Annotated in this window: 43 protein-coding genes (1 of these 43 cut by a window edge); 7 read left to right on the forward strand and 36 right to left on the reverse strand. The window is 49.7% G+C overall.

Annotation, left to right across the window (positions count from 1 at the left end):
* The 5 genes from prfA to rho all read right to left on the reverse strand — a co-directional run.
* On the reverse strand, nt 1–148 hold the 5' end (the start) of the coding sequence (prfA, locus tag HJV72_RS10780) for a peptide chain release factor 1 (RefSeq protein WP_208070915.1). 926 nt of this gene lie to the left of the window's left edge; only the first 148 of its 1,074 coding nucleotides appear in the window; its start codon is at nt 146–148; its stop codon lies beyond the left edge, outside the window.
* A 30-nt stretch (nt 149–178) separates the two neighbouring features.
* Complete coding sequence (gene prmC, locus HJV72_RS10785; RefSeq protein WP_208070917.1) at nt 179–1,087, reverse strand: peptide chain release factor N(5)-glutamine methyltransferase; 909 nt, start codon at nt 1,085–1,087, stop codon at nt 179–181.
* Complete coding sequence (locus HJV72_RS10790; protein ID WP_208070919.1) at nt 1,050–1,985, reverse strand: DUF1385 domain-containing protein; 936 nt, start codon at nt 1,983–1,985, stop codon at nt 1,050–1,052. The genes prmC and HJV72_RS10790 overlap by 38 nt, the downstream gene beginning before the upstream one ends.
* Nucleotides 1,986–2,055: 70 nt before the next feature.
* A complete protein-coding gene (rpmE, locus tag HJV72_RS10795; RefSeq protein ID WP_066574102.1) occupies nt 2,056–2,259 on the reverse strand; it encodes a 50S ribosomal protein L31 in 204 nt (67 codons plus the stop codon).
* 102 nt (nt 2,260–2,361) lie between these two features.
* Nucleotides 2,362–3,702, reverse strand: coding sequence for a transcription termination factor Rho (rho, locus tag HJV72_RS10800; RefSeq protein ID WP_330618954.1), 1,341 nt, complete (start codon nt 3,700–3,702; stop codon nt 2,362–2,364).
* 237 nt (nt 3,703–3,939) lie between these two features.
* Here rho and HJV72_RS10805 point away from each other — a divergent pair, with 237 nt between their 5' ends.
* Nucleotides 3,940–4,863 (forward strand): TIGR01212 family radical SAM protein, encoded by a 924-nt coding sequence (locus HJV72_RS10805; RefSeq protein ID WP_208070920.1) that lies wholly within the window; start codon nt 3,940–3,942, stop codon nt 4,861–4,863.
* A 2-nt stretch (nt 4,864–4,865) separates the two neighbouring features.
* The gene (locus HJV72_RS10810) at nt 4,866–5,378 is read left to right on the forward strand and encodes a DUF4364 family protein (RefSeq protein ID WP_208070922.1); all 513 of its coding nucleotides are present in this window, start codon (nt 4,866–4,868) and stop codon (nt 5,376–5,378) included.
* A 34-nt stretch (nt 5,379–5,412) separates the two neighbouring features.
* Here HJV72_RS10810 and hemW read toward each other — a convergent pair whose 3' ends face one another.
* The 17 genes from hemW to proB all read right to left on the reverse strand — a co-directional run bounded on the left by hemW (nt 5,413) and on the right by proB (nt 24,378).
* The gene (gene hemW, locus HJV72_RS10815) at nt 5,413–6,516 is read right to left on the reverse strand and encodes a radical SAM family heme chaperone HemW (RefSeq protein ID WP_208070924.1); all 1,104 of its coding nucleotides are present in this window, start codon (nt 6,514–6,516) and stop codon (nt 5,413–5,415) included.
* Nucleotides 6,517–8,331: a translation elongation factor 4 gene (gene lepA / locus HJV72_RS10820; RefSeq protein WP_208070926.1), complete on the reverse strand. Its 1,815-nt coding sequence runs from the start codon at nt 8,329–8,331 to the stop codon at nt 6,517–6,519. It abuts the gene before it with no gap.
* Nucleotides 8,332–8,419: 88 nt separating this feature from the next.
* The gene (holA, locus tag HJV72_RS10825; RefSeq protein WP_208070928.1) at nt 8,420–9,400 is read right to left on the reverse strand and encodes a DNA polymerase III subunit delta; all 981 of its coding nucleotides are present in this window, start codon (nt 9,398–9,400) and stop codon (nt 8,420–8,422) included.
* A gap of 5 nt (nt 9,401–9,405) precedes the next feature.
* Nucleotides 9,406–10,419: an alpha-hydroxy-acid oxidizing protein gene (locus HJV72_RS10830; RefSeq protein WP_208070930.1), complete on the reverse strand. Its 1,014-nt coding sequence runs from the start codon at nt 10,417–10,419 to the stop codon at nt 9,406–9,408.
* A 75-nt stretch (nt 10,420–10,494) separates the two neighbouring features.
* Nucleotides 10,495–12,756 carry a DNA internalization-related competence protein ComEC/Rec2 gene (locus tag HJV72_RS10835; protein WP_330618958.1) on the reverse strand — a complete coding sequence of 754 codons (2,262 nt, stop codon included), beginning with the start codon at nt 12,754–12,756 and terminating at the stop codon, nt 10,495–10,497.
* Complete coding sequence (locus HJV72_RS10840) at nt 12,753–13,679, reverse strand: GerMN domain-containing protein (RefSeq protein WP_243765613.1); 927 nt, start codon at nt 13,677–13,679, stop codon at nt 12,753–12,755. The genes HJV72_RS10835 and HJV72_RS10840 overlap by 4 nt, the downstream gene beginning before the upstream one ends.
* Before the next feature lie 19 nt (nt 13,680–13,698).
* The gene (locus HJV72_RS10845; protein ID WP_208070934.1) at nt 13,699–15,144 is read right to left on the reverse strand and encodes a sensor histidine kinase; all 1,446 of its coding nucleotides are present in this window, start codon (nt 15,142–15,144) and stop codon (nt 13,699–13,701) included.
* Nucleotides 15,122–15,811: a response regulator transcription factor gene (locus HJV72_RS10850; protein ID WP_208070936.1), complete on the reverse strand. Its 690-nt coding sequence runs from the start codon at nt 15,809–15,811 to the stop codon at nt 15,122–15,124. Before HJV72_RS10850 ends, HJV72_RS10845 begins: the two co-directional genes overlap by 23 nt.
* A gap of 23 nt (nt 15,812–15,834) precedes the next feature.
* A complete protein-coding gene (locus HJV72_RS10855; RefSeq protein WP_243765614.1) occupies nt 15,835–16,464 on the reverse strand; it encodes a helix-hairpin-helix domain-containing protein in 630 nt (209 codons plus the stop codon).
* A gap of 64 nt (nt 16,465–16,528) precedes the next feature.
* Nucleotides 16,529–16,960, reverse strand: a complete 432-nt coding sequence (locus tag HJV72_RS10860; RefSeq protein ID WP_208070937.1) for a DMT family transporter — start codon at nt 16,958–16,960, stop codon at nt 16,529–16,531.
* A gap of 54 nt (nt 16,961–17,014) precedes the next feature.
* Complete coding sequence (locus HJV72_RS10865) at nt 17,015–18,193, reverse strand: aspartate aminotransferase family protein (protein ID WP_208070938.1); 1,179 nt, start codon at nt 18,191–18,193, stop codon at nt 17,015–17,017.
* 1 nt (nt 18,194) lies between these two features.
* The gene (gene argB / locus HJV72_RS10870; RefSeq protein ID WP_208070939.1) at nt 18,195–19,097 is read right to left on the reverse strand and encodes an acetylglutamate kinase; all 903 of its coding nucleotides are present in this window, start codon (nt 19,095–19,097) and stop codon (nt 18,195–18,197) included.
* Nucleotides 19,098–19,120: 23 nt separating this feature from the next.
* Nucleotides 19,121–20,344 carry a bifunctional glutamate N-acetyltransferase/amino-acid acetyltransferase ArgJ gene (gene argJ / locus HJV72_RS10875; protein ID WP_208070940.1) on the reverse strand — a complete coding sequence of 408 codons (1,224 nt, stop codon included), beginning with the start codon at nt 20,342–20,344 and terminating at the stop codon, nt 19,121–19,123.
* Nucleotides 20,345–20,363: 19 nt separating this feature from the next.
* On the reverse strand, nt 20,364–20,810 hold the full coding sequence (locus HJV72_RS10880) for a GNAT family N-acetyltransferase (RefSeq protein ID WP_208070941.1): 447 nt from the start codon (nt 20,808–20,810) through the stop codon (nt 20,364–20,366).
* Nucleotides 20,811–20,846: 36 nt separating this feature from the next.
* Nucleotides 20,847–21,887 (reverse strand): N-acetyl-gamma-glutamyl-phosphate reductase, encoded by a 1,041-nt coding sequence (argC, locus tag HJV72_RS10885; RefSeq protein WP_208070942.1) that lies wholly within the window; start codon nt 21,885–21,887, stop codon nt 20,847–20,849.
* Between the two features lie 246 nt (nt 21,888–22,133).
* A complete protein-coding gene (locus HJV72_RS10890; RefSeq protein WP_208070944.1) occupies nt 22,134–23,381 on the reverse strand; it encodes a glutamate-5-semialdehyde dehydrogenase in 1,248 nt (415 codons plus the stop codon).
* Nucleotides 23,356–24,378: a glutamate 5-kinase gene (gene proB, locus HJV72_RS10895; protein WP_208070987.1), complete on the reverse strand. Its 1,023-nt coding sequence runs from the start codon at nt 24,376–24,378 to the stop codon at nt 23,356–23,358. The genes HJV72_RS10890 and proB overlap by 26 nt, the downstream gene beginning before the upstream one ends.
* A gap of 570 nt (nt 24,379–24,948) precedes the next feature.
* Between proB and HJV72_RS10900 the strand changes: the two genes are divergently transcribed.
* Nucleotides 24,949–26,169, forward strand: coding sequence for an argininosuccinate synthase (locus HJV72_RS10900; protein ID WP_208070945.1), 1,221 nt, complete (start codon nt 24,949–24,951; stop codon nt 26,167–26,169).
* 65 nt (nt 26,170–26,234) lie between these two features.
* On the opposite strand, the gene HJV72_RS10905 is transcribed toward HJV72_RS10900, so the two are convergent.
* Entirely contained in the window at nt 26,235–27,203 is a 969-nt protein-coding gene (locus HJV72_RS10905; protein WP_208070946.1) for a dipeptidase, read from the reverse strand.
* Between the two features lie 122 nt (nt 27,204–27,325).
* Here HJV72_RS10905 and HJV72_RS10910 point away from each other — a divergent pair, with 122 nt between their 5' ends.
* Genes HJV72_RS10910 through HJV72_RS10920 form a run of 3 tightly spaced genes read left to right on the forward strand, consistent with a single transcriptional unit; the run spans nt 27,326 to nt 28,562 of the window.
* Nucleotides 27,326–28,048, forward strand: a complete 723-nt coding sequence (locus HJV72_RS10910) for a gamma-glutamyl-gamma-aminobutyrate hydrolase family protein (protein ID WP_208070947.1) — start codon at nt 27,326–27,328, stop codon at nt 28,046–28,048.
* A gap of 58 nt (nt 28,049–28,106) precedes the next feature.
* Nucleotides 28,107–28,289: a hypothetical protein gene (locus HJV72_RS10915; RefSeq protein WP_049729237.1), complete on the forward strand. Its 183-nt coding sequence runs from the start codon at nt 28,107–28,109 to the stop codon at nt 28,287–28,289.
* A 12-nt stretch (nt 28,290–28,301) separates the two neighbouring features.
* Nucleotides 28,302–28,562 carry a spore coat protein gene (locus HJV72_RS10920; RefSeq protein WP_208070948.1) on the forward strand — a complete coding sequence of 87 codons (261 nt, stop codon included), beginning with the start codon at nt 28,302–28,304 and terminating at the stop codon, nt 28,560–28,562.
* A gap of 104 nt (nt 28,563–28,666) precedes the next feature.
* On the opposite strand, the gene HJV72_RS10925 is transcribed toward HJV72_RS10920, so the two are convergent.
* From HJV72_RS10925 to HJV72_RS10970, 10 genes are all read right to left on the reverse strand, one after another.
* Nucleotides 28,667–29,680: a permease gene (locus HJV72_RS10925; protein ID WP_208070949.1), complete on the reverse strand. Its 1,014-nt coding sequence runs from the start codon at nt 29,678–29,680 to the stop codon at nt 28,667–28,669.
* A 102-nt stretch (nt 29,681–29,782) separates the two neighbouring features.
* Entirely contained in the window at nt 29,783–30,079 is a 297-nt protein-coding gene (locus HJV72_RS10930; RefSeq protein ID WP_208070950.1) for an ArsR/SmtB family transcription factor, read from the reverse strand.
* A 94-nt stretch (nt 30,080–30,173) separates the two neighbouring features.
* Nucleotides 30,174–30,761 carry an HD domain-containing protein gene (locus tag HJV72_RS10935; RefSeq protein WP_208070952.1) on the reverse strand — a complete coding sequence of 196 codons (588 nt, stop codon included), beginning with the start codon at nt 30,759–30,761 and terminating at the stop codon, nt 30,174–30,176.
* Nucleotides 30,762–30,795: 34 nt separating this feature from the next.
* Entirely contained in the window at nt 30,796–31,602 is an 807-nt protein-coding gene (locus HJV72_RS10940) for an MBL fold metallo-hydrolase (RefSeq protein ID WP_208070954.1), read from the reverse strand.
* A gap of 140 nt (nt 31,603–31,742) precedes the next feature.
* Nucleotides 31,743–33,590 (reverse strand): ABC transporter ATP-binding protein, encoded by a 1,848-nt coding sequence (locus tag HJV72_RS10945; protein WP_208070956.1) that lies wholly within the window; start codon nt 33,588–33,590, stop codon nt 31,743–31,745.
* Nucleotide 33,591: 1 nt separating this feature from the next.
* The gene (locus HJV72_RS10950; RefSeq protein ID WP_208070958.1) at nt 33,592–35,949 is read right to left on the reverse strand and encodes an ABC transporter ATP-binding protein; all 2,358 of its coding nucleotides are present in this window, start codon (nt 35,947–35,949) and stop codon (nt 33,592–33,594) included.
* Between the two features lie 21 nt (nt 35,950–35,970).
* Nucleotides 35,971–36,474 (reverse strand): MarR family winged helix-turn-helix transcriptional regulator, encoded by a 504-nt coding sequence (locus tag HJV72_RS10955; protein ID WP_208070960.1) that lies wholly within the window; start codon nt 36,472–36,474, stop codon nt 35,971–35,973.
* A gap of 220 nt (nt 36,475–36,694) precedes the next feature.
* Nucleotides 36,695–37,141 carry a D-aminoacyl-tRNA deacylase gene (gene dtd / locus HJV72_RS10960; RefSeq protein WP_208070962.1) on the reverse strand — a complete coding sequence of 149 codons (447 nt, stop codon included), beginning with the start codon at nt 37,139–37,141 and terminating at the stop codon, nt 36,695–36,697.
* 15 nt (nt 37,142–37,156) lie between these two features.
* Nucleotides 37,157–37,651: an HD domain-containing protein gene (locus tag HJV72_RS10965; RefSeq protein WP_208070964.1), complete on the reverse strand. Its 495-nt coding sequence runs from the start codon at nt 37,649–37,651 to the stop codon at nt 37,157–37,159.
* Nucleotides 37,644–38,546 carry a DMT family transporter gene (locus tag HJV72_RS10970; protein ID WP_208070989.1) on the reverse strand — a complete coding sequence of 301 codons (903 nt, stop codon included), beginning with the start codon at nt 38,544–38,546 and terminating at the stop codon, nt 37,644–37,646. The genes HJV72_RS10965 and HJV72_RS10970 overlap by 8 nt, the downstream gene beginning before the upstream one ends.
* 151 nt (nt 38,547–38,697) lie before the next feature.
* Here HJV72_RS10970 and HJV72_RS10975 point away from each other — a divergent pair, with 151 nt between their 5' ends.
* The gene (locus tag HJV72_RS10975; RefSeq protein ID WP_243765615.1) at nt 38,698–39,345 is read left to right on the forward strand and encodes a TMEM164 family acyltransferase; all 648 of its coding nucleotides are present in this window, start codon (nt 38,698–38,700) and stop codon (nt 39,343–39,345) included.
* A 93-nt stretch (nt 39,346–39,438) separates the two neighbouring features.
* On the opposite strand, the gene HJV72_RS10980 is transcribed toward HJV72_RS10975, so the two are convergent.
* The 3 genes from HJV72_RS10980 to HJV72_RS10990 are packed head-to-tail and all read right to left on the reverse strand — an operon-like array spanning nt 39,439 to nt 42,976.
* Nucleotides 39,439–41,709, reverse strand: coding sequence for a xanthine dehydrogenase family protein molybdopterin-binding subunit (locus tag HJV72_RS10980; protein ID WP_208070968.1), 2,271 nt, complete (start codon nt 41,707–41,709; stop codon nt 39,439–39,441).
* Complete coding sequence (locus HJV72_RS10985; RefSeq protein WP_208070970.1) at nt 41,700–42,170, reverse strand: (2Fe-2S)-binding protein; 471 nt, start codon at nt 42,168–42,170, stop codon at nt 41,700–41,702. The genes HJV72_RS10980 and HJV72_RS10985 overlap by 10 nt, the downstream gene beginning before the upstream one ends.
* The gene (locus HJV72_RS10990) at nt 42,167–42,976 is read right to left on the reverse strand and encodes an FAD binding domain-containing protein (RefSeq protein WP_208070972.1); all 810 of its coding nucleotides are present in this window, start codon (nt 42,974–42,976) and stop codon (nt 42,167–42,169) included. Before HJV72_RS10990 ends, HJV72_RS10985 begins: the two co-directional genes overlap by 4 nt.
* Nucleotides 42,977–43,203: the final 227 nt, after the last annotated feature.

Raw genomic sequence — 43,203 nt, forward strand, 5'->3', positions numbered from 1 at the left:
CTTTATATGCTTCCACAATCGGGGTCAGGTCATTCTGCTCTTTCATAAGCCTGCGGAACCGCTCCTGGTTGTTCACCACATCCGGTTCCTGCAGCTCGCTCATGAGTTCCTCATAGCGAATGAGCAGATCCTCTAATTTGTCAAACATAATTCTTCCTCCTCGATATTCCATACACCACTATTGTCCTGTGTATGTTCTATTGTAACTGCCGCCTACGACACGGTCAAGACCTGCCAGGTCCTTTTTCACAAAGATGCCGCAGTAGCCGGCCTGCTCCAGCAAGGTGCATACATCTGACGCCTGGTCATGCCCGGTCTCGAACAGAAGATATCCCCCTTCTGTGATATGGGCAGTGCTTTCTGCTGTAATTCTCCTGTAATAATGCAGGCCGTCCTCTCTTCCGTCCAACGCGATAAACGGGTCATGGCACCGCACTTCCCGCTGGAGCTTCTCTATATCCTGCGTCCGTATATAGGGGGGATTCGATACGATGAGATCATATCTCCCCTCTACATTCTCAAACAAGTCTCCACGGCAGAATCTGACGCTTCCCGCCCCTTCTTCCGGCCCTCCGCCGCCGAGCAGGAGCCTGGCGTTGTGCTCTGCCACATGAAGCGCCTCCTGGGATATATCCGTCCCCGTTCCATAAAGCCCCTCTATGTGCTGCCTTTCCCGTCCGGCTTTAAGAAGGCTGATGAGGATACATCCTGAGCCGGTGCACATGTCAAGTATGCGCATACCGTGGGCAAGCACCTTCAGCGCCTCTTCCACAAGCTGCTCTGTATCCTGCCGGGGGATGAGCACATGCCCGTTCACGTAGAATGGATATCCCATGAATTCCTGTTCCCCTGTAATATGCTGGAGCGGGATCCTCTGTGCCCTCTTTCTGATAAGCGAGAAGTAGGCTTCTTCCTGCCCTGCATTAAGCTCCAGGTCCGGGTTGGCATAATAAGCTGCTCTTGTGATGCCTAGGACATGCTCCAGCAGATACCATGCATCGATGTCCGCCTCTTCGATACCGGCGTCTGCAAGAAGCCGGACGCCCTTCTTATATATCTTCTGAATGTTGGAAATTCTCTGCTTCATATGCTCTCCAGTCAAATACAGCTTCAACTGCTTGTATCGCCACTTCAATCATACTGTCGTCCGGCTCTTTTGTCGTCAGCTTCTGTATAGCCAGGCCGGGCCTGCTCAGCAGATTGATGAGCGGATTCTCGCTTCGGCCTGCCAGCTTCAGTATCTCATAAGAGATACCCGCGATAACAGGGATGAGCGCAATCCTGATGACAATCCGCATCAGAGGTGACTCTACCTGGATGATGAGCAGCAGTATGATGCTGATTGCAAGCACGAAGAAGAGAAAGCTCGTGCCGCATCTCTTATGCTGCCTGGAGCTCTTCCTGACATTTTCCACATTCAGCGGGAGCCCGTGTTCGATACAGTTGATGCATTTGTGCTCTGCACCATGGTACATGAATGTGCGCTGTATATCGTCCATCCTTGAGATGAGGAGCACATATGCGATAAATATGCCGATACGCACAAATCCCTCGATGACCGTTCTGACATGGTAAGACGGAACGATCGGCTTCAGCAGCCCTGACAGGAAGTATGGAAGCACCATGAATACAGCTATCGCGATTACGACAGAAAAGGCCACAGTCCCTCCCATCAGCAGCTTATCCTGCTTCTCTTTCTTTGCAGACTCAGCCTCTGACAGCGGCTTTTCCTCATCCTCTTCTTCAAAAAAGTCTGCCGAGTACATCAGCGTCTTTATCCCAAGCACCATGGAATCTATAAAGTTAAAAATCCCCCGTACAAAAGGGATCCTCGTCAGCGCTTTCCACTTGATAATGCTGCTGTAAGTATCCTTCTGCACGATGATATCTCCGTCCGGTTTCCTGACTGCCACTGCGTAATCATCTTTGTTCTTCATCATGATACCTTCCAGAACGGCCTGTCCTCCGATGTTTGATGACTTCATATGTTCCCCTTTCGATGCCTATATACAGAAAGGGTTGAGATTAAACAACCTCAACCCGCTACTTGTATGACTATTTGTCCATTCCGTATTTTTTGTTAAACTTGTCAACACGGCCACGGGCCTGTGCGGCTTTCTGCTGTCCTGTGTAGAACGGATGGCATTTGGAACAGATTTCAACGTGGATATCTTCATTAGTAGAACCTGTCACGAATGTATTGCCACAGTTGCAAGTTACCGTTGCCTGATGATATGTTGGATGGATTCCTTCTTTCATGATTTTCACCTCTTCTTTATTTTACTCACGCGCAGCGCGCGTCTAATAATGTTCAATATTTCTAAACAGCTTTGTTATTGTATCATATTACATTGCACTTGTCTAGATTATTTTTGTCTTTTTTACCATTTGTATCAGTTCATTATTGCTCTTTGTCCTTGTGAACATGTTAAGTATATTGTCTACCGCCTCTTCCGCACGCATGCCGTTCAGCGCACGCCTCATGGAATCTACAGCTTCCTGTTCCTCCCTGGACAGCAGCAGATCTTCTCTTCTCGTACCGGACTTCGGAATATCGATGGCCGGGAATACCCTGCGTTCCGAAAGCTTTCTGTCCAGTACAAGCTCCATATTGCCGGTTCCTTTGAATTCCTCATATACGACATCGTCCATCTTGCTTCCCGTATCTACGAGAGCGGTAGCAAGAATCGTAAGACTGCCGCCTTCCCGCATATTTCTGGCCGCGCCGAAGAAACGCTTCGGCATATGCAGAGCTGCCGGATCCAGACCGCCGGAAAGCGTCCTTCCTGACGGCGGTACTGTCAGATTGTAAGCACGGGCCAGCCTTGTGATACTGTCCAGAAGTATCATGACGTCCTTCTTGTGCTCTACAAGGCGCTTGGCCCGTTCAATCACCATCTCCGACACACGTTTATGGTGGTCGGGCAGTTCATCGAACGTCGAATAGATGACTTCTACATTTTCCCCTTCGATTGCTTCTTTAATATCCGTGACTTCCTCCGGACGCTCATCGATGAGAAGTATAAGCAGGTGAATTTCCGGGTTGTTCTTCCTTACCGACAGCGCCACCTGCTTAAGCAGGGTTGTCTTACCTGCCTTCGGCGGCGATACGATCATGCCCCTCTGCCCTTTTCCTATCGGGGACAGCAGATCTACGATCCTCATCGCCGTGCTTGTCTTGCCGCATTCCAGACGCAGCCTCTCATCCGGGAAGATTGGCGTCATATCTTCAAAGTTAGCCCGACGCAGCACGCGCATCGGTTCCATACCGTTGATTCTGCTCAGATAGAGCAGTGCACTGAACTTTTCCTGCTGCGTCTTGATTCGTGTATTTCCTTCCAGTATATCCCCTGTCTTCAGATTGAACTTTCGTATCTGTGAAGGTGAGACATATACATCGTTATCTCCCGGCAGGTAGTTATCACTTCTTATAAACCCATAACCGTCCGGAAGCACTTCCAGTATTCCGTGAGCGGTAACCCCGCTGTCCAGCTTGTCAATGTCATGCGCTTCCTTGTCGCCAGTGTTGGCAGACATCTCCTTTACACTTTCTCTCTCTGCTTTCTTCTCCTTCTCATCCTCTGCGAGCATAAGCTCTATCAGCTCTGCTTTCTTCATCGTTGAGATTCCCTTTAATCCTCTTGCCTTTGCCAGGTCTTTCAACGTCGCAAGCGGCAGGGATTCATACTTTTCTTTCATCATAATTGTCTGTCCTTTCCGTTATTAAATCTTTGACATTCACTGTGGGAGTCATGGTCTGAAACGACCAGCCTGAAATAATTAATATTTATTGGACATATTATACACCATCTTCCAGAAAATAGAAAGTCCTTTTTACAAAAACATGAATTTTTCTGAACGCGTATATACTTGTCAACCAGACATATCAATGATATATTAAGTAAGTAAAATATTCAGAAAAAGGCGGCTGAATCTGACATGGCTGTATACTGGGGCGAAAAGAGATATCATTCTCTTGACTATTATCTAAAGAATACGTATGGGGAAAAACTATATAAGATTGCCCTGGATGCAGGCATGACGTGTCCGAACCGTGATGGCACTCTTGGAACCAGTGGCTGCATCTTCTGCAGCGAAGGCGGCTCAGGGGATTTTGCCTCGGACAGGAGACTTACGATTACGCAGCAGATCGAATCCGGCAAAAGGCGGACTGCGGGGAAATACGCCGGTGGTTCTTATATCGCGTATTTCCAGGCTTATACGAATACGTATGCCCCACTTCCCTATCTGAAGCACATATTCACAGAGGCGGCGCAGCACCCGGACATCCGTGTCATATCGGTCGCCACGAGGCCCGACTGTCTTGATCCGGATACCGTAGCGCTGCTTGCAGACATCAACCGCATCAAGCCTGTATGGGTAGAGCTGGGACTTCAGACGATACATGAGAAGACTGCCTCGTTTATCAGGCGCGGTTATTCTCTGCCGGTCTTTGACGCAGCCGTCTCCATGCTGAAGGACGCACAAATCGATGTCATCGTCCATTCGATACTGGCGCTTCCGGGGGAGGACCTTTCCATGATGCTTAAGACGATGCATTATCTGAACGACGCCTGTATCCAAGGAGTCAAACTTCAGCTTCTTCACGTTCTGGAAGGAACGGCGCTGGCCAAGATCTATGACGACCATCCGTTCTGGATTCCTTCCATGGAAGAATATTTCTATCTGCTCGGCAGGTGTATCGGCAGCTTAAGTCCTGATACCGTCATCCACAGGCTCACAGGAGACGGGCCCAGGCATCTGCTCATAGCACCCGGGTGGAGCGCAGACAAACGACTTGTATTGAACCAGATGCACGCATATATGAAAGCGCAGGACATCTGGCAGGGAAAGGAGTTATAACTATGGCAGAGCCATTTACACTATATAAACTGATTATCCTCTACATGCTGAAAAAAGTAGACTTTCCTCTTACCAATTCCCAGATATCCGAATTCGTGCTGGACGAAGGCTATACGACTTACTTTAAGCTCCAGCAGGCCATATCAGAACTGATTACCTCCGGTTTTGTCAGGGAAGAATCCACGCACAGCAGAACATTCTATCATCTGACGGCGGAAGGCGATGAGACGATCTGCTACTTTAAAAATGACATATCCCCCGCGATACAGCACGATATCGATACGTTTCTGAAGGAGAAGCAGTATGAATTGAAGAATGAGGTCGCAGTCAAATCAGACTACTACCAGAATTCCAATATGGAATACTCCGTCCGATGCCAGGTGTTCGAGCAGGGAGCCCCGCTCATCGACCTCACCCTCACCGTGCCGACCGAATCCGAGGCGGAGACGATAGCGAACAACTGGACGAAGAAGAATCCGCAGATATATGCATTTATCATGGAACATCTTCTATAAGGTCACGCTGGCTCCGGATGTCATGCCGGAGCTGTCATTCCCCATCACTGAGCAGGAATGCGCTCATGACATAATTGCTTATATCCGTGCCCTTGTCTGTAAGCCTGACGGCATCCTCTTCTATCTCCAGAAGCCCCTTCTGTCCCATATCTGCCATCACTTCTCCGAACACGCTCTCCATGCTCTTGTCAAAGTATGTCCGGAAGGCTTCTCTCGATACCCCTTCCGTCTTTCTAAGTCCCAGGAACATGAATTCCTCCATCTGTTCCTTTTCGGACAGCTTCACCTGCTCCTCTCCCTCTGTAAAACGGTATCCCTGCAGCAATGACGCTGCTCCCGTGCCGATTCCAAGATACTCGGCACGGTCCCAGTATCCGAGATTGTGTCTGCACTCATAACCCGGCCTGGCATAATTGGATATCTCATATCTGTGATAACCGTATTCTTCCAGTATAGTCCGGGTATGCATATACATCTGCCTCTCCTCTTCTTCCGTGGGGAGCTCCTTGGCCCGCTTTCCATCGCCATATCTGTCAAAGAACGGCGTCCCTTCCTCGATGATGAGGCTGTACGCCGAGATATGCTCCGGTCCAAGTTCCGCCGCCCTTATCAATGTGGCATCCCAGCTATCTACGCTCTGGAATGGAATCGCAGACATCAGGTCTACATTGATATTGGCAAATCCCGTCTCCCGCGCCATCTCATACGTATGCAGGAAATCTTCATACGTGTGGATCCTGCCAAGCATCTTAAGCTCGCTGTCGTCCGTTGACTGCAGACCGATGCTGAGACGGTTGATTCCCGCATGCCGTATCGTTCTGAGCTTCTCTTTCGTAGCTGTCCCCGGATTCATCTCCATAGATATCTCCGCGCCTGCGTCTACCGGGAATGTCCCTCGTACCGCGTCCATAATATCCAGTATCTGTGCCCCTTCCAGCACAGAAGGGGTGCCGCCTCCTATAAAGACAGTCACAACATGATAAGCCTCTGCCAGTTCTCCATAGGAACGGATCTTCCGGCAAAGGCCTGTCACATAATCCTGCCGCTCCTCTATCGCAGCAGGAGCTGACAGGAAATCACAATATCTGCATTTTCGGATACAAAACGGTATATGAATATATAATTCTAATGGTCTCATCTACTTATCATCCAGTTTCAGTACGCTCATAAAGGCTTTCTGCGGTATCTCTACATTGCCCACCTGCCGCATCCGCTTCTTGCCTTCCTTCTGCTTTTCCAGAAGCTTACGCTTTCGGCTGATATCCCCGCCGTAACACTTGGCAAGCACGTCTTTGCGCATTGCTTTGACGGTTTCTCTTGCTATTATCTTGCTTCCGATGGCTGCCTGGATCGGAATCTCAAAGAGCTGTCTTGGTATCTCTTCCTTGAGCTTCTCACACATCTTACGGCCCCGTTCGTATGCAGTATCCGCATGTACGATAAAGGACAGGGCATCCACCTCTTCTTTGTTGATCAGTATATCCAGCTTCACGAGCTCTGAGCGCTCATATCCTGCCATCTCATAGTCAAAGGATGCATATCCTCTTGACCTTGACTTCAGCGCGTCAAAGAAATCATAGATAATCTCGTTCAACGGAAGATGGTAACGGAGCACCGCCCTCGTCTCTTCGATATATTCCATGCCGTCATACACGCCGCGCCGCTCCTGGCACAGATCCATAATCGCGCCGATAAACTCGGATGTCACCATGATCTCTGCTTTCACGACCGGCTCTTCCATATATTCTATCTCAGACGGATCCGGCAGATTGGACGGATTCGTAAGCTGGATTATGTCTCCGTTCGTCTTATACACTTTATAGATAACACCTGGTGCCGTCGTTACAAGGTCCAGGTTATATTCCCGCTCCAGCCTCTCCTGGATAATCTCCAGATGCAGCAGCCCAAGGAATCCGCACCGGTAGCCGAAGCCGAGCGCGACAGATGTCTCCGGCTCAAACTGGAGCGAGGCATCGTTAAGCTGAAGCTTCTCAAGGGCGTCTCTGAGGTCTGGGTATTTGGCCCCGTCGGCAGGATACATGCCGCAGTATACCATAGGGTTGACCTTCTTATACCCCGGGAGCGGTTCGCTGCAAGGCTGCTCGGCATTCGTAATCGTGTCGCCGACACGGGTATCCTTCACGTTCTTAAGGCTCGCCGTGATATATCCGACCATCCCGGCGCTGAGCTTGTCACACGGAATGAACTGTCCCGCTCCGAAGTATCCTATCTCGACTACTTCCGCTGACGCGCCGGTAGCCATCATCTTAATCGGAGTCCCTTTCCTGACCGTGCCTTCCTTTATACGGCAGAAGACGATTACCCCTTTATAAGAGTCATAGACAGAATCAAAGATAAGCGCCTGCAGCGGAGCCTCTGGATCTCCGCCGGGGGCGGGAATCTTCTCCACTATCTGTTCCAGCACCTCCTCCACATTATAACCGGTCTTGGCCGATATCTGTGGGGCATCTTCCGCCTCTATCCCGATGACGTCTTCTATCTCTTCTATTACCCTGTCAGGATCTGCGCTTGGCAGGTCCACCTTGTTGATTACCGGCATGACATCCAGGTCATGGTCCAGTGCCAGATATACATTGGCCAACGTCTGTGCCTCCACCCCTTGTGCCGCATCTACTACGAGGATTGCACCGTCGCAGGCAGCCAGGCTTCTGGACACTTCATAGTTGAAATCTACATGTCCGGGCGTATCGATGAGGTTGAATATATACTCCTCGCCGTCGCCTGCCTTATATACGATACGCACGGCCTGTGCCTTGATCGTGATACCGCGCTCTCTCTCCAGTTCCATGTTGTCCAGCACCTGTGACTGCATCTCACGGCTCGTGAGCAGCCCTGTCTTTTCTATGATACGGTCTGCCAGCGTCGATTTGCCGTGATCTATATGTGCTATGATACAAAAATTGCGAATTTTACTCTGTTCTACTTCTGCCACTTATATCGTTCCTTCCGCTATATTCTTTCATCCATGTGCATGACGCACCTGCCGGCAAAGTACGTACTGGCCGGCTGAGGGTAGTATATCACGCAGCACTGTACTTTACAATGAAAAGTTCAACGCTCATCACATCGTTCAGACGGCCGGTCTTCACCATCTCTTCCGTATCCGCGGCATCCTCCATGATGCTCTTGAGTTCATGTCCTGCAAACGTCCGGCACTGGTTAATATATTTGCCGGCCACAAATGGGTGAAGTCCGGCCGTCTTGGCAACCTGAGCCTTGTCAAACCCTCTTCTTAGAAGGTCCTTTACCTCGTACAGCAGCTTGAACTGACGGGACAGCAGATAGAGTATCCGCATGGGAGGCTCCTTCAGCGCAAGCAGATCGTAATAATAATCCAGCGCTTTTTTCTGCTGCTTCGCCGCCACCGCTTCTACCATGTCAAATATTTTGTTAGTAATCTGCGTCGTGCATACGGCATCGATATCCGCGGCTGTTATCTCACTTCTGTCGATGGCATAGCAGAACAGCTTTTCCAGCTCCCTGTCCAGATTCTCCATATCCGTGCCTGTCTTTGATATGAGATACCGGACGGTAGATTCTTTGATCTGTTTTCCTTCTTTCTTCACGCTGCCGCCGACCCACAGGATGAGCGTCTTCTCATCCTGGCGCCCCATCTCCACGGCACGCCCTTTGTCCTTTACAGCCTTGAACATCCGGCTCCTCTTGTCCGTCTCCGACTCGACAAACAAAAAGCATGCGGTATCCGGCATCGCTTTGATATAATCTGCCAGTTCCGGCGCGGCGTTCTTAAAGAACCCGGAATTCTCCACGACTATCAGCCGCCGCTCTGCGAAAAACGGCATCGTCTCAGCCAGATCGATGAGTTCGGAAATGTGAATCCCTTTCCCTTCATAATAGGCGTAATTCACCGTGTCTCCATCCGGGAGCATGGCACGGGTCAGCTTATCCTTATACTGCTTTTTCAGATAAGCTTCCTCTCCGTACAGCAGGTACACCTGCTTCAATTGTCCTGTCCTGATATCTTCATTCAAACTCTTCATATAGCTTAACGCACCATATCCCTTGTTATCTCGTCGAGGCTGTGGGCACCGCACATCGCCATCGTATCAGAAAGCTCTGCTGCGAGCCTGGCCGCATACGCAGCCACGCCTTCTGCGCCGCCGCCATACACAGCAGTGACAAACGGCCTTCCGATAAGTACTGCGTCCGCACCGAGCGCAAGCGCCTTGAACACATCTACTCCGGAACGTAATCCGCCGTCCACAAATACTTTCATATCACCTCCTGCTGCCGCCGCAATCTCCTCCAGCACTTCTGCCGTTGCAGGACACTGGTCGAGAACACGTCCGCCATGGTTCGACACTACGATAGCCGCCGCTCCGGCTTCTTTTGCTTTCAGGGCGCCTTTTACGGTCATCACTCCCTTGATGATGAACGGCACGCCTGCTTCCGCCACGATCTCTTTCAGCTCTTCTACGGACTTGCTGCCCGCCGGAGGTGTCAGATTCTTGAGGAACGGAAGTCCGGCCGCGTCGATGTCCATCGCCGCCGCAAATGGGCCTGCCTCTTTCACAAGCGCAAATTTCTCTTTCAGTGTATTAATATCCCACGGTTTTATCGTCGGTATTCCTCTCCCGTCCTTCTGGCCGATGGCTTTCGTTGCCGCCGCCATGACATCCGGGTTCGTGCCGTCGCCGGTAAAAGCCGCGATACCTGCGTCCGCGCAGGCCGATACTAGGATATCATTGTAGCCCAGATCGTCATATTTATCTCCGTAATGGAGCTTCATCGCGCCAATCGGCGCCGCGAATACCGGATACTTGAATCTCTTGCCAAACACTTCAAAAGACATATCCACTGGCTTATTATCACAAATCGTGTCCATGTTTACACACAATTCCTGCCATTTCTCATAATTACGAATGGCTACCGTACCGCTTCCCTTGGCTCCTGGTCCGGGCACTTTATTCGTGCACGCCTTCCCGTTACAGACCGGACAGGCTTTACAGTGTTCTCCCATACATGTTCTGGCATTTGCCAATACTTCCTCATACGTCATGATGATTACCTCGCTTTAATATTTTTATCCTGTATCTCAGTATACTGAATTTTGGATTTTAATTCAACCGTTTCCTTAGGAACCAGCCCCGCCTGCAAATGCCGATATGCTCATACGGCTGCCGTCCGTCCACACGGTGACGGCGCCGTCCGACGGCGTGATGTACAGCCTGCATCCAATGTCCTCAAGCCTCTTTACCGTATCTCTATGGGGATGTCCGTACCGATTGTCTCTTCCAGCGGAAACCAGGCCATAGACCGGTTTAATCACTTCCAGGAATCTTGCGGATGTCGAATTCTTCGATCCGTGGTGCGCTACTTTCAGCACTTCCAGGATTCCGTCAAAGCCGGCCCTTTGCCAGGCCTCCTTTGCCTCGTCCACAGCGGCTGTCAGCGCGGCTTCGCCCTCCCCTTCCACGTCTCCGGTGAGCAGCATATCAAAACGGCCATATCTGACCCATACGGTCATAGATGCTGCATTGCCAGGCTCCCCGCGGTATGCCCCGCCCGGATGCAGGCAGTACAGCGACAGGCTGCCGTCCTGTATGCGCTGCCCTTCTTCCATGACGAACACCTTTATCCCACTATCTCTTGCAAGCGCCGCCAATTCCGTCAAGCTGTCATCCCACACCTCCTCCCGGGGCAGCACGAGATGTCCGATCGGAATGCCTAGCGGACCTCTCTCTATCATCTCACGGATGGCATTCATATGGTCGCTGTCGCCGTGGGAGATGAAGGCATAGTCAATCCGGCCGGTGCCTTTATATTTCAGAAAAGGTTCGATGCGGTACTTTCCCGCCTGACGCACGTCGCTGCTCCCGCCGTCGAAGAGATACGTCCTGCCTGACGGTGCCTTCATATAGATTCCATCCCCCTGTCCGACATCCAGCATCGTCACTTCCAGCTGACCTTCCCTGCCGCCTGTCCTCGGTATAAGTAAGAACAGCGCGACAGCATATGTAATTCCAGTTATAATCATATACTTTGCTATACATTTTTTTCTTGTGCCTGCATTCCGTCTGCTCTTGTAACGGCCCCACATCAGAAGGAGGGCAGACAGCAGGATATAATAGCATACGACGGAGGCAGCGGACGGACGGCCAGTGATGATCCTGGCCGCAGGAAGTTCTACTGCTGTCCGGCAGAGCCATTCATAAAAGGTGAGCAGGGCTCTGCACAGGCTCAGAGCTGCCTCCCCCGGCCAGGGCAGGACCTGTGCGGCCACACTGCCGGCCAGTCCCAACAGAAGCAGCACCGGCATGAGGGGTATTACGAACAGGTTGAGCAGGATACTGTAAAGCGGATATTCATAGAAGTAATAGAGAAGGACCGGCAGAATGGACAAATTGATGCTGACGCTTGCCCAAAGTCCCTGGAGCGGCAGCTTCCTGAACAGCGGAAGGACAGCCGCCACGCCAAAGACAGCCCCGAAGGACAGCCAGAATCCGCCGTCGTACAAGTAGAGAGGCCTAAAGAGAAGCACGATGAATGCAGCCGCTGCAAGAGCCGTCCCCGTATCGTAACGCCTTCCTGCCATATCGGCGCCTATCCGGAACAGGAACATGACTGCCGCCCGCACAACCGACACAGATATCCCTATCATAAGGATATAGGCGAAGAGGAACAGCATGCCGCATATGCCGCCTGCGGCGTAGGAACCGCACAGACGACGGCAGAGCCGGTACATGCCGATTCCTATGATGGAAAGATGCAGGCCGGAAATGGCCAGTATATGACCGATGCCGTTCATCTGATACAGCTCTTTTACCGCCGGATCCACATCGGCCTTGTCTCCGAGCATGATGCCACAAAGCAGGGCACCTTGCTCTTCTCCCATGTAATCATATAAGACAGCCTTCCATTTCTGCCGGAAAGAAAAGAGGCTTTCTTTTACCTTCCAGACACGGCCTGAGGTGACCATGACGCTTTCACTCCACATGCAGGCATGGATCCCCTGCTTTTCATAATACTGCTTTTCGTTGAAATTCCCCGGATTGCGCGGTTCCTCGAAGAATCTGACGGTTCCCTCCGCCGTAATCAGGTTTCCTATTCTCACTTCTTGACTGGATTTAACATAAACGATGAATTTTAACTCCTTCAGCTTCTGCTTCCGGAACTTGATAGAATTATTTTTCAGATATAAGACTTGATAGTCAGATTTTATTTCTCTGGCGTATACCTGTCCTGTAACCAAGACCGTATCGCCAGAGACGGCCTGCTGCATGAGCGCAGTAGCCTCCAGCTCTTTTACGAACCGGCTCCCGCCCAGCCAGACTGCCGCCGCCACCAGGGCGGCAAGCAGAAGACAGACAGTACATAAGATTCTGTTTCGTATTATTTTCCTTCACCTTCCTCCAAATCGAGGTTCCTCGAAAGAGGTTTGCCAAGGTCGATTACCCCCTGGTATTTTACATCCGTCTCTCCGTTGACCGATATCTGAACCTGGCTGGCATTGCCCGCTTCTACGATGGAATTAACGAGGGAATAGATTGCAAGTTCCGGATTGATACCGTATACGGCACTTTGGAACTGGTCGTCAAAATTGACATAGCAGATGCCATCCTTGACCGATATCCCGAGAAGCTTTGTCTCCGGCGGCAGCGCCGCCTGATGCTCCTGCATGGAGGGCCCCTTTATGAGCTGTTCTACCACAAGCTTTTCGATGGACATGTTGCTGTTGTAGCGCACGCTGACTTCTTCCTCTCCCAGCTTGTCTCCTTTTTTGTCCGCATAGTACAGGTGGAGATTGGCAAGCTGGTAAGAGTGTAGGCTGGAACCGGTGTTCTGTACAAAATCCTCCGCATGCATATACCCGACTTCATCTCCTTCATTGTCGGTGAGCGGTGCACCGCCGATGTAGAAGTTTACGTAGTCGACTCCTGCAATCTGCACGAGCGACTGTACCACAGCCGCCCGGAGCAGAATCTCTGACGATGTATCTATATCTTTATAGCTTTCATTAAAGTACAGATCCAGCCTACCTTTGTCCAACTTCCAGTCTTCTGCCCGGATCCCCTCGGGGAATGCACTCCTGCAATCCTCGTCCTCCGGTTCCTTCTGCATATCGTCGAGCACTGCTTCGACCTCTGCCTCCGCACCGTCTCCTTTTATGTCATACGCCTCTTTGACAAGCCTGGTGCCCTCCGCACTTACATAATATATACATGTCCCTGATATCTCCGGCTTCCTTCCCCTCCCGCAGCCCGGCAGAAGCATGGCAATGAGCAGGATACACAGGCACTTCATACATTTTTTCCTCATACTGGCATCCTCCCGATACTTATGACACATATGTCAAAGGAATCCTGATGGTAAATGTAGTTCCTTCGCCTTCCTGGCTGAACACCTTGACCGCCCCCCTGTGCATGACAACTGCGTTTCTGGCGATGGACAGTCCGAGTCCGGTGCCTCCGATTTCTCTGGAGTGCGACTTGTCGACACGGTAGAAACGCTCAAATATATGCTCCACCGAATCCTCAGGTATTCCGATTCCGGAATCCGCCACTTCTACATAGAAATACTTGTGATCTGCATTGAGCGATACATGCACCCAGCCGCCATCGTGGTTATACTTGACAGCATTCTCAACGAGATTTGAGATTGCGAGCGACAGCTTCATCTCATCTACCTCTGCACTGACCGGCCGGAAGCTTTCAAATACGACCTCCACATTACGGTTTGCCGCAATCGGGCGCAGCCGCTTCAGTATCCTCTCCACAAGCTCATTGATATTTTCAGACTTGATGTTCAACGTCGTGGCGGTCTTGTCCATCTTCACAAGCGACAGCAGGTCGTTGATAATCTTGTTCTCCCTCTCTATCTCTTCAGAGAGATCTCCCATAAATTCCTGGTACAGCTCAGCCGGGACTTCCTCCTGGCTGAGGAGGGAATCTGCCAGCACTTTCATGGATGTCAGCGGCGTTTTCAACTCATGAGATACATTAGAAACAAATTCCTGTCTTGAGTCATCCAAAACTTTCATTCTTCCCAGCATCTTATTAAATGCCTCCGAGATGAGCACCGTCTCCGTATATGCATTTTCATGAAGATAGTTGTCATCATACCCTTCTGTTACCGCACCGATAGAGTCCGTGATACGCTTGAACGGCTTCACCATCAAGACACCTGCAAAAAAGGCAAGGACTGCCATCGTCACGATAATTATGACCGCCACTACATTCGCATTACCTTCGAGTATCGTCATGCTGTCCGCAATAGAATCTGTCGACACGCTCACGAGCATGACGCCTTTGACGGCATCTGTCTCCGTATCTGTAATTGGAGCAGTTACCTCGATATATCTGTTTGCCGCATCATAATGGCTTGTACTCTTTCCCTGGAAACATTTGATGACATCTTCTGATATAATTGTCTTCCCTTTATCTAGGTTGTACGTGTCTTCTTCTATCTCATAATCGCTGTCAATAACCATCACACGCCCGTTGTAGATGTTTGTCAGCTGAGTCAGCTCTGTCTTGATAACCTCGGATGTAATCCCATTCAAGTAGTCTATGCCGCTTAACTGGTTACATAGAATTGTACATTGATTCTGTATATCTGCGGTCCGTACTTCTACCGCACGCTTTTCATAGCTGTTCAGAATCACCGCTTTCATGATCAGGCATGGTATGATTCCCGCTGCCAGCAGCAGGAGAATAATCCGAAAGCGGAGACTCTTAAATATATTTTTCTTAAAATACTTCCTAACCCCTGAAATAATAACCAACTCCCCACTTCGTGTACACGTATTTCGGATCGCTAGGGTTCTTCTCAATCTTCTCACGCAGCCGCCTTATATGTACATCTACCGTCCTGGCGTCTCCGGGATACTCATACCCCCAGACAATGTTCAGAAGATTCTCCCTGCTGTATACCTTGTTAGGATTCATCGCCAGAAGCTCAAGAAGGTCAAATTCTTTGGCTGTCAGGTTAATCTCTTTGTCGCCGATAAATACTCTGCGGCTCTCACAGTCAATCTTCATGTCTCTCTTCAGGATAACTTTGTCGTTGACCGTCTTGCTGTCCCGCTTGCCGGTGCGCCGCATAATCGCCTTGATACGCGCTTTGACCTCCAGTATGTTGAACGGTTTGGTGATATAATCGTCCGCGCCGTACTCCAGTCCCAGAATCTTATCCATGTCATCTCCTTTTGCAGTGAGCATGACGACCGGTACGTCAGAAAACTCCCGAATCTGCTGGCACACCTGGAATCCGTCATACTTGGGGAGCATTACATCCAGCAGTACCATATCATAGGCATTTTCCCTTGAAAGCTTCAGCGCTTCTTCTCCGTCATAGGCACAGTCCACTTCCATGCCATCCTGCTCCAGGCTGAACCGGATACCTTTCACAATCAGTTTTTCGTCATCTACGACTAATACTCTCTTACTCATACTTCTCTCCCTTATTAATTTCGCTAGACCTTAATCTGATCTTTAACTTTATTAAAGATTCCATCTTTGATTCCTTCCACTTCTTTCAGTTCTTCTATGGATTGGAAACCCCCATGTTCTTCCCGGTATTTTATGATACTGTCTGCTCTGGCTTCCCCAATGCCATTTAAAGTCATAAGTTCTTCTTTCGCAGCAGTATTGATATCTACTCTTCCGTCGTCTTTTACTTCTGCACCCGCTTTCGCACCGCTTGCGGAGCGTATGTCCTCACCTGCCGCGGGCACATACAGCTGCTGCCCGTCAGACAGCGCTTCTGCCTGGTTGAGGTATGATCCGTCTGCACCTTCGCACATTCCGCCGGCGGCCTCTACGGCTTCAAACACTCGGCTTCCTGCAGGCAGACGGTATACGCCGGGCCTTTGGACCTGACCGCAGACATGGACGTACATCTCCTGCCGGCGGCCGGTTTCCTCTGTATCTTTACCTTCTGTATCCTGTACTTCTTCCTCCGCGTTATCCCCCGCCTCTTCCTGGGAGGAACGCACCTCGTCCAGTTCCCTCACTTCTTCCGTGCCTTCACTGCGGCATCCCGGCAGGCCAAGCACGAGAACCATACACATGAAACAACCGGTTATCCTTAATCTGTCAAGCATAAAATCCTCCTTTACAGCTGTCGAAACTGTAAATACCCCTCTTATGCCAGATAGATTTATTGTACTATTTCCACTGGAAAATTGCAACTCCAATCAGCGCAATTGCCATGCCGATTACTCTCCTCCACTCCAAAGGCTGCTTTTCGACCCCGAACAGTCCCAGAAGTTCTATTACGTATGCGATGATAAGCTGAGAAATGACGATGAGCAGTGCCGCTTTCGCCGGCCCGAGCTGCTCCATGCTCTTGATAACCGTCCATGTGATTCCGGCGCCGATGACTCCTCCAAGCAGCACATACTTGGGCTCTACTTTGGCAAGCGTCATCACACTGTCCCGCCCGGCGATAAGCCAGGCCACCAGACAGAGGGCGAACGCGCTCAGCTGTACCCATCCGTTGCTGACCCACATCCCTGTAGTTTTCGTAACCTGTGTATTGAATACTCCCTGTACGCTCATCAGCGCTCCTGACAGCAGAGCTATGAAAAAACCAATCATTCGATATACCTCCTATGTTTTACCTATAGTATATCCAATGACTGGTTAATTATGTTATAACACCTTCTTCAGTTTTTCAATCAATTCGTCGATGTGTTCCTTTTCAATAACAAGAGGCGGTACGAGACGGATGACATCGCTCCTAGCGCTGATGATAAGCAGCCCTTCTCTCAGTGCCGCCTGTATCGTCTCCGCCACCGGCTTATTGAGACGGATACCCTGAATCAGGCCTCTTCCCCTGACTTCTGCAATGCTGCCGCAGGCTGCTTTCAGCTCTGTCAGCTTCTCTGTCAGATACGCCCCCATCTCCTGCACATGTCCGGTCAGCTTCTCTCTTTCGAAGATTTCAACTGTCTTGGCTACTGCGGCGCAGACAAATGGATTGCCTCCATATGTCGTGCCGTGGTCTCCCGGCTCCAGAGAATTCCGGGCGATGTCTTCTGTCATGGCGAATGCCCCTACCGGAACGCCGTTTCCGATGGCCTTTGCCATCGCGATAATATCCGGCTTCGTTCCATAGTTCTGCCATGCGAACATCGTGCCGGTCCGGCCCATGCCGCACTGTATCTCGTCACAGATCATAAGGATGCCCTCATCGGTACAGAGCTTGCGTATTCCCTTCATGAACGCTTCGTCGGCCGTGTTGATTCCGCCTTCCCCCTGTAGGGGCTCCAGAATAATCGCGCACGTCCTGTCTGTCACAAGTTCCCTGACACTGTCCAGGTTATTGTATTCTGCAAATGACACGCCCGGAATCAGCGGTTCAAACGGCGTACGGTATGCCTCGTGCTCCGTAACCGACAGCGCGCCCATGCTTCTCCCGTGAAACGAATCCTTCATGGCGATGAACTCATAACGCCCCGTCCGCTTTTTATACGCGTATTTTCTCGCCGCCTTCAGCGCCCCCTCTATCGCCTCAGTCCCGCTGTTCGTGAAAAACACACGGTCCATCTGCGTAACGCGGAGCAAGGCCTGGGCCGCTTTGCCGCACGTCGTATTATAATAGAGGTTTGATGAATGGATGAGGCAATCGATCTGCATCTTCAGCGCATCGTTGAACTCTTTGTTACCGTATCCGAGGGATGAGACGGCAATACCTGCGGCAAAATCGAGATATTTCTTCCCTTCCGCATCGTACACATATACGCCTTCTCCTTTTTCCAGCACGACCGGGAAACGGTTGTATGTATGTACGAGTCCCATCTTGGCATCTTCAATATATGGATTCTTCATATTATTCATTCTCCGTAAAAAAGCGTTCTTCACTGTCATTTAATATAGCGGTTCCGATACCTCTGTTCGTGAATATCTCCAGCAGGAGGCAGTGCGGAATCCTTCCGTCCAGAATATGGACCCTGGACACCCCGTGTTCAATCGCATCGATGCAGTTGTGGAGCTTCGGGAGCATTCCTCCTCCGATGTAGCCTTCATTCATCAGAACCCGTGCCTCGGATACTTTCAGTTCTGAGATAAGTGTCTCCGGATCGTGGGGGTCTTTATACACGCCCTCGATATCTGTCAGAAATGCCAGCTTCTCGGCGCGCATCGCCCGCGCGATGGCACATGCCGCGTCATCCGCGTTGATATTGTATGTATTGAAGCTGTCATCCAGCCCGACCGGGCATATAATCGGAAGAAAATCCTTTTCCAGCAGGTCATACAGTATATCCGCATTTACCTTTTTAATCTCTCCCACGAAGCCGATATCCTCGCCGTCTGCATACTTCTTGTCTACAGCGAGGAGGCCTCCGTCCTTCCCGCTAATCCCGATGGCACGCACGCCGAGACTCTCCACGAGCTGTACCAGACTTTTGTTCACTTTGCCGAGCACCATCTCCGCAAGTTCCATCGTCGCCTCATCCGTTACCCGCAGGCCGTTCACGAACTCCGGTTCCATCCCGACTTTGCCGACCCATCTGCTGATCTCCTTGCCGCCTCCGTGGACGATGATCGGCTTGAACCCGACGAGCTTAAGCAGCGTTACGTCCTTGATTACCTGTTCCTTCAGTTCTTCGTCCACCATGGCGCTTCCGCCGTATTTTACAACGATAATCTTGCGGTTGAACCTCTGGATATAGGGTAGCGCTTCGATGAGGACTTCTGCCTTATCCAGATATTTCTGCATATCTTTATTCATAATACATTGCTCCTTCTGCTTTGTCAGCTCCTGTAGTCCGCGTTGATATCTATATAGCCGTGGGTCAGGTCGCATCCCCATGCGGTAGCGGTACAGCCGCCCATCTTCACATCTGCCGTGGCTGTCACTTCGGGCTCGGAAAGTATCTTCGTGGCTTCCGCCTCGCTGTAATCCAAGGCGGTCCCATTTTCGATAATCTGGATCTTCCCTGCTTTGCTTTCAAAGTAAAGGTCCACCTTTTCCGGATCGAACTGCGCGCCGGAGTATCCCATCGCACACAGGATCCTTCCCCAGTTGGCATCGTGTCCGGCGATGGCTGTCTTCGTCAGGCTAGAGCATACGACCGCTTTCGCCAGCAGCTTCGCCTGCTCCGTACTCTCGCTGCCGACCGCCTTCACTTCAAACAGGGCTGTGGCACCTTCACCGTCACCTGCAATCTTTTTGGCCAGATATTCGTTGACCGTGTGGAGCGCTTCGGCAAATATCTTATAATCGCCGCTTCCGTACTGAATCTGTGGATTTTCCGCCAGTCCGTTCGCCAGCAGCAGTACCGTGTCATTGGTGGACGTATCGCCGTCCACGGATATCATGTTGTATGTATCGTCCACATCTTCGCTCAGAGCTTTCTGCAGCGCTTCCTTTGTAATATCTGCATCCGTCGTGATAAAGGACAGCATCGTGCACATATCCGGGTGTATCATACCGGAGCCTTTGGCCATGCCTCCGACAATCACTTTCTTTCCGCCCACTTCTATCTCAACTGCCAGTTCCTTTTCCGCCGTATCTGTCGTCATGATAGCCTTGGCCGCTTCCGTCCCATTCTCCAGGCTGCCGTTCTTCTTTTCCGCCAGGACTTTTATGCCTGCGGTCAGCTTATCGATGGGTATCTGCCTGCCGATAACCCCGGTAGAACCTATCGCCACCCCGTCTTCGGATATCCCGAGAGCTTCTGCCGCCGTTTTCGCCGTATCTTCACAGTAGCTGTAACCCTCCGCTCCCGTACATGCGTTGGCGATTCCGGAGTTGACGATAATCGCCTGTACCTTGCAGCCGCTCTTTACGACCTTCTGGTCCCATTTCACAGGAGCCGCTTTCACGACGTTCTTCGTAAATGTTCCTGCCGCCTCGCACGGCACCTGGCTGTACACGAGCGCCATATCGGTCCTGTCCGTATACTTGATTCCTGCTGCGGTCGAGGCCGCCTCGAATCCTTTTGCCGCGGTAACTCCGCCTTTAATCATATCCATATCTATTTCCTCCTTCACGCTACTGTCCGATAAATGCAGTGATATTCTTTTCATTTAACACAAAATCATAATAGTTAAGGTCCAGACGCTTCGTCCACCCAATCGTATTCCAGAACGCATTTCCAATGTCATTCTTCGTAAATGCTATGAGTGATACTTTGCTGACTTCTTCCTTTTTTAATGCTTCCATCGCCATGCCTACCATGGCTCTGCCGATGCCGCGGCGCCTGTAGTCTTCATCCACGCAGACATGGTACAGGCATCCCCGCCGGCCGTCGTGTCCGCACAGGATGCTTCCGACCACTTTGTTGTCCTCTACGGCTACGACGCTTGTCGTAGGGTTTCTTTTCAGGAAGCGTTCCACCCCCTCCCTGGAATCGTCCACGCTCCGCAGGCCGAATCCGCGAATCTTTGTCCAGAGGGCATAGACGCCGTCATAATCCTCAATTGTCATTATCCTAACCATATCTTACCTCTTTCCTATCCTTATGGTATCCTGTCCTTATGGGAACAGCGGGACAAAGGCAAGCCCCTCGTCTTCGGGCAGTCCGAACATCAGATTCATATTCTGTACGGCCTGCCCTGCGGCGCCTTTGACGAGATTGTCCATGGCTCCCATCATGATGATACGTCCTGTCCTCTCATCTATCTTAAAGTTCACATCCACATAATTGCTGCCTTCCACCCATCTCGTCTCGGGACAGATATCCATCTCAAGCACGCGGACGAACTTCTCGCTGCCGTAGTATTGTTCATATACTGCCCTGACTTCTTCGTAAGCGGCCTTCTGCTTGAGGGATGCGTATGCGGTAACGAGTATTCCCCTGTTCATGGGCACAAGATGAGGGGTGAAGTTCACAAGAACCTGCTCCCCGGACGCTAGCCCGAGCTGTTCTTCAATCTCCGGGGTATGCCTGTGGCCCGCCACGCCGTATGCTTTTATATTTTCATTCACTTCGCAATACAGGTTGCCGACCTTCGCACCCCGCCCAGCACCCGATGTTCCGGATTTGGCATCTATAATCAGCGTCTTCATATCTATCATGCCTTCCTTCGCCAGCGGATAGATGGACAAGAACGAGCATGTCGGATAACAGCCCGGATTCGCCACGAGCCTCGCATTCTTCACGGCCTCCCGGTTCACTTCGCACAGGCCGTATACCGCTTCCTCAATAAACCGAGGGCTTTTGTGCTCTATCCCGTACCACTTTTCGTAAGTCGGCACATCCTTGATACGGAAGTCCGCGCTCAAGTCAATAATCTTTGTATTGTCCAGCATCCCTTCGTTAACGACAGATGCGCAGAAGCCCTGCGGTGTGGCCGTAAAGATTACATCCGCCTTCTTCGCCAGCTCCTCCATATTGTCATCCAGACAGGAATCCTCCACAATCTCGAACATGTTCCTGTAAATATCCGCATATTTCTTGTCTATGTAACTTCTCGAGCCATACCACACGATTTCCGCATCCTTATGCCCCGATAAGATTCTCACCAATTCGCCCCCGGCATACCCGGTAGCACCGATAATTCCAACCTTGATCATACGTTCTGCATCCTCCTTATAACCACGATACACCAGGTACACCAATGCATTTTTATACCCTGGTACCAATAAATACTATACCAAAAAATCCTAAATGTCCAGTTGGGACACGATGATTTTAATTTGGGACGGGGTTTTTCTAAAAAACCTCCGTCCCCAACTGCACTTGAACTTAAAGGGCTTGCATAATCATACAACATAAATGCATAATATGCAAGCCCTTTTCCATCTTTTATTCTTATTCAGCTATGGGCGTGTCTGTCCGTTGCCGAATATAACATACTTTACTGTCGTAAGCGCCTCAAGCCCCATCGGCCCTCTGGCGTGCAGCTTCTGGGTACTGATACCGATTTCAGCGCCAAACCCGAACTCATGGCCGTCCGTAAATCTCGTCGAGGCATTTACATAGACGGCCGCCGCGTCTATCTCATTGTGGAATTTCAGCGCATTGTCATAATCGCGTGTTATGATAGCTTCCGAATGGCCTGTATTATATCTATTGATATGGTCTATCGCTTCTTCTATAGAATCTACCGTCTTGAGCGAGATGACGGTATCCAGGTATTCTGTTCCCCAGTCTTCTTCCGACGCCGGTCTGATTCCGTCTTGTATCGAAACTGCACGCTCATCTCCCCGTACTTCAACCTGCTTCTGATGAAGCCTTTCATATATAAGTGGTACAGCCTTCTCGGCTATACGGGAATGTACGACAAGAGACTCGCAGGCGTTGCACACGCCGAGGCGCTGTGTCTTGGCATTTTCGATGATATCCGCCGCCATCTTGATATCCGCCGACTCATCCACGTAGATGTGGCAGTTTCCTGTCCCGGTCTCGATGACCGGAACCTTGCTGTTTTCCACCACATTGGCGATGAGTCCGGCCCCGCCTCTTGGTATGAGCACATCGATATATTCTTTCATCTTCATCATCTCTGTGACGACGGTCCGGTCTGTATCCTCCAGCAGCAGGACCGCATCTGACGGCAGCTTCTCCTTTGCCAGCCCGTCCCGTATCACTTTTACAATCGCCTTGTTAGAGTTGATGGCATCCGAACCTCCCCGGAGTATCGCCGCATTACCTGTCTTGAAGCAGAGGCCGAACGCATCCGCCGTCACATTCGGGCGAGATTCATATATGATTCCCACAACGCCGAGAGGCACCCTGCGCTGACCAATCTGAAGCCCGTTCGGGCGTACCTTGACACACTCCATCTTTCCTACCGGATCCGCCAGCATCGCTATCTGCTCAAGCCCTTCCGCCATAGACTGGATTCTCTGGCTCGTCAGAAGCAGGCGGTCTATGAGGGCCGGCTTCATCCCTGCTGCTTTGGCGTTCTTAACATCCTTATCGTTTTCCACGAGCAGATATCCCATCTGCTGCCTGAGCTCTCTCGCCACAGCCTTCAGCCCCTCGTTCTTTTCCTCCTGCCCGAGAAACTGCACTCGCCTCGATGCTTCCTTTGATTTTCTACCAATTTCCTGCACGTAATCCATAATATTGTCCTCCCCATTCAGTCTGCCTGGCCGTCTTTCTTTTATCTGAAATAACTCTTTCTGATATATCTTTCTCTGAAACGTCTCTTCTCACCGCTTCTTTTCTAATTGCCTCTTTTTTCATACGTTTCGCCTGCCTCCGGTACTGCTCCCGCTCAGGCGCCAGCTCGTTACCGCCGGTATATCCGCTGCCCCTGGAAAGAAACAGCGTCCCAACCTTCTTCCCGGCCATAATATCATTAATCGTGTAGATGTTATCTCCGTTTGCGATAACCATATCCGCACCGGCATCCGTCGCAATCTTGGCCGCCTCAATCTTGGTGGCCATCCCTCCGGTCCCCACGGATGAGCCTGCGCCTTTACCCATCCTTTCAAGCTCACTGTCTATCCTGCCGACCGTGTGCACGAATCTGGCACACGGATTTTGCTTTGGATCATCGGTATACAGCCCTTCTATATCTGACATCAGTATAAGCAGATCCGCCCCGACGAGGGAAGCTACATGTGCGGCCATCGTATCGTTATCGCCAAAGTTGCCGTATAGTTCTTCGTCTACCGATATGGCATCGTTCTCATTTACGATAGGCACGACATGCATGGCTGCCAGCCTGTCAAACGTATTCCTGGCGTTTGCCGCGCACGCTTCATTTGTAATGGATTCTTTCGTCAGCAGCACCTGGGCGGTCAGCTGGCTGTATTCTGCGAACAGCTTCTCGTACATCATCATCAGTCTGCCCTGTCCGACTGCCGCACATGCCTGCCGTACATCTTTTTCCTTCGGCCTGCTCATATACCCAAGTACGTTCCTGCCGATTCCTACCGCACCGGAAGACACGACGATAACCTCTTTTCCTTTGTTGCGCAGATTAATCAGTATTCTTACAAACTTCTCCAGCTTATCCAGATTGATGTTGCCGGTCTCCGGATATGTTATGGTAGAAGTTCCTATTTTGATTACAATTTTCTTTTTTTCTTTTAAAGCCTGTCTGAAATCCATCATTCCACTCTCCATTCTCCTATTCAAAAAAAGAAGCGGGAACAAAAGCATACCGCTACGCTTCTGTTCCCGCACATCCTCAGTCAAAAACCACCTGATTGAATATAAGGGTATTAAAGTAACTATATCCTTTCTACATTACACAGTATTGAATTTTATGCGTGAAATACCCCGAGGGGATTCGGGCAGCACGGCACAAAAACAACACTGCTTGCAGAAAGCAGAGGAGAGTTTACGTTATTTATGATATCCCTGTGAAACATGGTGTATAAACTTTTCATAATAACCGCTCCTTGTTGTATCACAATTTGTTCTATGGTTTCTTATTTTTTTAACTATTTTACATGATTCATCCCATTTGTCAAGCATAGATTTTATTATTCATTCATATTCTGTGTATATAACGGCCTTTTTATACATTATATTTGTATAATATACATTAATTAACTTTATTTCCATTTTTTCTTGCATAAATATAAAATATGGTGTATAGTAGTCTTTGCAAACGAGATTGCTTACATTACAAATATACAAAATATACAAATATTACATATCAGGAGGATTCATATCATGAAAGAAAAAGTTGTATTGGCATACTCAGGCGGACTGGACACTACTGCAATCATTCCATGGCTCAAGGAAAATTTTGACTATGAAGTCATCTGCTGCTGCGTCGACTGCGGACAGGGTGAAGAGCTGGACGGACTGGAAGAGAGGGCGAAATTATCCGGCGCTTCCAAATTATATATTGAAGATATTGTGGACGATTTCTGCGATAATTATGTAGTGCCATGCGTGCAGGCTCATGCCGTTTATGAAAATAAATATCTGCTTGGCACGTCTATGGCGCGTCCCGCAATTGCCAAAAAGCTTGTAGATATCGCAAGGAAAGAGGGCGCCACCGCAATCTGCCACGGCGCAACGGGCAAAGGAAATGACCAGATTCGATTTGAACTTGGTATCAAAGCGCTTGCTCCTGACATCAAAATCATAGCGCCATGGAGAATGACCGATGTATGGACGATGGAATCCCGTGAGGACGAGATTGAATATTGCAAGCAGCACGGCATCGACCTCCCATTCGACGCAAGCCAAAGCTACAGCCGTGACCGCAATTTATGGCACATCAGCCATGAAGGCCTGGAACTTGAAGATCCGGCGAACGAACCGGATTACGGGCATCTGCTCGTGCTCGGAGTGACTCCCGAAAAAGCTCCTGACAAAGGCGAGTACGTCACTTTGACATTTGAAAAGGGCGTGCCAAAGAGCATCAATGGCGATTCTATGAAGGTATCTGACATCATACGCAAGCTGAATGAGCTAGGCGGCAAGCACGGCATCGGAATCTGCGATATCGTAGAGAACCGTGTCGTGGGCATGAAGTCCCGGGGCGTGTATGAGACGCCGGGCGGTACTATCCTCTATGAAGCGCACCAGCAGCTTGAGGAGCTAGTATTAGACCGTGCTACTTACGAGACTAAGGAAGAGATGGGCAACAAGCTGTCCCAGATCGTATACGAAGGCAAATGGTTTACACCTCTGCGCGAAGCAGTCCAGGCGTTTATCGAAAGCACCCAGGAATATGTGACAGGCGAAGTCAAGTTCAAGCTTTATAAAGGCAATATCATCAAGGCCGGAACCACTTCTCCGTATTCACTGTACAGCGAATCACTGGCTAGCTTCACGACAGGAGAACTGTATGACCACCATGATGCCGAAGGATTCATCAACCTGTTCGGCCTTCCGCTCAAAGTGCGGGCGCTGAAGATGCGGGAAGCAGATAGCAAATAGTAGGAAAGCCCTCTTGTGTGCAGCACAAGGGGGCTTCTTTAATACTGTTATAAGGTTTTAGCCGGTCAGACGCTCAGGCTTTTAAATACCCTTAGAACATTGCCGCTCCATACCTTATCTAGCTGGCCTTCACCAAGTCCCTTTTTCTTCAGTGCTTCCCAGAGCAAGGCCATATGTCCCACGTCAGGTATATCAAGCACATCCATTCCGTCAAAGCCGTCAAAATCTGTTCCGATTGCAGGAAATTCGCTGCCGCCTACATCTATCATATGCATGACATGTGCCGTCATCTCCTCAATCCTCGATTCATTCTTATCCCCAAGAAAGACACCATACAGGTTGAGTCCGGCTATGCCGCCTGCATTTGCCAGCTTTCGGATCATTTCATCCGACAGGTTCCTTGGATGGCTGCACAGCGCCCTGCAGTTAGAGTGGGATGCCACGACCGTTCCCTTCGCATACTCCAGCACATCTCTGAACGTGCCGTCGGAAGCGTGTGACACATCAATAATCATGCCTTTGCCGCTCATCTTTTCTACGACCTCTATTCCGAATGGCTTAAGCCCCTGCCACATGACGGAAGAATCCCTGCTGTTCGGATATCCGATACAGTTCTCATAATTCCACATAAGCGTCATCAGCCTTACGCCATTGTCGTACAGTGTGTCAAGCCTGGATATGTCACCGTTCAGCACGCCACCTTCCTCCACGGTCAGCACTGCAGATATCTTCCCCTCACGCGCGTTCTTATATATGTCGTCTGCCGACGCTGCCAGGGCAATATCATCTTTATGTATAACGGTCTGCTCTTTCAGGTACCGTGCCATCTCAAGAATGTGGCTGTAGCACGCGTCATATCCGCCTCTATCCTTAAAGTCATCCAGATAGCCGAAGCAGGCAAAAAACTGCGCCAGCGTATCAGCCTGCCTCATGCCTGGAATCGACACGTCACAGCTGCCCGTCATCAGGTCGCCTTCACCTCCCAGATCCATAAGCTTCCATATGGTATCACAGTGCATATCAATCAATTTCATATTTACCGTCTCCTTCACATACGTTCTAATGTAAGTTTCTATATAACAATATACTCCATTTGCAGAGAAAATGAAATTGTACGATCCATAATATCACTTAAATAGTTCAAAAAGGAGGGCTTATGAATCCTGTTATCGGAATTGTAACCTGTGGTTTTATGAATGAGCGGCAGTTCGTGCCGCAGACCTATATCCATGCCGTGGAAGCATCCGGCGGAATACCAATCCTGCTGCCGTGCATGACTGAGGAAAGCCTTTACTGTCACGATACCGACATCTGTGACGGCTTCCTGTTTTGCGGGGGTGATGACATTACCCCCTTCTTATTTGGTGAAGAACTGCTCACAAACCAGGGGCATACAGACCTGATTACGGACAACTTCCAGCTATCCCTCATGCGGCATATTATCTCGGCAAAGCTTCCCCTTCTCGCAGTCTGCCGCGGCATGCAGATATTGAATATCGCCATGGGCGGATCAATATACCAGGATATATCGCTGCGTCCGTGCCCTTCCATCAATCATGTGCAGCTGTCACAGCTGAGAGAGGATGTAAGCCACAAGGTTACCTTCTCATCTAATAGCATGCTATATAATATTTGCGGCGATTCCATATATACGAACACATTTCATCACCAGTGCATCAGAGCCGTCGGCGAAAATCTTCGGATTACCGGCATCACTTCCGACGGCGTCATAGAGTCTGTCGAGTCTGTGACGCACCCCTTTACGATAGGCGTACAGTGGCATCCTGAATGCATGTATTCCGTGTCTACTCCGATGCAGAATCTCTTCCTGGAATTAATAAATTTTTCCAGAAATTCCAAAGTAATCCATCTCGTATAATGCTGGAGCTTGAGGGCATACTAACAAAGAATCAATAGGTATAAAGGAGGAGAAGCAAATGTCCGAAATATCAATCTTAGACTTACAGAATTTACGGCACCTTATCGGCGGCTACGACACATCCCACTGCAAAATGACTGAATATGCCAATGAGGCAAAAGATCCGGAAGTTAAAAAGCTGTTCCAGGATGCTGCCAATTCAGCTATGAAAAACAAACAGGATTTAATGAAATTCTTATAGGAGGAAATCAGTATGTTTGACGACAAGACGATGGTATCTGACGCTTTAACAGGCGTAAACGGAGAGCTCACAAAATTTGGTGAGATGATTACTCAAACTGAAAACAAAGAATTAAAGCAGTGCCTGAAACAGTTGCGCAATGAATGCGAAATGTCTCAGGAAAAGCTCTACCAGGTAGCTAGGGAAAAGAGCTACTATGTTCCTGCAGCAAAAGCTACGCAGGAAGAAGTTGATCATGTCAAGAATGTCTTGACAAATCTCTCAATGAAATAAAACCAGACCTCTCTTTGCAAAAAACAGCCGGAACGTAATATCCGGCTGTTTTTATTATGCTCTGATATGTTCAGTTCATTGCATCAGGGACTTATCTTTAGCTGTTATAGCAAGAATGTGTGAAAGATGTTAAATATATACCCGACAATAATTATTCCTGCCGTGCAGATTGCCGTGAACAGGACGAGCAGCTTTGTCTTTACCACCTTTTTCAACATTATCAAAGACGGCAGGCTTAACGTTGTCACAGCCATCATGAAGGCGAGCACCGCTCCCAGCTGCGCTCCCTTGTCAAGCAGGGCTTCCGCCACCGGTATCGTTCCAAAAACGTCTGCATACATCGGCGTGCCAGCCAATGTTGCCAGTATTACTCCTAATGGATTCCTGCTTCCCAGTACGGATACAATCCAAGACTCTGGAATCCAGTTATGGATGGCAGCACCTATGCCAACACCTGCGACGATATATGGCAGCACGCTTTTGAATGTCTCTGCCATCTGTTCTTTTGAGATACGTAGTCTGTCCTTGACAGTCATGGCACATGAGCCGCTATCCGAATCATCAGAATGTACCGCAGTATTTACCACGTATCTTTCCATATGAAGCTTTTCAATCAGCATTCCGCCGGCTACTGCGATAACTAGCCCTACCACCACATAAGCCGCCGCCACTTTCACGCCGAATATGCTGATAAGCAGGACAAAACTTCCCAGATCTACCATTGGCGATGATATTAAAAATGAAAATGTCACTCCAATCGGAAGTCCTGCATTAGTAAATCCTATAAAAAGCGGTATGGAAGAGCAGGAGCAAAAAGGGGTTACGGTACCTAGCAGGGCAGAGACTATATTCGCTCCTGCGCCATGAAACCTCCCTAATATCTTCCTGCTCCTGTCAGGCGGAAAATAACTCTGTATATAAGATATGACAAATATGAGTACACACAATAAGACTGTAATCTTTATGGCATCATATAGAAAGAAATGTATGCTTCCTCCAATTCTGCCGTTAACATCCAGGCCAATATCTGTCAACAGCTTTTCTATCAGACTATTCATCCACTCCATTCCGAGCAGCTCGTTTTGGATAAATAAAAAGGCTGACTTTATTTTATCCATTTATACTCCCTCCGTTTCTGCTTTGCGCTAACTATCATATCGAATTTTTTCGATGTATTTTGGATAATAACAGCCATCTGTCGATGGCTGTTATCTGCTTCATCATTCATAATCTGCCACATTTCGGACTGTCAGTTCCAGCAGCCGCCGTGACGCGTGTTTGCTGCCAGATTCACTAATCCTGTAATAGGTCCATTTCCCCTCCTGCCTGCTTACAACAATGCCCGATTCGCATAGTATCTTCATGTGATAGGATAAAGACGACTGCCCGATGCCCATGCAGTCAGTCAGCACGCAGGCACACTTTTCCCCAGTCCCCAGAAGCTCCAGTATATGCAGCCTTTTTTCATCACACAAAGCCTTGAATATCCTAGCATCCCGGGTATAACCCTCCGCCATATGCAGCACCTCACATCAAATTATTTCGATATATTTATGATACTTCATTATACTTCCCATGTCAACCTTCCACATCAATTTTTTTTGATTTGTTTTATGTATCAATATTTCCCTGTTCAACATTCGGCATTATAAATTCATTGAGGGCATGCTCCCATAGGCTTTCTGAACCCGCTCCGGTACATTCGTTCCGCTTCAGTATCTGCTCCAACCTAACCTGATGCTCCCGCCATGCTTTTCCGTCCGTCGCCGCATTGAGCATCACCGGCTGGATGTTGTCCATGGCCCGGGCAAATCTTGCCTCCGGCGTCTTCCGCTCCTCGAACTCTTCCCAGAGACACCTCATTCTACTGCACTGATCCTCAGGAAGCAGGCCGAATATCCTGTCTGCCGCCTTTTGTTCCCGTGCCTCCTGCGTGGCTTTCGCCGCCTCGTCATATGCATATGTATCACCTGCATCAATCTCCACGATATCATGTATGAGCAGCATAGATACCGTCTTGAGCACGTCTATTTCTTCGTTCGCATATTCACTTAACAGAAGCGTCATTATCGCCATATGCCAGGCATGCTCCGCATCGTTTTCTTTTCTTTTTCCATCAGAAAGATAGGTCTGTCTGCCGATAAACTTCTCCTTATCTATCTCTCGTATAAATTCAAACTGCTGTTCCAGCCGTCCCATTTTCCCAACCTCCACCACATGTAACAGTCATTTTCTACAATTCTATTTCCAGCCCTGTCCCTACTTCGCTTACAGGAAGCGTCTCCTTCATCTTTGCCTTCACGTCAAAGGATACGCAGTGGCATGGGTAGAGCATATCAGCATTGAGGCGGCCGAGATATCGTATCGTATCCTCCAGCCTTTCATCCACACGAAACAAGTGGAATCCACCGATGATGCCGGCAATCCGCGTCTCATTGCACACGGCTTTTGCCTGCTCCACAATATTGCAGATACCGCTGTGGGAGCAGCCTGTGACGACGAAAAGCCCTTTGGACGTCGTAAATGCTATAGCCGAATCTTCCATCACATAATCGTCCTCCCACACGCCGCCGGCTTCTCGCCTTCCTATCGGCTTCCGTGCCTCGAACTCAAGCCTGTCTGGAATCTCACCGAGAAATACACATCCGTCCCCTATCCAGACCGGCTCCCTGCCAAGCTTCATTCTGCACAGGCTCCGCATCTCATCTTCCGTTAAGGGGGCGCCGATATTCCCCTCCGCAGCCTCCCTCTCTCCAAAGCAGCCCGGATGGGCAACGAGTTCCACCCGCTTCAGGTCAAAGCGCTCTTTCAGATAAGCCAGACCACCGGTATGATCATTGTGTCCGTGGGACAGGACAATATGAGTAAGACTGCCAAGGTCTATCCCCATCTTATCCGCATTATACAGAAATGCATCCGAATATCCGGTGTCAAAGAGGATTCTGCTATTACCCGACTCAATATAAAATGACAAGGCTGGTTCCCCAAGATAATATTGATCAATATATGTATTGTTGTCAATCAAAACACGAAGCTTCATACACTCACCTGCTCCCTTCAAATATATTTTACTGCAAGTATACGCCAAAAATAAGCAGCCGTAAATAGGGACAGGTCAAAATGAAATGGGGACGGAGGTTTTTTAAAAAACCTCCGTCCCCATTTCATTTTGACCTGTCCCTATGCACTTCTTTCGAACTGTGAGTTGTACAGTTCTGCATAGAAGCCATTTTGAGCCAGCAGCTCTTCGTGGTTCCCCTGTTCTATGATATCGCCGTCTTTCATGACGAGTATCATATCTGCATCCCGGATAGTCGACAGCCGGTGCGCGATGATAAAGCTCGTTCTTCCTTTCATCAGGTTATCCATCGCCTTCTGTATCCTGACCTCTGTTCTCGTATCTACGGAGCTTGTGGCTTCATCCAGAATCAGTATCTTCGGATCTGCAAGGATAGCCCGTGCTATGGTGAGCAGCTGCTTCTGTCCCTGGGACACGTTGCTTGCTTCCTCGTTCAGTTCCATATCGTACCCGCTTGGAAGTGTCTGGACAAACCGGTGCACATGTGCCGCCTTGGCCGCTTCCACGACTTCCTCATGGCTGGCATCCAGCCGTCCATATCGGATATTGTCTTCTATGCTTCCTTTGAAAAGCCATGTGTCCTGAAGCACCATACCGAACATCTGGCGCAGTTCGCTTCTGTTGAAATCTCTGATGTCGTGTCCGTCCACCTTGATGGAACCACTGTTCACATCATAGAACCTCATGAGCAGCTTAACCATGGTCGTCTTCCCCGCTCCGGTCGGACCTACGATGGCTATCTTCTGTCCCGGTTCTACCCTGGCACTGAAATCATTGATAATCGTATGGTCCGGATTATATCCGAAGTGTACATGGTCGAATTCTACCCTGCCCTCCAAGCCATCAACAGATACCGGTTCCGGCACAGTCTGGTCTTCTTCTTGCTCTTCCAGGAAGGCAAAGACCCGTTCGGAAGCCGCGGCTGTAGACTGCAGCATATTTGCCACCTGCGCCACCTGCTGTATCGGCTGCGTAAAGCTACGCACATATTGGATAAATGACTGGATATCCCCGACCTCAATCGTCTTCTTGATGGCCAGGTATCCCCCCAGAATAGACACGCCTACATAGCCAAGGTTACCGACAAACTGCATGACCGGCATCATCATGCCAGACAGAAACTGTGATTTCCACGCTGACTGGTACAATATTTCGTTGGTATCGTCAAATGTCTGGATGACATCGCCTTCTTTATTAAATACTTTGACGATATTATGTCCGCCGTACACTTCTTCCACCTGTCCGTTGATATGCCCCAGATACTCCTGCTGTGATTTAAAGTATTTCTGGGACTTCTTCACGATCAGTGATATGAGCCCCATGGAAATCGGCAGTATGAGCAGGGCAATCAGCGTCATAAGAGGGCTGATGCTGAGCATCATCACAAGTACACCGATGATTGTCGTTACGGAAGTGATGACCTGTGTCGCACTCTGGTTCAGACTCTGCCCCAACGTGTCGATATCATTCGTAATTCTGGATAGTATTTCACCGTGGGTCATTTTGTCAAAATAGTTCATCGGCATACGGTTGATCTTCTCCGATATTTCTTTTCTCAGCCGGTACGTCATCTTCTGTGATATCCCTGTCATGATATAACCCTGGATAAATGAAAATGCTGCGCTGACCGCATATAGGCAGAGCACGGAAATCAGTATCATTCCGACCTTGGCAAAATCAATGCCGCTTCCGCCGGACACCTTGCCTACCAGCCCGTTGAATATCTCCGTTGTTGCCTTTCCTAGAATCTTCGGTCCCACTATGCTGAAAACAGTGCCTCCGATAGCAAAGATGAAGACAAAGAATATGGCTATCTTATACTTGCCCATGTAATTCATGAGCTTCTTCATGGTTCCTTTAAAGTCTCTGGCTTTTTCTCCTGCCATCGCCGCTCCGTGAGGACCGCCCATCGGGCCCCGGCGTCTTTCTGTCTGTCCCGTTTCTGCCATGTTAGCCCACCTCCTTCATATCTTCACTAAGTTCTTTTTCTGAAAGCTGAGAAGAGGCAATCTGATAATACGCGTCACAGTTCTTCAGCAGTTCCTTATGTGTGCCGATGCCTGCTATCACTCCGTCATCTAATACGATAATCTGCTCCGCATGGAGTATCGTGCTGATTCGCTGCGCGACGATAATCACCGTACTATCTGCCGTCTTCTCCTTCAATGCATTCCTAAGCTTTACGTCTGTCTTATAATCAAGCGCAGAGAAGCTGTCGTCGAAGATATATACCTTCGGATGCTTCGCGATAGCCCTCGCTATAGAAAGCCTCTGCTTCTGGCCGCCGGATACGTTGGATCCTCCTTGGGAAATGGCGCTTTCGTATTTCTTCTTCTTACTCTCAATAAATTCCGTCGCCTGGGCTATTTCGGCTGCCTCACGCATCTCTTCCTCGTTACCGCCTGGATTGCCGTACATGATGTTGGAAGCGATGTCGCCGGAAAACAGTATCCCTTTCTGGGGCACAAAGCCAAGCTGGTCGCGGAGTTCGTGCTGTGAGATGCTGCGTACATCCGTTCCATCTATCAGTACCTGCCCTTCCGTCACGTCATAGAATCTTGGAATCAGGTTCACAAGCGTAGTCTTTCCGCTTCCCGTACTGCCGATGATAGCTGTCGTCTGTCCCGGTCTGGCGGTAAATGTAAGATTGTGGAGGACATCTTCCTCGGCGCCCGGATAGCGGAAAGATACATGGTCAAATGTAACTTCACCCCTGCCATCCTGCGGCAGCGCTTCTGCATCTTCCGGGTCATGAATCAGCGTACTGCTTCTCAACACTTCATCTACACGGACTGCGGATACTGCCGCTCTGGGAAGCATAACAGATATCATGCATATCATCAGGAACGACATGATAATCTGCATCGTATATTGTATAAATGCCATCATATCTCCCACCTGCATCGTGCCGTCATTCACATTGTGCGCTCCGGACCAAACGATGAGTACCGTGACCCCGTTCATGATGAGCATCATCGTCGGCATCATAAACGTCATCGCCCTGTTGACAAACAGGTTAACTCTCGTCAGGTCCATATTTGCTCTGTCAAACCGCTTTTCTTCATACTTCTCAGTGCTGAATGCCCGGATAACCGGAAGACCGGTCAGGATTTCCCTTGACACAAGGTTCAGGCGGTCTACGAGATTCTGTACCGTCTTAAACTTCGGCATGACGACAACGAACAGCACGACGACGACACAGAGTATCAGACCGACTGCCAGGCCAATAATCCAGGACATATCGGCATTCGTGTTAAATACCTTCCATATGCCGCCAATAGCCATGATAGGCGCGTACAGTACCATACGCAGTATCATGACCGTCAGCATCTGAATCTGCTGGATATCATTTGTACTTCTTGTTATAAGAGAGGCGGTAGAGAATTTGTCAAATTCTCCGTTGGAGAAACCGACCACCTTTTTAAATACATCCCCCCGGATTCCCCGGCCTACCGATGCACCTACTCTTGAGGCCAGCAGTCCTACAAGTATGCTGGCCATCATGCCAAGCGCTGCCAGCGCGAGCATTTTCCCACCGGTGGTCAAGATATAAATGTTCTGCTTGTTATCCGTGTCTATCCCTATGTTGCTGTACGCATTTTTGATGTAAGTCGTAGCTGCCTGCTCAATCATCGTTTCCGGCATAGATACCATATTCTTTTCAATCTGGGCGACTGCTTCATCCCGCTGATCGGGCTCCATATTTTCAAATATCTCAAACATGGACATGCTGTCCACATCCGGAAGCCGGGACTGGGCCTGCTCCACCGCCTGCTGCTTCATCTGCTCTTTTGCATCCTCAGGCAGATTCTGCCCTGCGGTCTGCGCCTCTATCTGCTCGTTCACCTGGGCTTCGACCTGGGTCTGCATCTGGCTCTTCATCTGAGACTTCATCTCATCCTGCATTTTCTTCGTCATATCGCTGCCGGACTCAAATCCACTGACGAGAAGCATCGGCCTGCCAAGTATTCCAGAGAGCTTATCAAGCTCTTTCCTGTCATCTCTGACCGCATGTTTCAATGTATACACTTTGCCGTCATAGTCATGGTTTTTTTTGCTGGCCGCATATGCGTCTTTAACTGCATCTTGTCTGTCAGATGCCACAAAAAGGAGCAGCTTATCAAGATCCTCTTCTCCGATTTCTTCCGGTACCGTCTCGCTGATGCCGCCCTGCTGTATTCCTACATTAACGATATCAGAAGTGTATGCCGGCAGCGACAGGTCACAATATGCCTGGACGATAAGTACACAGAGAATGGCAAAAACCGCTCCGACATAAGGTTTTAAAAATTTTAACAGTTTACTCATATAATGCCTTTCCTTTCCTGTTTATATTCTGTCTTTTAGTACAGGACGTGTACGCTCCATAATAAGCGCCATGTCCAGGCCCCGGAATTCCTTGGAATCGAGAAGGTTCTCCTGCATCTGAAGCAAAAGCCTTCTCAGCAGCATCTTTTCTTCCTGCGTCATATTTTGATAGAGGACTGCCTCCATCTCATCCATCACGGTTCTTATATCCTTAACACAGCTTTCCCCTTTTTCCGTGAGTAATATCCTTATAATACGCTGATCTTTTTCATCCGGCTCTTTTTCAATGTATCCACGGGTCTCCATCTTGCGCAGCGCAACGGTCATAGATGGGGGCGTGATGCCTATCCTTTCAGCCAGCTCCCGCTGGGAAAGCTTCCCATTACAGGACAGCACAAACAGAATCCCTGCCTGGCTTGGCTTCAGGTCAAAATCATCCAGACGCTTAAACGCCTGATACTTGCTCATATGAATCAAACGATGCAAAATCACAAAGACTGGTACATCATCCTTATGTGTGTTCATTCCGCACCTCCTTCCAAATAATTAGAAATCTAACAATTATATTATTCACCTTTACTATAAAAGTCAACATATTTATATTTATTTAATAATTATCTGATATTTTTCACAAATAATTCATTAAACAACTAATTAAATTCATCATTCAGGTACAGGTCAAAATGCAATTAGGGACGTAACCCTTTTGAAAAAGATCACGTCCCCGTTCACAGTATAAACACAATTATAATTGTTCGGAATCTAATATTATCGTAAACGGACCATCGTTTGTGAGGCTTACTTTCATATCTGCCCCGAACTGTCCTCGTTCTACTACTTCTACCTGTTCTTTACATCTTGCTATGATGTATTCGTACATCTCTTCTGCCATCCCGGGCTCCCCTGCTTCTATGAAGCTTGGCCGGTTGCCTTTTTTGCAGTTGGCGTACAACGTGAACTGGGATATGAGCAGCAGCTGCCCGCCTACGGTGTCCAACGAAAGGTTCGTCTTGCCCTGTTCATCTTCAAAGATGCGCAGCCCCAGCATCTTTCTGACCATCTTGTCGGCAATTTCTTTCGTATCGCTGTCACATACGCCGATAAGCACCATAAATCCTTTTCCTATCTGTCCCACTACTTCTCCATTAATCTCCACACTGCTCTCGGACACTCTCTGTACTAAAAACCTCATTTTCCTTCTCTCCTCTTATTCAGCCAAAAACATGGCCCTTAATAAAGCTTTCCCGCTCTCTGTCACAAAAATGTGCTCCAAGGCGTTCCGCACTGCTTTTTCATTGATTCCATCCTCGTTTTCAAACAGGTTCACAAGGAAATCCGCTTCCACCAGTATCTGATAATCCATACCGTCCATGTCTGAATAAGTATGGTGATGTCCGACCAGATAGCGGACCCGCTCGATAAGCTCCTCGTCATAGCCTATCTCCGCAAGCATCTCTGCGGCTTCATCCGGGCCAAGCTCCTCCTGGTGCTTCCCCGCGCTGTCGCCATATATCTCCTCGCTCCGACGGATGCCGATATCATGTACGGCCGCCGCGACTTCCAGTATATGCTGCATCCGGCTGTCCAAATGTTCCATCTCGCCAATCATGCGGGAGTAGGCATACACTTTCATAAAATGCTGAATCCTGTGCGGCTGTCCCGCATAATACTCCGTCATCTTCATCAGCAGCTCATTATCCATATTGCATTTCCTCCTTCTTCCTCTCCGGCAGCTGCGCCAGTATGATTGCCGCGAACATGAGCACGCAGCCAGCCGTCTCCCTCACGGACAGCGTCTCTCCCAGCACAATCCAGCCTGCAAGTACGGAGAAGCATGACTCCAGGCTCAATATCAAAGAAGCGATAGCCGGATTCACATTTTTCTGCCCTATAATCTGTAATGTATATGCTACTCCGCAGGAAAGTACGCCGGCGTACAGAAGAGGCAGCCAGCCCTTGGCCATATCCGTTATCCTCGGCGTCTCAAGCGCATACATCGGTACGATAGAGGCAGCTCCGCACACGAAGAACTGGATACATGCCATCTTGACCCCGTCGACCCTCGGTGAAAAATAATCAATTACGAGAATATGTACTGAAAAGATAAGCGCACCCAAGAACAGCAGCACATCCCCTTTCCCCACCGCAAATGTCTCGGTGATGCATAAAAAATACAGTCCGGTCAATGCTAAAATTACTGCTGCCCATACTTTGATTCCAGTTTTCTTCTTAAGAAATATACCCAATACCGGTACGATTACAATATAAAATGCCGTGATAAACCCGGCCTTTCCGGCTGTCGAATACTGGATGCCGAGTTGCTGCATGCTGCTGGCGGCAAAAAGGAGAAGGCCGCATACAACGCCCCCCACTATCAGGTCTTTCCTGCTCCCAACGGCCTGCTCAGCACCGCGGCCCCTTTCATTCATTTTTCCTAATATAAATATGCATGGCAGTAGCGCCGCCCCGCCGATGAAGCTGCGCACCCCGTTAAAAGTAAACGGTCCCAGGTAATCCATCCCGACACTCTGAGCCACAAAAGCCGTCCCCCATATGAAGGCCGTCATTACAAGCATGATTGCATTCTTTGGTCTCATCATCTCTCACTCCGCTAAAGTTCTCTTCGTTCCGTCTCAAGTAAGCAACAATCGTATTATAGCATAACACAAGAGAAATTACACCTGTTTTCATCTCCAGAAACGGCGTATAATGACAGCAGGAACATATTACAGACAAGAGGTGACAATTTTGATAACATACAACCGTCTCCATTACAACCGCATCTACCTTATATGCGGGCTCGCAATGGCGGTCAGCGAAATCTGGAAACAGCTCTGCCTGACCTTTATCGTGAATCACGGGCACTACTACTGGTGGTACTTTCCCTTCCAGCTGTGCAGCATACCGATGTACATCTGCCTCATACTGCCATGGGCAAAGTCTGTCAGACTGCGTAAGATACTGCTTACGTTCCTTATGGACTTCGGCATGCTCGGAGGCATCTTCGCCTTCTTTGACACAAGCGGGCTCCACTACTCCTATGAGCCGCTTACCGTCCACTCCTTTGCCTGGCACATTCTGCTCATCTTGCTTGGCCTGACTGCAGGGCTTTCTCTTGAAAGCGACTATTCCTGGAAAGGCTATGCAAGATGTTCGGCCCTTTATGGAGGCACGTGTATCATCGCAACTATATTGAATATGGTGCTTTACCGGTTCGGAGCCATCAACATGTTCTATATCAGCCCACATTATTATTTAACGCAAGTCATATTCAAAGATATTGCAGAGTTCCTAGGGAATACCCCCGGTATCTTCATCTATATTGCATCCATCGTGTCAGGGGCCTTCGTCTTCCACCTTATCTGGCATCTCATTTACAGAAACAAAAAGGCATAAATCCACGCAATTATCAGAAAACTCGGGGAATTTTGAAAGGGGTCAGACCCCTCCCATACATGGGGGTCTGACCCCTTTCAAAATTGTTCCAATTTACTGCATTCCCCAGTATATTTTCTCTGCCGTTACAGGCAGTTCCCGAACTCTGACCCCAACCGCATTAGCCACCGCGTTGGCGATAGCGGGAGACGGCGTATTGATGACAATCTCGCCGATGGATTTTGCGCCAAATGGACCGGTGGGTTCGTAGCTGCTCTCAAATTCCACCCGAATATTTCCCACGTCGAGGCGGGTCGGAATCTTGTACTGCATGAAGGAATTGCTGTAATTCTTCCCCTGAGGTCCATATACGACTTCTTCGAAGAGGGCCATGCCGATTCCCTGTGCCAGACCGCCTTCTGTCTGTACACGTGCCAGTGCGGGGTTGACGACCGTCCCGCAGTCCACTGCCGCCACATAGTCTATCAGTTCGACCTGTCCTGTCTCTTTGTCCACTTCCACTTCCGCCATGCCGGCCATGAACGGAGGCGGAGACACGGGAGAGGAAAATGCCTCGCTGGCATACAGGGCATCCTGGTTGCTGCACATCGCCCTGTTCCCTATCTCCGCCCGGGATATCGTCCTTCCGGTCTTCAGATCGATAACGTCCTCTCCGTCAAATTCCGTATCATCAGGACTGCAGCCGAGATACTGGGCCCCTTTCTCACGGAGCATATCCCGCAGCTTCTCACACGTGCGCACGACGGCCATGCCGGTCACATAAGTCGTACTGGACGCGTAAGAGCCGGTGTCATAAGGCGAGGCGTCCGTGTCCACACCGTGTACGATTATCTCTTCCATACCGCAGTCCAGACATTCTGCCGCTATCTGTGCGAGAATCGTATCACAGCCTGTTCCCATATCGGTAGCACCGATCATCAGGCTATAGAAACCGTCGTCATTGACCTTGATACCGACAGACGCCGTGTCCACGCCCGATATGCCGGACCCCTGCATCGCAAGGGCGGCTCCGACTCCGCGCACTTTTCCATTCCCCATATCCCGGCAGGGGTACTTCTCATCCCACCCAATCATCTCTTTCGCCCGCTCAAGGCAACGGCCGAGCGCACAGCTGCCGGCTCTCTCTCCATAGTATGCAGGCATCATCTGCCCTTCCCTTACTATGTTCTTCTCCCTGAATGCAACCGGATCCATTCCAATCTGCGCAGCCAGCTCATCTACCGCCGACTCCACCGCAAAGATGCCCTGGGTGGCTCCATAGCCTCTGTATGCCCCGGCCGACATCACATTCGTATACACCACGTCATAGGCAAAACGAAATGCTTCTGTCTTACCATAGAGAGGGATGGACTTATGTCCGGACAGGCCCACCGTCGTGGGTCCATGCTCCCCGAATGCCCCTGTATTAGACAGCGTATAGACATCTATCGCTTTTATGATTCCGTCCTTGTCCGCTCCCATGCGCACGCGCACTTCCATCTCATGCCTTGGAGAAGATGCGGTAAGCGACTCCTCCCTCGTATATATCATCTTGGCCGGCTTTCCTGTCGCCCATGTCACAAGAGCCGGATACACTTCTGATACTACCGTCTGCTTCGCACCGAAGCCCCCTCCGATTCTCGGCTTGATGACCCGGATCTTAGACTTCGGTATATCGAGGGCATTAGAAAGGATTCTTCTGACATGGAACGGGACCTGGGTGGATGATACTACGTTCAGCCTTCCATAAGCATCCATATGAGTATAAGTGCGGAATGTCTCCATCATGGACTGCTGGTTCGCCTGCGTATGGTAAGTCTTATCCACGACATAACTGCATCCTTCCAGCACCTTATCTACATCTCCGTCAACGCACGTGCCACTGGCGCACAGGTTCCTCTTATTGTCCGCACCGACCGGGCAGAGGCTCTTCCAATTCTCCTCCGGATGGACAAGCACCTCGTTATCCCTGGCGGACCGGAAATCCAGCACAGGCTCCAGCACCTCGTATGTAACCTTGATAAGCCTGAGCGCTTTCGCTACGGCCTCTTTCGAATACCCGGCGACGACTGCAACCGCGTCGCCCACAAACCGTACTCTCCTGTCAAGAATCAGCCGGTCGTACGGGCTCGGCTCAGGATAGGTCTGTCCCGCCATCGTAAAGCGCTTGTCCGGACAGTCCTTGTATGTAAGGATACATTCGATGCCTGCAACCTTCTCTGCTTTTTCCAGGCTTATCTCCTGTATAAGTGCATGTGCGTGAGGGCTTCTCAGCACTTTCACAATCAGGCATTCCTTCGGCGCCAGATCATCGGTATACACTGCCTTGCCGGTGACGAGCGCCTTATGATCTACTTTTCTGACCGATTGATTCACTACCCGCATGCCGGTCCCTCCCCTCTTGTCTGCATATATTTCTGTATCGCGCGCAGCTGCCCCATGTAGCCGGTACAGCGGCACAAGTTGCCGGACAGATATTCCTTAATCTCATCTATAGCCGGATCCTTAAGCTCTCTGGCCATTGCCAGCACATTCATGATAAACCCCGGAGAACAGAAGCCGCACTGCTCTGCTCCTTCTGCCGCCAGAAATGAGCCGAGCTCTGCCGCTTCCTTCTCGACACCTTCCAGCGTGGTGATCTCTCTTCCCTCTGCGGCAGCGGCCAGTACAGAACAGGAAAGCCGTGATTTCCCATCTATCCACACGGTACACAATCCACAGTTTGTCGTCTCGCAGCCACATTTCACGCTGCTGCAGCCCAGATCTCTGAGCACATCAAGCAGAACCGCGTCCTCCCGTATATCCGCCATCGTCTCTTTCCCATTTAATATAAACTGAACCATCATACTTCTGCTTCCTCCGTTACGATTGACGTAATCGCCCTCCTGATCAGGACTTCTGCCAGATGCCTCCGGTAACCGGCGCTCCCTCTCATATTGCTCCCATAGGAGAATTCTTCTGCCGCCTCTTTCGCATAGGCGGCTATCTGCTTTGCATCCGTATCACGAGATATCTTCCATCCCTTTTCCAGAAGCGAAGCCCGCATCGGCCTGGCCCCCACAGATACGTACCAGCATTCCTCGCCGTGCAGGATTCCTGTCACCACGGCACAGGCAAGCACAGGAAAATCCGTCGCTGTCCGGCGCACAGACGCATATCTTATCTTCCTCTTACGCTTCCTTATTATGACAGACACTAATATATCGTTGTCCGGCTTATGGCTGACAAATTCAGACAGCCGGATCGTTCCGCCGTTATACAGCTCCACAAACGTATCCAGCGCCAGCAGGCACGTAAGTACATCTGAGAAGCCGTATCTCCCGTAGATGCTTCCTCCGACGGTGGCCTGGTTGCGGAACTGGACGCCTACGATATGACGGACCGCCTCCTGGATGGCGCCGCCGTACATCTTACGCAGCCCTTCGTGCTGTTCCAGCGTACGCAGCGTACACATCGCCCCTATCTTAATTACATGATCTGTCTCCTCGATCTGGTCAAGCCCGAGACCGGATATATCTATTATCGTCTGTACTCTTGCATTCCCGAGCCGCATCCACATCATGCCGCCCATGACACGGCTGTTCCGCGCCTGATTCAGCTCGTACGCCTCTTTCAGCGTTCCTGCTTTAACATATTGATTTACCGAAAACAAAATATGGCTCCTTTCTCTTCTCCCTCACAGGACGTTATCCGTTCAATAATGTCACCTTGTTTACTGCGTAAAAAAGGTGCAAATGAGTCCAGTCATTCACACCTTGCAATGATACATTTTACCATATATGCACGCTTCATGCAATGGGAAAATCATCTGCCTTCACGGGCTTTTGTAGGATTACAATACATGTGTTACAACTGAATATTTAAAAAGCAGAGATACTG

Source organism: Extibacter sp. GGCC_0201 (assembly GCF_017566055.1).
Classification (GTDB): Bacteria; Bacillota; Clostridia; order Lachnospirales; family Lachnospiraceae; genus Extibacter.

Excerpts from the sequence above, each read along its gene's own strand:
- prmC (WP_208070917.1), bottom strand. The coding sequence starts at position 1,087 with ATGAAGCAGAGAATTTCCAACATTCAGAAGATATATAAGAAGGGCGTC.
- HJV72_RS10790 (WP_208070919.1), bottom strand. The coding sequence starts at position 1,985 with ATGAAGTCATCAAACATCGGAGGACAGGCCGTTCTGGAAGGTATCATG.
- rpmE (WP_066574102.1), bottom strand. The coding sequence starts at position 2,259 with ATGAAAGAAGGAATCCATCCAACATATCATCAGGCAACGGTAACTTGC.
- rho (WP_330618954.1), bottom strand. The coding sequence starts at position 3,702 with ATGATGAAAGAAAAGTATGAATCCCTGCCGCTTGCGACGTTGAAAGAC.
- HJV72_RS10805 (WP_208070920.1), top strand. The coding sequence starts at position 3,940 with ATGGCTGTATACTGGGGCGAAAAGAGATATCATTCTCTTGACTATTAT.
- HJV72_RS10810 (WP_208070922.1), top strand. The coding sequence starts at position 4,866 with ATGGCAGAGCCATTTACACTATATAAACTGATTATCCTCTACATGCTG.
- hemW (WP_208070924.1), bottom strand. The coding sequence starts at position 6,516 with ATGAGACCATTAGAATTATATATTCATATACCGTTTTGTATCCGAAAA.
- holA (WP_208070928.1), bottom strand. The coding sequence starts at position 9,400 with ATGAAGAGTTTGAATGAAGATATCAGGACAGGACAATTGAAGCAGGTG.
- HJV72_RS10830 (WP_208070930.1), bottom strand. The coding sequence starts at position 10,419 with ATGACGTATGAGGAAGTATTGGCAAATGCCAGAACATGTATGGGAGAA.
- HJV72_RS10840 (WP_243765613.1), bottom strand. The coding sequence starts at position 13,679 with ATGAGGAAAAAATGTATGAAGTGCCTGTGTATCCTGCTCATTGCCATG.
- HJV72_RS10850 (WP_208070936.1), bottom strand. The coding sequence starts at position 15,811 with ATGAGTAAGAGAGTATTAGTCGTAGATGACGAAAAACTGATTGTGAAA.
- HJV72_RS10855 (WP_243765614.1), bottom strand. The coding sequence starts at position 16,464 with ATGCTTGACAGATTAAGGATAACCGGTTGTTTCATGTGTATGGTTCTC.
- HJV72_RS10860 (WP_208070937.1), bottom strand. The coding sequence starts at position 16,960 with ATGATTGGTTTTTTCATAGCTCTGCTGTCAGGAGCGCTGATGAGCGTA.
- HJV72_RS10865 (WP_208070938.1), bottom strand. The coding sequence starts at position 18,193 with ATGAAGAATCCATATATTGAAGATGCCAAGATGGGACTCGTACATACA.
- argB (WP_208070939.1), bottom strand. The coding sequence starts at position 19,097 with ATGAATAAAGATATGCAGAAATATCTGGATAAGGCAGAAGTCCTCATC.
- argJ (WP_208070940.1), bottom strand. The coding sequence starts at position 20,344 with ATGGATATGATTAAAGGCGGAGTTACCGCGGCAAAAGGATTCGAGGCG.
- HJV72_RS10880 (WP_208070941.1), bottom strand. The coding sequence starts at position 20,810 with ATGGTTAGGATAATGACAATTGAGGATTATGACGGCGTCTATGCCCTC.
- argC (WP_208070942.1), bottom strand. The coding sequence starts at position 21,887 with ATGATCAAGGTTGGAATTATCGGTGCTACCGGGTATGCCGGGGGCGAA.
- HJV72_RS10890 (WP_208070944.1), bottom strand. The coding sequence starts at position 23,381 with ATGGATTACGTGCAGGAAATTGGTAGAAAATCAAAGGAAGCATCGAGG.
- proB (WP_208070987.1), bottom strand. The coding sequence starts at position 24,378 with ATGGATTTCAGACAGGCTTTAAAAGAAAAAAAGAAAATTGTAATCAAA.
- HJV72_RS10900 (WP_208070945.1), top strand. The coding sequence starts at position 24,949 with ATGAAAGAAAAAGTTGTATTGGCATACTCAGGCGGACTGGACACTACT.
- HJV72_RS10905 (WP_208070946.1), bottom strand. The coding sequence starts at position 27,203 with ATGAAATTGATTGATATGCACTGTGATACCATATGGAAGCTTATGGAT.
- HJV72_RS10910 (WP_208070947.1), top strand. The coding sequence starts at position 27,326 with ATGAATCCTGTTATCGGAATTGTAACCTGTGGTTTTATGAATGAGCGG.
- HJV72_RS10915 (WP_049729237.1), top strand. The coding sequence starts at position 28,107 with ATGTCCGAAATATCAATCTTAGACTTACAGAATTTACGGCACCTTATC.
- HJV72_RS10920 (WP_208070948.1), top strand. The coding sequence starts at position 28,302 with ATGTTTGACGACAAGACGATGGTATCTGACGCTTTAACAGGCGTAAAC.
- HJV72_RS10925 (WP_208070949.1), bottom strand. The coding sequence starts at position 29,680 with ATGGATAAAATAAAGTCAGCCTTTTTATTTATCCAAAACGAGCTGCTC.
- HJV72_RS10930 (WP_208070950.1), bottom strand. The coding sequence starts at position 30,079 with ATGGCGGAGGGTTATACCCGGGATGCTAGGATATTCAAGGCTTTGTGT.
- HJV72_RS10935 (WP_208070952.1), bottom strand. The coding sequence starts at position 30,761 with ATGGGACGGCTGGAACAGCAGTTTGAATTTATACGAGAGATAGATAAG.
- HJV72_RS10940 (WP_208070954.1), bottom strand. The coding sequence starts at position 31,602 with ATGAAGCTTCGTGTTTTGATTGACAACAATACATATATTGATCAATAT.
- HJV72_RS10945 (WP_208070956.1), bottom strand. The coding sequence starts at position 33,590 with ATGGCAGAAACGGGACAGACAGAAAGACGCCGGGGCCCGATGGGCGGT.
- HJV72_RS10950 (WP_208070958.1), bottom strand. The coding sequence starts at position 35,949 with ATGAGTAAACTGTTAAAATTTTTAAAACCTTATGTCGGAGCGGTTTTT.
- HJV72_RS10955 (WP_208070960.1), bottom strand. The coding sequence starts at position 36,474 with ATGAACACACATAAGGATGATGTACCAGTCTTTGTGATTTTGCATCGT.
- dtd (WP_208070962.1), bottom strand. The coding sequence starts at position 37,141 with ATGAGGTTTTTAGTACAGAGAGTGTCCGAGAGCAGTGTGGAGATTAAT.
- HJV72_RS10965 (WP_208070964.1), bottom strand. The coding sequence starts at position 37,651 with ATGGATAATGAGCTGCTGATGAAGATGACGGAGTATTATGCGGGACAG.
- HJV72_RS10970 (WP_208070989.1), bottom strand. The coding sequence starts at position 38,546 with ATGAGACCAAAGAATGCAATCATGCTTGTAATGACGGCCTTCATATGG.
- HJV72_RS10980 (WP_208070968.1), bottom strand. The coding sequence starts at position 41,709 with ATGCGGGTAGTGAATCAATCGGTCAGAAAAGTAGATCATAAGGCGCTC.
- HJV72_RS10985 (WP_208070970.1), bottom strand. The coding sequence starts at position 42,170 with ATGATGGTTCAGTTTATATTAAATGGGAAAGAGACGATGGCGGATATA.